The 44888-nt window shown below is 73.3% G+C and carries 28 protein-coding genes; 14 read left to right on the top strand and 14 right to left on the bottom strand.

Translation table 11 applies throughout. The features are described from left to right. Positions 1-81: 81 nt before the first annotated feature. From LCD33_RS17495 to LCD33_RS17525, 7 genes are all read left to right on the top strand, one after another. Positions 82-528: a VOC family protein gene (locus LCD33_RS17495; RefSeq protein ID WP_224978044.1), complete on the top strand. Its 447-nt coding sequence runs from the start codon at positions 82-84 to the stop codon at positions 526-528. 54 nt (positions 529-582) lie between these two features. Continuing rightward, a complete protein-coding gene (locus LCD33_RS17500) occupies positions 583-1524 on the top strand; it encodes a lipid kinase (RefSeq protein WP_224962839.1) in 942 nt (313 codons plus the stop codon). A gap of 314 nt (positions 1525-1838) precedes the next feature. Then, entirely contained in the window at positions 1839-2645 is an 807-nt protein-coding gene (locus LCD33_RS17505) for an endonuclease I family protein (RefSeq protein ID WP_374108103.1), read from the top strand. A gap of 136 nt (positions 2646-2781) precedes the next feature. Then, the gene (locus LCD33_RS17510) at positions 2782-4395 is read left to right on the top strand and encodes a WXG100 family type VII secretion target (protein ID WP_224978045.1); all 1614 of its coding nucleotides are present in this window, start codon (positions 2782-2784) and stop codon (positions 4393-4395) included. A gap of 14 nt (positions 4396-4409) precedes the next feature. Further along, on the top strand, positions 4410-5174 hold the full coding sequence (locus tag LCD33_RS17515; protein ID WP_224978046.1) for a hypothetical protein: 765 nt from the start codon (positions 4410-4412) through the stop codon (positions 5172-5174). After that, positions 5167-5871, top strand: a complete 705-nt coding sequence (locus tag LCD33_RS17520; protein ID WP_224978047.1) for a hypothetical protein — start codon at positions 5167-5169, stop codon at positions 5869-5871. Before LCD33_RS17515 ends, LCD33_RS17520 begins: the two co-directional genes overlap by 8 nt. A 135-nt stretch (positions 5872-6006) precedes the next feature. Beyond that, positions 6007-6741 carry a hypothetical protein gene (locus tag LCD33_RS17525; RefSeq protein ID WP_224978048.1) on the top strand — a complete coding sequence of 245 codons (735 nt, stop codon included), beginning with the start codon at positions 6007-6009 and terminating at the stop codon, positions 6739-6741. Between the two features lie 316 nt (positions 6742-7057). Here LCD33_RS17525 and LCD33_RS29430 read toward each other — a convergent pair whose 3' ends face one another. Then, the gene (locus LCD33_RS29430) at positions 7058-8506 is read right to left on the bottom strand and encodes a HAMP domain-containing sensor histidine kinase (RefSeq protein ID WP_224978049.1); all 1449 of its coding nucleotides are present in this window, start codon (positions 8504-8506) and stop codon (positions 7058-7060) included. Between the two features lie 243 nt (positions 8507-8749). Here LCD33_RS29430 and LCD33_RS17535 point away from each other — a divergent pair, with 243 nt between their 5' ends. After that, positions 8750-9259 (top strand): hypothetical protein, encoded by a 510-nt coding sequence (locus tag LCD33_RS17535; RefSeq protein WP_224978050.1) that lies wholly within the window; start codon positions 8750-8752, stop codon positions 9257-9259. A gap of 233 nt (positions 9260-9492) precedes the next feature. On the opposite strand, the gene LCD33_RS17540 is transcribed toward LCD33_RS17535, so the two are convergent. Continuing rightward, positions 9493-10179, bottom strand: a complete 687-nt coding sequence (locus LCD33_RS17540) for a response regulator transcription factor (protein ID WP_224960125.1) — start codon at positions 10177-10179, stop codon at positions 9493-9495. A 33-nt stretch (positions 10180-10212) separates the two neighbouring features. Further along, a complete protein-coding gene (locus LCD33_RS17545) occupies positions 10213-10833 on the bottom strand; it encodes an L-threonylcarbamoyladenylate synthase (RefSeq protein ID WP_224960126.1) in 621 nt (206 codons plus the stop codon). Between the two features lie 181 nt (positions 10834-11014). Here LCD33_RS17545 and LCD33_RS17550 point away from each other — a divergent pair, with 181 nt between their 5' ends. Continuing rightward, the gene (locus LCD33_RS17550; RefSeq protein WP_224960128.1) at positions 11015-12433 is read left to right on the top strand and encodes a hypothetical protein; all 1419 of its coding nucleotides are present in this window, start codon (positions 11015-11017) and stop codon (positions 12431-12433) included. A gap of 74 nt (positions 12434-12507) precedes the next feature. On the opposite strand, the gene LCD33_RS17555 is transcribed toward LCD33_RS17550, so the two are convergent. After that, a complete protein-coding gene (locus LCD33_RS17555) occupies positions 12508-13185 on the bottom strand; it encodes an MBL fold metallo-hydrolase (protein ID WP_224960130.1) in 678 nt (225 codons plus the stop codon). Between the two features lie 32 nt (positions 13186-13217). Then, positions 13218-13988 carry a maleylpyruvate isomerase family mycothiol-dependent enzyme gene (locus tag LCD33_RS17560; protein ID WP_224967211.1) on the bottom strand — a complete coding sequence of 257 codons (771 nt, stop codon included), beginning with the start codon at positions 13986-13988 and terminating at the stop codon, positions 13218-13220. A gap of 461 nt (positions 13989-14449) precedes the next feature. Between LCD33_RS17560 and uvrA the strand changes: the two genes are divergently transcribed. Further along, the gene (uvrA, locus tag LCD33_RS17565) at positions 14450-17311 is read left to right on the top strand and encodes an excinuclease ABC subunit UvrA (RefSeq protein WP_224960134.1); all 2862 of its coding nucleotides are present in this window, start codon (positions 14450-14452) and stop codon (positions 17309-17311) included. Positions 17312-17353: 42 nt separating this feature from the next. On the opposite strand, the gene LCD33_RS17570 is transcribed toward uvrA, so the two are convergent. After that, positions 17354-19612: a hypothetical protein gene (locus tag LCD33_RS17570; RefSeq protein ID WP_224978051.1), complete on the bottom strand. Its 2259-nt coding sequence runs from the start codon at positions 19610-19612 to the stop codon at positions 17354-17356. Here LCD33_RS17570 and LCD33_RS17575 point away from each other — a divergent pair. Beyond that, positions 19550-31756: a type I polyketide synthase gene (locus LCD33_RS17575; RefSeq protein WP_224978052.1), complete on the top strand. Its 12207-nt coding sequence runs from the start codon at positions 19550-19552 to the stop codon at positions 31754-31756. The genes LCD33_RS17570 and LCD33_RS17575 overlap by 63 nt on opposite strands. A 601-nt stretch (positions 31757-32357) precedes the next feature. Here the strand turns inward: LCD33_RS17575 and LCD33_RS17580 are convergent. Both LCD33_RS17580 and LCD33_RS17585 read right to left on the bottom strand, forming a co-directional pair. Continuing rightward, on the bottom strand, positions 32358-33176 hold the full coding sequence (locus LCD33_RS17580; RefSeq protein ID WP_224962855.1) for an ABC transporter permease: 819 nt from the start codon (positions 33174-33176) through the stop codon (positions 32358-32360). Continuing rightward, entirely contained in the window at positions 33173-34198 is a 1026-nt protein-coding gene (locus tag LCD33_RS17585) for an ATP-binding cassette domain-containing protein (RefSeq protein WP_308011292.1), read from the bottom strand. Before LCD33_RS17585 ends, LCD33_RS17580 begins: the two co-directional genes overlap by 4 nt. Before the next feature lie 249 nt (positions 34199-34447). On the opposite strand from LCD33_RS17585, the gene LCD33_RS17590 reads away from it, so the two are divergent. After that, on the top strand, positions 34448-35689 hold the full coding sequence (locus LCD33_RS17590) for a nucleotide disphospho-sugar-binding domain-containing protein (RefSeq protein WP_224978053.1): 1242 nt from the start codon (positions 34448-34450) through the stop codon (positions 35687-35689). Positions 35690-35902: 213 nt separating this feature from the next. Here the strand turns inward: LCD33_RS17590 and LCD33_RS17595 are convergent, their stop codons facing one another. Genes LCD33_RS17595 through LCD33_RS17605 form a run of 3 tightly spaced genes read right to left on the bottom strand, consistent with a single transcriptional unit; the run spans position 35903 to position 39092 of the window. Then, positions 35903-36679 (bottom strand): NAD(P)-dependent oxidoreductase, encoded by a 777-nt coding sequence (locus LCD33_RS17595; protein ID WP_224978054.1) that lies wholly within the window; start codon positions 36677-36679, stop codon positions 35903-35905. Beyond that, positions 36679-37662, bottom strand: coding sequence for a Gfo/Idh/MocA family protein (locus tag LCD33_RS17600; RefSeq protein ID WP_224978055.1), 984 nt, complete (start codon positions 37660-37662; stop codon positions 36679-36681). The genes LCD33_RS17595 and LCD33_RS17600 overlap by 1 nt, the downstream gene beginning before the upstream one ends. Continuing rightward, entirely contained in the window at positions 37659-39092 is a 1434-nt protein-coding gene (locus tag LCD33_RS17605; RefSeq protein ID WP_224978056.1) for an NDP-hexose 2,3-dehydratase family protein, read from the bottom strand. Before LCD33_RS17605 ends, LCD33_RS17600 begins: the two co-directional genes overlap by 4 nt. A gap of 192 nt (positions 39093-39284) precedes the next feature. On the opposite strand from LCD33_RS17605, the gene LCD33_RS17610 reads away from it, so the two are divergent. Continuing rightward, the gene (locus LCD33_RS17610) at positions 39285-39698 is read left to right on the top strand and encodes a CBS domain-containing protein (RefSeq protein ID WP_224968838.1); all 414 of its coding nucleotides are present in this window, start codon (positions 39285-39287) and stop codon (positions 39696-39698) included. A 273-nt stretch (positions 39699-39971) separates the two neighbouring features. Here LCD33_RS17610 and LCD33_RS17615 read toward each other — a convergent pair whose 3' ends face one another. Then, positions 39972-40298: a putative quinol monooxygenase gene (locus tag LCD33_RS17615; RefSeq protein ID WP_224963079.1), complete on the bottom strand. Its 327-nt coding sequence runs from the start codon at positions 40296-40298 to the stop codon at positions 39972-39974. Positions 40299-40477: 179 nt separating this feature from the next. Between LCD33_RS17615 and LCD33_RS17620 the strand changes: the two genes are divergently transcribed. Continuing rightward, a complete protein-coding gene (locus LCD33_RS17620; protein ID WP_224978057.1) occupies positions 40478-41698 on the top strand; it encodes a helix-turn-helix domain-containing protein in 1221 nt (406 codons plus the stop codon). 58 nt (positions 41699-41756) lie between these two features. Here LCD33_RS17620 and LCD33_RS17625 read toward each other — a convergent pair whose 3' ends face one another. Together LCD33_RS17625 and LCD33_RS17630 are read right to left on the bottom strand one after the other, a co-directional pair. Then, positions 41757-43646, bottom strand: a complete 1890-nt coding sequence (locus tag LCD33_RS17625) for an NAD(P)/FAD-dependent oxidoreductase (protein WP_224963083.1) — start codon at positions 43644-43646, stop codon at positions 41757-41759. A gap of 129 nt (positions 43647-43775) precedes the next feature. Continuing rightward, positions 43776-44840: a quercetin 2,3-dioxygenase gene (locus LCD33_RS17630; RefSeq protein WP_224968836.1), complete on the bottom strand. Its 1065-nt coding sequence runs from the start codon at positions 44838-44840 to the stop codon at positions 43776-43778. Positions 44841-44888: the final 48 nt, after the last annotated feature.

The raw sequence follows: 44888 nt of genomic DNA on the forward strand, positions 1-44888 counted from the left end.
GTGCAAGGGAATCCCCGCCGCACCCGCTCGACGGCCCGGCCCCGCACCCCGCGGGTGGCCGGGCCGTCGCAGCATGGGGCCATGACCTTTCACGTCACCGCCGCCGACCACACCGGCATCACCGTCGCCGACCTGGACCGCTCGCTGGAGTTCTGGTGCGGCGTGCTCGGCTTCGAGCTGGCCCGCCGCGGGCACCTCACCGGCGAGTTCGCCGCGCAGGTCACCGGCGTGCCCGGCGCGGACATCGACATGGCGGTGGTCGTCGTCCCCGGCCACCGCATCGAGCTGCTGCAGTACAACGCCCCGGCGGACCGCGTCCGCGTGCGCTCACGCCCGTGCGACGTGGGTGCGCAGCACCTCGCGCTGCAGGTCGATGACATCGACGCGCTGCTCGCGGCGGCGGCCGAGTCGGGCTGGGAACCCGCGGGCCTGCCGCAGACGATGGCCGGGGGACCGCGCGCCGGGACGCGCTTCGCCTACATGCGAGACGCGGACGGGACCACCGTGGAGCTGATCCAGCCGGCGTGAGCGTCCTCACCTGCGGCGACGGTCGGGCGTGTTCGAGACGCCGGTAGCCTTCGAGTGACCGGAGGAGGAACCATCCGCTACGACGGCCACGTCACCAAGGCTGCCCTGATCGTCAACGCGCAATCGCGGTCCGGGGCGCGCGCCTGCTCGCACGCCGAGGACCTGCTGCGCGCGCTGGACGTGCCGCTGCACGCGGTGCACCCGCTGCGGGACGCCTCCCGGCTGGTGGAGGTCGTGGAGGGCGCCGTCGAGGACGGGCACGACCTGGTCGTGCTCGGCGGCGGTGACGGCACGGTGAGCTCGGTGGTGGACGTGCTGGCACACCGCGAGGTGCCGATGGGCCTGCTGCCGCTGGGCACGGCCAACGACTTCGCCCGCACCATGCACATCCCGGCGGACCTCGACGGCGCCTGCCGGACCATCGCGCGCGGGCACGTGGTGGACGTGGACCTGGGGCGTTGCGGCGGGAACTTCTACGTCAACCGGGCCTCGGCGGGCCTGGGAGCGGCGGTCGCCCAGCACATGTCGCCGGTGCTGAAGCGGCGGGTCGGCCCGCTGGCCTACCCGGTGGCGACGGCGCGGGCGCTGCGCAGGCACCGGCCGTTCGCGGCGACCCTGGAGTTCCCGGACGGCGACCACGCCACGATGGAGCTCACCGACCTGCTGCAGATCTCGGTGGCCAACGGCCGGTACTTCGGCGGCGGGCAGCTGGCGGCGGCCGACGCGGGCATCGACGACGCCATGCTGGACGTGTCGGTGCTGCACAACGGCAGCCCGCTGCGGCTGCTGTCGATGGCGCGGGAGCTGCGCACCGGCAGCACGACGGACAGCTCGCTGGTGACGCACGTGCGGACCGGCTCGGTCGTGGTGAACACCGACGAGGAGCTGCCGATCAACGTGGACGGCGAGCTGGTGGCGAACACCCCGCAGCGGTTCTCGGTGGCGCGCAACGCGCTGCACGTGGTGGCTCCGCCGACGTGGACCGACGGCGGCTGAAACCGCGGTCCCGCATTTCTCGATCAGCGCCGTTTCCGTATTTCGCGGAATTCCGGTGCGAACGGTTCGCGCGCCGGAAGCCGTTTCCTGAATTCTCGTCGGCGAAATTGAACGGTTTTCCCGTTTCCCCTGGTCTGAGCTGGACCTCTCGGCCCTGTTGGGTCATTCGGCGGACAAGTGATTGCGCTGAATGCTGCACTCGGCGGTGCTGATCCGCGTGCCAGAATTCGGCCTTGACCGTGTTCTGCGGCGCCCTCGCGAATTCATCGACGTGCGAACGGCGCCGCTCTTTCCGGGAGAGGACCGCGCTCGTGCTGAAGACCCGCTGGACACGCTTCGCGCTGGCAGGTGTGCTGCCGCTGGCCGTGGCGCTGCCGCTGCCCGCTTCCGCCGCGCCCGCCGACCTGGGCGGCACCGACCGCCCGGTGGCGCCCCACGACTCCTACTACGAACCGGCGCTGGGCAAGACCGGCCCGGAGCTGAAGGCCGCCCTCAACGACATCATCAGCAGCGCCGACCAGCTCACCTACGACGAGGTGTGGGACGCGCTGAAGGTCACCGACCAGGACCCGGCGAACCCGGACAACGTGATCCTGCTGTACTCGGGCCGCTCGCAGGGCAAGGACACCAACGGCGGCGGCGCCGACCAGTGGAACCGGGAGCACACCTGGGCGAAGTCGCACGGCGACTTCGGCACCTCGCCCGGGCCGGGCACCGACGTGCACCACCTGCGCCCGACCGACGTCTCGGTCAACTCGGCGCGCGGCAACAAGGACTTCGACATGGGCGGCAGCCCGGTCGACGAGGCCGAGGGCAACTTCACCGACGACGACTCCTTCGAGCCCCGCGACGAGGTCAAGGGCGACGTCGCCCGCATGATCATGTACATGGCGGTGCGCTACGAAGGCGACGACGGCGCCCCCGACCTGGAGCTCAACGACCAGGTGGACAACGGCAGCGCGCCCGCGATGGGCCGCCAGTCGGTGCTGCTGGAGTGGAACGCCCAGGACCCGCCGGACGACTTCGAGAAGAACCGCAACCAGGTCATCTTCGACCAGTTCCAGCACAACCGGAACCCGTTCATCGACCACCCGGAGTGGGCGGCCGACATCTGGGGCTGATCCCGAGCGCCGGAGGTGGCCGCGCGCCGCCTCCGGCCGGATCGGTGGGAACGGACCTGGGCTCGAGATCGTCGCAGTAGTATCGCCACCACTGATCGGTGGTGGGTGCACCGCTTCGAGTCCTGGGGGGACGACCGTGACCTTGAACGTCGCACCGGAGGCGCTGTCGGCGCACAGCCAAGGCTCCCAGGGCGTGTCGCAGCACTTGGACCAGCTGTCCGCGGTGCTGGAGCAGGCTCGGGTCAGCGACGACTGCTTCGGCCCGATCGGCGAGCTGCTGGCCATGCACTACTTCAGCTCGCTGGAGGAGTGCCGCGACCTCGCCACCCAGGCCGGCGGGTTCATGGGGCACATCTCGCAGGCCGTGCAGGACTGCGCCAAGGACTACCAGGACATGGACCAGACCCAGGCCGACGACCTGGGCAAGATCGACCTCAGCGGGATGCGGGTCTCCGGCGGTGGACCCGCCTCGCTCGGCGAGGTCAACGGCGCCGGCGGGCCCGGCCGCAGCTACCTGGGGCGGACCGCCGAGTACGGCTCGTCCGCGGTCTCCACCAGCAACGACCTGGCGCGCGCGGACAACCCGCCGGACATCGCCATCGCCACCGTCAACGCCCGCATGGAGCAGCTGGACATGGCGCTCAGCCCGGGCAAGGCGTTCGCGGACAACGGGCTCGGATTCCTCATCTCCCTGGTGATCAGCCCGCTGGTGGAGTGGGTCATCGAACCGCTGATCGGCGACCCGGACCAGATGCGCAGCACCGGGAAGGGCTGGGAGCAGGTCGCCGACTGGGTCGACGGCCTCGGCGAGCAGGAGCAGCAGCGCGCCGCCGCCACCCGGCCCGTGTGGGAAGGCCGGGCCGGGGACGCGTTCCGCAAGCAGATGGAGGAGTTCACCGGCGGCACGACCGCGTTCGCCGAAGAGATCCGCGGCGTCGCCCAGGTCCTGAACTTCGCCGCCGACATCTTCGACATGTGCGTCGAGATGATCGTCGACATCCTCCAGGAACTCGTGATGGGCCTCATCATCGAGTGGATCGCGGCGCTCGCCGCCTCCTGGATCACCGCGGGCGCCTCCGTCGCCGCTGCCTCCGGGCTCACCGCCTCCCAGGTCGCCATCACCGGCACCCGCCTCGGCACCAAGGCCGCCGAACTCCTCCACAAGCTGAAGCCCCTGATCACCAAGCTGGAAGAACTCCTCCAAAAGCTCCGCAGCGGCAAACTCCGCAAGGTCGTCGAGAAGATGAACGATCTCCGCGAGGGGAACAAGCGTGAGCAATGGCTGGCTCGGCAGATCGACTCGCATCCGCTGGCCAAGATCGTGACGCGAGGCGACACCAAACCTTTGCGGCAAGCCGAGAATGCCGTTGACGAGGCCCGGCAGGCCGTGTCCGAAGGGCGCCCGGGCGCGCACGAAGATCTCACCGCCGCGCTCGACCGCGCGGCCGATGCACGAGCCAACATCGCTTCTACGACGGGCAATCGCTTCTCCCGGCAGGTATCGATGAGCGGTGATCTGGAGTCGGCGACGGGTGAGCAGGCTCTCGCCGCTAATCTCGCTCAGACGGGGCTCGGTGCGGTGGGGCTGAGCGGCGAGCACCGTTGGCAGGACGCGGTTCTGCACCAAGGCACCCAAGCAGTGGCTCAGGAAGGCGTCGAGCAAGGTGTGAAGTACGGATATGACAAGGCGCAGAACCCGTCGAGCGAGGAAGACCGCGATGCGGCGACCGAGCGGGGCTTCACCATCTGAGGAGTGCGAAACCGATGTCCGTCTCAGGTAAGGCCGGAGCCGCGTTGGTGGCGCGGCGGTGGTGGTGTGCGGCGGATGAACCGATCGTATGGGCGTTCCAGGTAACGAGCCGGACGTTCCGGGTCGAAGGCTGCAACGAGTACGGACGCCCCCTGCCCCCCGAAGAGCGGAAGCGGCGGTCGTTTGCGTCGTCGGCGGGCCGTGCCGTCGGCAAAGCGGGGTTGTCAGCGGCGACCGTGCTGGGCACGGCGGTGTTCGGTGGCGGAGATGACGCGGGAGTGCGCCAGAACGAGACGAAGAGGGTCGACGACCTGACGATTCTCGGCGGATCGCCGGAATGCCGTGCCGTTCAGCTGCACAATTCGGAGCGCCCGCCTGACGCTTCGGCGATCGAGCAGGTGTGGGTGTTGACGCCGCGCCGGTTCGCGGTCCTGATCCCGGTGGGACGTCCTGCTCCGGTGGAGCGGGAGGAGCCAGGCGCATTGCGGGAGTGGGGTGAGACGTTGAGCGGGATGGGGCGGATCCTCGCTGGTACCGAGCCGGAGAAGTTTGGCCGGAACGCGCCGGGTGAGCGGATCGATCCGGAGCGGATGGTGGAGTGGTTGAGCTTCACCGGCCCGGAGTTCGCCGATTGCCGGCCGGTGGTGCAGGGGAACACCGCGCATTGCGTGTTGACGTTGCAGGACGGTTCGGGTTTCGCGTTGAACGCGCGTTCGCCGGAGGGCGCGCGGTTGATGGCCGAAGGGGTGCAGGGGTTCGTGCGGGGTGCTCGTGGCTGACTTGTCGCCGTTGGACCAGCAGCTGTTGCGGGAGAAGTGGCAGGCGAAGCTGGCGGAGGAGTGGCTCGGCGAGGGCGAGTCGCTGGTGTGGGTGTTGCTGCCGGAGCAGGGTTATGCGGGTTCGGTGGTGTCGGGGCGGACCCGGTTGCCCCACGAGCCGCTGTCCGAGGTCACCCCGTCCACTGTGGATTCTCCGTCGTGGCCGCTGCCGAGCGAGTTGGTGTCGACGGGCGGTTACCGAGATGACGAGTGGGCCGACGACCCGTCCGTGGTGTGGTGGGCGTTCGCCGCGGAACCAGGGCTGGACGCGGCGCGGTTCGCCGATCATCTCGCGGTGATGCCGGGGGTTGCGTTCGTGGCGCTGAGCTCGGCGCGGCTCGCGGTGGTGGTGGAGCAGGACAAGATCGCCGAGCGTCCGGCGGAGTCGGAGGGCAAGGGGTGGCTCGGCCGAGCTCGGTCGGCGGCGGCGCAGGTGCAGAAGGCCGCGGAGGGTCTCGCTTCTCGCAAGGACGCGAAGGCGGCGGTGTCGCACTTCGAGGTGCCGCTGTCCCGGATCGGGGCGATGAGCTGGGCCCCGCTGGGCCGCAGCATCCCGCGGGCCCCGTTCCTGCGCGTCGACTTCACCGACGGCTCCTGCCTGTTCATCCGCAACGGCGGAGCCGAGGGCTACTCCGTCAAGTTCCCCACCGTCCGCTGATCGGTAGTGCTGGTCGAACGACATGTTTCAGGCGAGATCCGAACAGCGGCGCCCGGTGGGGTATCGGTGAGGTGCCCGCTCGGCGAGCAACGGCTCGTCACTCCGACGAGACGTGTGCTCTGAGGGAGGAATTCGATGTCGGTGTCCGAGGCGCTCGGCGCGTCGTTGTCGGCTCGCCGGTGGTGGTGCGAGCCGGGGGAGCCGGTCGTGTGGGCGTTGTGGACGCGTGGCACGGCTTTCCGGGTCGATGGCTGCGATGAGTACGGCCTGCCGAAGCCCGGGTTGGGCAGGAGGTTCGGGAGCGCGGCCGGCAAGGTCGGGGACGCCGTGGCCGCGGGCGTGCTGACCGGGATCTTCGGCGGCGGCGACGATGGCGGCAGCGGTACCCGGAGACCGGTGCAGGGGTTGACGGTGTTCGGGTCCGGGCGGGAGTGCCGAGCGGCCGCGCTGGTGCGGACGGATCCGCCGGAGGGCCATTCGGTGGGGGATGTGCTGTGGGTGTTGACCCCTGATCGGTTCGGGGTCTTGGTGGGGCCCCGGCGTGCGGCAGTGGATACCGGTCCTGGTGGGTGGCGTCAGCTCGGGCACGGATGGGGTGATGTCGGCCGGGCGCTGGTCGGAACGTTGCCGGAGGAGTTCGGTGCCAATGAACCGGGTGAGCAGCTGAAGTGCGATCCGGTGGCACCGTGGTTCACGTTGGAGCGAGCGGAGATCGCGGACTGCCGGGTCGTCGGGCCGGAGCACCGGCCGACGCAGTGCGCGCTGGTGTTGCGGGACGGTTCCGGATTCGCGCTGGAAGGTCACCTGCCGTCCGGCGCCGCCCTGATGGCCGAGTCGATGCGGGCGTACTTGCGGGGCGCTCGGGGGTGAGGCCCGGCTGCCCGCGCTCCTGCCCTGGTGTCGAACGATGCGGGCCGCGACGGGGAGTTCCTGATCTCGACGTCGCCGACGCTGTCCCACGTCGTTGGTGGGGTGCTCCGCACGAGCCGGTGGCCGGACGTGACGAAGTCCTATGTGGATGGTCTCGGATGATCGCCGATCACCTCTGGTCCCCGGCGGGGTGAATGAGCGGGCGATGACCCGGCTCACGTGAGCCTTTGTCGATGCCCCGGCCGGGACGTCCACTCCCGTACACCCGCCACTACGACGCGGAGGCCGACGCCGGGAAGTTCGCCGGGCGCTGAGGTCAGGCGTCCGCCAGCGGGAACGTCGCGGTGAAGCGGGCTCCTCGGTCGGAGTCGGTGATGGCGAGGGTGCCGTCGTGCAGGTGGGCGATCTCGCGGGCGAGGGCCAGGCCGAGTCCCGCGCCGCCGCGTTCGCGGGCGCGGGCGGTGTCGAGGCGGGCGAAGCGTTCGAAGACGTGCTCGCGGGATTCGGCGGGCACGCCGGGGCCGTCGTCGAGGACGTCGAGCCGCGCCTGCCCGTTCTCGACGCGCAGGCTCAGCGACAGCCGCTGCTCGGCGTGGGTTTCGGCGTTGTCGAGCAGGTTGGTGATCAGCCGTGACAGGTGGGTGGGGTGGCCGTCGACGACGACGCCCGGTTCGATCTCGGCGTGCCGGTGCAGGTGGGTCGGGGGCCTGCGTTCCAGGGTGTCGGCGGTGAGCGAGCCGAGGTCCAGTGCTTCGCCGGGGGTGTGCGGCATGCCGTCGATGCGGGCCAGTGCCAGCAGGTCGGAGGTGAGCCGCTCCAGGCGGTCCAGGTCGTCGAGGGTGCCTTCGGCGATGCTGGGCCAGTCGGCCCGTTGCGGGTGGGCTTGTGCCACTTCCAGCGGGGTGCGCAGGGCGGCCAGCGGGCTGCGTAGTTCGTGGGAGGCGTCGGCGACGAACTGCCGCTGCCTGCGCACCGAGTCGTCCAGCCGGTCCAGGGTGTCGTTGAGGGTGAGCGCCAGCCGCGCGATCTCGTCGCCGCTCGCCGGAACCGGCATGCGTCCGCGCAGGTCGTGCGCGGACAGCCGGGTGAACTCGTGCCGGATCGCCTCCACCGGGCGCAGCGCTCGGCGGGTGCTGAACCAGGTCAGCGCGGCGACGACGGCCAGCAGCACCGGCATCCCGAACAGCAGCCCGGTCGTGGCCGCCTCGGTGGCGCGCTGCACGGATCGGGTGGAGGCGCTGGCGATCAGCGTCTGGGCACCGGCGGGTGTGTCCACAGTGGCCTGCGCGGTGCGCAGCGGCGCGATCGGTTCCTCGCCGGAGTGCGAGATGTCGCCGGGCAGGTCCGACCGGACTCCTGTCGCGGGTGGGTCCAGCGGTTCCACGGGCCGGGGCCGCGGGTCGTCCTGCGGGCTCACCGGTTCGCCGGGTTCCGGGTCGGCCGGGTCGAGCGCGCTCATCGGCGGCCCGGGGGCGGGCGCCTGGCCGGGTTCCGGGATCGGGAGGGCCGATTCGGCGCCCGCCGGTATCGCCCGCACGGTGACGTCGTCGGTGCGCACCGGGAGCTCCACCCCGGCCAGCACGGCCTCCCGCGCGGTGCTCAGCTGCTCGTTCAGCGCGGCGTCGAGCTCCTCGGTGAGCCTGCCGTGCAGGTAGCCGATGAGCGACAACCCGATGGCGACCGTGGCCAGCGCGACGATGCCGGTGGCGGTGAGGGTGGTGCGGGCGCGGATCGACAGGCGCCGCAGCCGCAGCGGGTCACGCACGGGTGCCCCCGGCCCGGGTGCGCGACCCGTTCGCGGCGGGCCGCTGCCGCGGTCCGCGTCCGGTGCGCGGCGTGCGCGCGCCGCGGTGGTCCTGGTCGATGAGGCCCCGCATGCGGCTCAGCATGACACCCGCAGCTGAAGCGATCTTCAGGTTGCTTCAGCTCCGCTTCAGCGGGCCCGGGCACCGTGGTCCTCGTCGCGGGAACACCCCGCGGCGAACCGGATCAGAGGAGTTCTCCACAGATGCGACAGACGCGAATCGTTCGGGCCGCCGCCCTCGCGGCCGGTGCCCTGGTGCTCGGACTCGGCGGCGCGGGCACGGCCTTCGCGGCCTCCGCGACACCGGTCCCCGCCCCGGTGCAGGGCGAGCCCATCGAATGCATCCCCGCAGGCGAGCCGGGCGTGCCCCCAGTCGAGGGCGTTCCGTCCGGTGCGCCGGGCGTGGCACCGAGCCAGGACCGCGGGGCGGACGACACCGTGCCGTGCATCCCGGGCGGCCCGCCTTCCGAGGGCGTGCCCGCGCCGATCGAGTGCATCCCGTCGGGTGAGCCGGGTGTCCCGCCGGTGGAGGGAGTCGCGGCCGCGCAGGCCGATGACACCGTCCCGTGCATCCCGGACGGCCCGCCCTCCGAGACCGTGCCCGCGCCGGGCGACACGATCCCGCCGCTGCCGACCGAGCCGGGCCGCCCCGGTGTCCCCTCGGACGCGCCGGGCATCCCGGTGCCCGCGCCGGGCGTCGCCCCGATCGGCTGATCAGGGCCGGCCGTCGCGGCCGGGAGCGGTTCCCGGGAGGACGGTCCCGGGCCGGGGGGGGGGGGGGGGGGGGGGGGGGGGGGGGGGGGGGGCGCGCCCCCGGGGGGGGGGGGGGGGGGGGGGGGGCGCGGGCGCCCGCCGGGGCCCCGCGGCGCGGCGGGGGGGGGGCCCCCCCCCCCCCCCCCCCCCCCCCCCCCCCCCCCCCCCCCCCGCCGTGCGTCGGAGGTGCCCGGTCAGCCCTCGGCGCCGCCGTCCGGCACGAGCCGGTAGCCGTGGCCGCGCACGGTCCGGATGCTGCGCCGCCCGAACGGGTTGTCGATCTTGCGGCGCAGCGCGCTGATGTGCACCTCGACCAGGTTCACGTCCGGATCGGCGGCGAAGTCCCAGCCGCTCTCCAGCAACCGCCGCTTGGACACCACCTGCCCGCCGCCGCGCGCCAGCAGCTCCAGCACCGCGAATTCCTTGCTGGTCAACGAGATGTCCTGGTCGCCGCGAGCGCAGCTGCGCCGCGCCGGGTCCAGCACCAGGTCCCCGACGCGCAGCAGCGGCGGCCGGGCCGTGGCGCGGCGCCGGATCGCGTTGCGCAGCCGGGCCAGCAGCACCACGTACGAGAACGGCTTCGTCACGTAGTCGTCGGCGCCCGAGTCCAGCGCGTCCGCCTCGTCGTACTCCCCGTCCTTCGCGGTGAGCATGATGATCGGCGTCCAGTCCTCCGCCGCGCGCAGCCGCTCGCACACCCGGTAGCCGTTGAGGCCGGGCAGCATGATGTCCAGCAGGATCGCCGCGTACTCGGTGTCGGCGGCGAGCCGCAGCGCATCGAGACCGTCGCCGGTGACGTCCACCGCCCAGCCCTCGGCTTCCAGCCCCGTGCGCAGCGCCTCCGCCACACGACGTTCATCTTCGACGACGAGCACCCGCATGCCGATCAGCATGCCAGCCCGCCGGACGCCGGTTCACTCGAACCGCTCGGGGTCCCCCGCGCCGTACCGCACGACCTCCGCTTCGCCGCTGGAGAAGTCGACGACCGTGGTCGGTTCGGTGCCGCAGTCGCCGGAGTCCAGCACCGCGTCCACCTCGTGGTCCAGCCGTTCCTTGATGTCCCAGCCCTGGGTGAGCGGCTCCTCCTCGTCGGGCAGCAGCAGCGTGCTCGACAGCAGCGGTTCGCCGAGCTGCGCCAGCAGCGCCTGCGCGGTGACGTGCTGCGGGATGCGGATGCCGACCGTCTTCTTCTTCGGGTGCATCAACCGCCGCGGCACCTCCTTGGTGGCGGGGAGGATGAAGGTGTAGCTGCCGGGAGTGCTGGCCTTGATCGCCCGGAACACCGAGTTGTCGATGTGCACGAACTGGCCCAGCTGCGCGAAGTTCTCGCACACCAGCGTGAAGTGGTGCCGGTCGTCGAGCTTGCGGATGGTCTTGATCCGCTCCACGCCGTCCTTGTTGTCCAGCCCGGTCCCGAGGGCGAAGCAGGAGTCGGTGGGATACGCGATCACCCCGCCGGACCGGATGAGGTCGACCGCCTGGCCGAGCGTGCGGCGCTGCGGGTTGTCCGGGTGCACGTCGTAGTACCTCGCCATCCACCGAGCCTAGGATCACCGGCCGCCGTCCGACAGGGCGGGCCGCGATGAGACCCGGATCGGCGGGGCATCGGACTGCTCTGATCGAGCGGCCGCCAGATCGGTGGTCGTCCGTAGCGGATCTTGTTGGTGTTGTGCGAGCCGTCGTAGCGTCCCATCTGATCGGGGAGGACGGGGATTCATGGATTTCGGTGCGGTGATGCGTGCGCTCGGCATCTCGGGGAATCTGACTCTGGTCTCATCGCGGGAACTGGTCGACAAGGTGAATCGGGCGGCGCTTCGCTTCGAGCGGAAAGAGCAGAAGCAGATCTTCCGGTACCGCAAGTGGCCCGTTCCGGTGACAGTCCCGGACGTGCTGCCCACCGCCCCGGTCCACGTTCTGCGGGAGGTCGGGGTCGCGACCACCTTCTTCGACGATCCGGTCTTCGCTGACGCGGCGAGGCTGTGGGCGCAGCTCCGCTACTGCGCGACCCTCGCCCCGCACCGCGGGCGCATGACGTTGTCGGCCACGGCGGCCAGTTCCGTTGTGCACCACCACAAGGTCGCCCAATCCGAATACCTGGGTATCGGGCTGGCGTTGTTCGTCGCTCGGCATGTGCTGAGCGAGCAGTATCCTGGATTGGACTTTCAGGCAGTGGATGCCGACGTCGCGCTCCGCTCGGGGATTCCCGGAGTGGGGGCGGTGCGCCAGGCGAGCGGTGTCCGAGTTCGCCCGGACTACTTCCTGATCGGCCACCCGCGCAACGGTGGCGCGGTCAAGATCGTAGTCCTGGAGTGCAAGGGCAATCACGGCAACGAGTCGCTCGCGGTCGATCAACTGGCGAAGGCGTGCGTGCAGGTCCGGTCGGTGGAGATCGCTGGTCGCGGTTGCCTGCCGTCACTCATGGTCGCGTCGTGTCTGCGGCAGTCCGGCATCACCGTGCACGTGCTCGACCCTCCGGGAGAGGACGAGCTGTGGTCGGGTAGCGCCGACGAGCTGGAACGCGAGTTGAACGAGGAACTCGGCGAGGTTCCGGAACCGTTCACGTCCGAACGGCCGGGATCCGAACAGCAGGACGACGCCGTCGACGAGCTGGCCCTGTTCGACCGGACACTTCCTGTCGATGTCGAGGAGTCCGATACGTCCTTTCCTGCAGAAGCGAGGGTCCTCAAAATCCCGCAGGCGAGCCAGAAGTGGTTCTCCCACGCGCTCGCGCGTTTCGGCGCGGCCTCGGCATTGCTGTTCGCGGGTGCGGGCCGGACTGCGGCCACGTACCGGCCGCCTCCTCCACGCGGGGGGTTCACCGGCCTCGACGAGCAGAGCTCGGCCTCGGGCGACGACGCGGCCACGGCGTTTGATCTCGGCGGCGGCCTGCACGTGATGGGTACCCGCTCGGTGCTTCCACTGCCGGATGGCGGGCGGTTCGTGGTGCACCGCGGCCTCGAATCCGGATTGTACGAGCAGCTCGCGGGTCAGCGGCTTGGTTCGTACCTGCGTTCGGCACCCGGAGTCGAGGAGCGTTGGCGGAACGGCATCCCCGATGAGGAGTTCGCTCGCGACGCCGTCTCCGTCGGGTCTGACGGCACGGTTCTCGCGGTGTCCCTGGACCGTGGCCGGTGAGGAACACATCGGTCGTTCGCGCCTGCGCGAAGCGGGCCGTCCCGAGATCCGGGCGGCCCCCTCCGCGGGTCGGTTCACCAGCCGCGTTCGCGCCACTCCGCGAGGTGGGGGCGCTGCTCGCCTAGGGTCGAGTCGTCGCCGTGGCCCGGGTAGAACCAGGTGTCGTCCGGGAGCTCGGCGAAGATCCGGTTCTCCACGTCGTCGAGCAGCGAGGTGAAGTCCGCGGGCGAGCCGGTCTTGCCGACGCCGCCGGGGAACAGCGAGTCCCCGGTGAACAGGTGCGGGTGCCCGGCCGGGTCCCGGTACAGCAGCGCGATCGAGCCGGGCGTGTGCCCGCGCAGGTGGATGACCTGCAGCTCGGCGTCGCCGACCGGCACCACGTCGCCGTGCTGGACCAGGCGGTCCGGCGGCACCGGCAGTTCCCCGGCGTCGGCGGGGTGCGCCAGCGTGTAGCAGCCGGTCTGGCCCGCGACCGCGCCCAGCGCCTGCCAGTGGTCGCCGTGCTGGTGGGTGGTGACGATGGTGCGCAGCCGCGGCCGGTCGTCGTCGTGACCCAGCAGGTCGGCGAGCCGCTCCGAATCGTTCGCCGCGTCGATCAGCAGCGCGTCCCCGGTGCCGCGGCAGGTCAGCAGGTACGCGTTGTTGTCCATCGGGCCGACCGACACCTTGGTGATGGTCAACGCGTCCAGGACCCGCTTGGCGGGGGCGCCGCCGGGTTCGACATGGCCGGTGTACTGCTCGTATGCCTCCACGTGCGAAGCGTATCGCTCGGCGGCGCCGCCCCTCACAGCCACACCGGCAGCGCCGGGGCGTCCCCTTCCAGCGGCTCGGGACCGGTGCGGCCGAGCAGCCAGCCGAGCATCGGGCCGGGGCGCCCGCGCACCTGGGCGGGCGGGGAGGTGGTGCCGCGCAGCTCCCAGGTGCGGGTGCGGCCGTCGTCGAAGTCGACCACCACCGTCACCGCGGGCACGTCGGGCCTGCCGCCGAACTGCTGCACCACGTCCTCCAGCAGCTGCTCGGCGTCCGCTTCGGGGACCTCGTCGAAGCCGACGCCGCCGTCGAGGTCCACCAGGTGCACCCACAGCTCCAGCAGCCGCTTGCGCAGCACGTGGTGGGCGGGCATCGGTTCGCGTCCCACGACCTCCGCGTCCCACGCCGAGGCGGGCAGGGTGCGGACGGCGTGCGCGAACCGGCCGTGCGAGGCCACCACGTCCTCCACCAGCAGCCGGTGCCCGCGCACCGCACCCTCCTGGATGTCGGCGTCGCGGTCGGCGGGGCTGGCGTACATGGGGTGCTCGGCGCCGGTCCTGGCCCAGATCAGCAGGTTCAGCAGCCCGTCGGCGTTGCGGGCCAGGTGGGTGAGCACGTGCGCGCGGGTCCAGCCCGGCAGCAGGCTGGGCCGTCGCACGCTCGCGTCGTCCAGCTCCTCGCTCACCTGGAGCAGGCGCTGCGTGCTGCGTTCGATCGCGGACAGGGCGGCGGTGACCTGTTCGGTCGAGTGCGCGGCTCCGGCGGGCACGGGGGTGCCGCCGGCGCCGAGAACGGTGTCAGCCATCGGATTCCTTGATGTGTGCAGGAAATTCTCCGGACACGGCAGGGGAGTACCCGAGAGTAGGGGTACAGGCGCGTCCCCCGACAGTGCCCAATCCGGGGGAATTTGCGTATGGTCGCGCACAGGCGTGCTAAGGGGCGGCCCGGAATACTGCGCGCCGCTGCGCGTTGCACCCCTGAGCAGGGCGTGACCAGGGGCGACGCGGAACTGTCGGGGGTGCGGCATAGCATGGCCGCGCGACGTCCGAACACCGCTGAGCGCGGCCGCGCCGATACCCTCGGTGCTGCGCCCGCGCCCGAATCACGCCGGGCCGACCAGGGGCTCCACCCCGCACGGGCACGACGACCCGGCGATGCGGTGGGGAACCCCGTCCGAGTCGCCCGCGGGCCTGCGGTGACCGATGCCGTGGCCCGGTGCCGGCGGGCGCGTCCACCGAACCGGCGAGAACTTCCGAAAGGATCACAGTGGCCGACCGCCTCGTCGTCCGCGGCGCCCGCGAGCACAACCTGCGCGGGATCGACATCGACCTGCCGCGCGACAGCCTGATCGTGTTCACCGGTCTGTCCGGCTCCGGAAAGTCCAGCCTGGCCTTCGACACCATCTTCGCCGAGGGCCAGCGCCGCTACGTGGAGTCGCTGTCGGCGTACGCGCGGCAGTTCCTGGGGCAGATGGACAAGCCCGACGTGGACTTCATCGAAGGCCTGTCCCCGGCGGTGTCCATCGACCAGAAGTCGACCAGCCGCAACCCGCGCTCCACGGTGGGCACCATCACCGAGGTCTACGACTACCTGCGGCTGCTGTACGCCCGCGCGGGCAAACCGCACTGCCCGACCTGCGGCGAACCGATCAGCAAGCAGACCCCGCAGCAGATCGTCGACCAGGTGCTGGCGATGCCGGAGCGCACCAAGTTCCAGGTGCTGGCGCCGGTCATCCGCGGCCGCAAGGGCGAGTACGTCGACCTCTTCGAGCAGCTGCAGTCGCAGGGCTACGCCCGGGCGAGGGTGGACGGCGAGGTGTACCAGCTGGAGTCCCCGCCGAAGCTGAAGAAGCAGGAGAAGCACGACATCGCCGTCGTGGTCGACCGGCTCACCGTCAAGGCGAACGCGAAGCAGCGGCTCACCGACTCGGTGGAGACCGCGCTGCGGCTCGCCGACGGGCTGGTGCTGCTGGAGTTCGTCGACGTCGACGAGGACTCCCCGGAGCGGGAGCGGAAGTTCTCCGAGAACCTGGCCTGCCCGAACGGCCACCCGCTGGGCGTGGACGAGCTGGAGCCGCGCTCGTTCTCGTTCAACTCCCCGTACGGCGCCTGCACCGAGTGCGCCGGTCTCGGCATCCGCAAGGAGGTCGACCCGGAGCTCGTGGTGCCCGACGAGGAGCTGTCCCTCGGCGAGGGCGCCATCGCGCCGTGGGCCGGCGGGCACACCGCCGAGTACTTCACCCGGCTGCTCACCTCGCTGTCCGAATCGGTCGGGTTCCGGATGGACACCCCGTGGAACCGGTTGCCCACCAAGGTGAAGAAGGCGGTGCTGCACGGCACCGACGACCAGGTGCACGTGCGGTACAAGAACCGCTACGGGCGGCAGCGCTCGTACTACGCCTCCTACGAGGGCGTCATCCCGTTCCTGGAGCGGCGCCTGGAGCAGACCGAGTCGGACTACGCCCGCGAGAAGTACGAGGGCTACATGCGGGACGTGCCGTGCCCCGCGTGCGACGGGACCCGGCTGAAGCCGGAGATCCTCGCGGTCACCATGGAGAACCCGGCGCACGGCGAGCTGTCCATCGCCGAGGTGAGCGCGCTGAGCGTGCGCGAGTGCGCGTCGTTCCTGAACTCGCTGGTGCTGGGCCACCGCGAGGAGATGATCGCGGGCCGGGTGCTCAAGGAGGTGCAGGCCCGGCTCGGGTTCCTGCTCGACGTGGGCCTCGACTACCTGTCGCTGTCCCGCGCGGCGGGCACCCTCTCCGGCGGTGAGGCGCAGCGCATCCGGCTGGCCACCCAGATCGGTTCCGGCCTGGTCGGCGTGCTGTACGTGCTGGACGAGCCGTCGATCGGCCTGCACCAGCGGGACAACCACCGGCTGCTGGAGACGCTGAGCAGGCTGCGGGACCTGGGCAACACGCTCATCGTCGTCGAGCACGACGAGGACACCGTGCGCAGCGCCGACTGGGTGGTCGACATCGGCCCTGGCGCGGGCGAGCACGGCGGGAAGGTCGTGCACAGCGGCCCGTACAAGGAGCTGCTGGACAACGAGTCCTCCCTCACCGGCGACTACCTGGCCCGGCGCAAGGCCATCCCGATGCCCGCGGCGCGGCGCAAGCGGGACCCGAAGCGGCAGCTGACCGTGGTCGGCGCCCGCGAGCACAACCTCCGCAAGATCGACGTGTCGTTCCCGCTGGGCTGCCTGGTCTCGGTCACCGGCGTGTCCGGTTCCGGGAAGTCCACGCTGGTCAACGACATCCTCGCCTCGGTGCTGGCGAACAAGCTCAACGGCGCGCGGCAGGTGCCGGGCAGGCACACCCGGATCAAGGGCGTGGACCTGGTGGACAAGCTCGTGCAGGTCGACCAGTCCGCGATCGGCCGCACCCCGCGGTCCAACCCGGCCACCTACACCGGCGTGTTCGACCGCATCCGCAAGCTGTTCGCCGAGACCACCGAGGCGAAGGTCCGCGGCTACCAGCCGGGCCGGTTCTCGTTCAACGTCAAGGGCGGGCGCTGCGAGGCGTGCGCGGGCGACGGCACGCTGAAGATCGAGATGAACTTCCTGCCGGACGTGTACGTGCCGTGCGAGGTGTGCAAGGGCGCCCGCTACAACCGCGAGACCCTGGAAGTGCACTACAAGGGCAAGTCGATCGCCGAGGTGCTGGACCTGCCGATCGAGCAGGCCGCCGAGTTCTTCGAGCCGATCAAGTCGATCCACCGCTACCTGAGCACCCTGGTGGACGTCGGGCTCGGCTACGTGCGGCTCGGCCAGCCGGCGCCGACCCTGTCCGGCGGCGAGGCGCAGCGGGTGAAGCTGGCCAGCGAGCTGCAGAAGCGCTCCACCGGCCAGACCGTCTACATCCTCGACGAGCCGACGACGGGCCTGCACTTCGAGGACATCCGCAAGCTGCTCGGCGTGGTCAACGGCCTGGTGGACAAGGGCAACACGGTGATCGTCATCGAGCACAACCTGGACGTCATCAAGGCCTCCGACTGGCTGCTCGACCTCGGCCCCGAGGGCGGTTCCGGCGGCGGCACCCTCGTCGCCCAGGGGACTCCGGAGCAAGTCGCCGAAGTCGAGGAGAGCTACACGGGCCGCTTCCTGGCCCCGATCCTCGCGGAGGGGTGAGCGGACCCGTGCCACCCGGCCTCGAACCGGGTGGCACGGACCTCAGCCGCCGAGCCAGGTGCACCCGGCGGGCCTGTTGTCGTTGGCCTGGTGGTCACCGCACACCAGCAGCGTCCTGCTCCGCCCGGCGGAGTCGATGTGCTCGATCGTGATCGCCTTGTTCACCGGCACCTGGCGCTTCGACGGATCGGACCCGGTGGGGTCGTACACGATCGCGCCGGTGGTCGCGCGCGACATGCCCCCGATGTGCGACAGCTCGTTCCACGTGGTGATCCCGGTCAGCGGCAGCGGATCGTCCTTGAACTGGTTGATGGCGGTGCTCAGGAGGTCTATCGCGTCCCGGGCCAGCGCGGAACGTCCCTGGTCTGCGTCGTCGTCCGCGCGTTCCGCGTGCGGGAGCTTGTTGAACGACACGTAGTCGAGCTGCGGGCGGGGAGCATCGGGGTTGGACACCCGCCGGTTGAGCACGTACTTGGTGACGTCGTCGCCCGCGATCAGCCGCGCGGGGTTGCCGGGGTCGCACCTGTCCCGGGTCAGCAGTTCGTTGAGCTGTTCGGAGCGGCCCGCGAAGAACACCACCGAGTCCCGTCCGCACGCGAATTCCAGTTCCGCCAGATCGTCGGTCGTGTCGGCGGCGATGCCGCGGTTCGCGGTGAGCTCGTGGTGCAGGTCCTCGGCGAGGTTCACGCTGTAGTCGTCGCCGGGATCCTTGAAGATGATCACCCGGCGCGGACGTGCCTCGACGTGGTGCTGGAGGTATTCACCGACGACCCGGGCCTGGTCGCGGTTCGGTGGCGCGATCTGGAAGTAGAGCTTGCTCGACTTCCACATGTGGTCCTCGGAGGTGGTGATCCCGATGCTCGGCAGCCCGTGCCTGCCGAGCACGGAGATCGCTTCCTTGGTGGTCTGCCGGCTGCCGCCGAGACCGACGACGCCGACGACGGGTGACGTCGCCTCCCGGGCCGTCCCGGACCGGGTCGATTCGCCCCGCGCGGCGATGTTCTCCGCTTCGGCGGCGCGGGCGAGCTCTCCGATCCGCTCCGCGACCTCGGGGCCGTGGCGCATCTCCTCGCCACCGTTGGCGATGACGACCCGCATCGGGAGCCGGGCCAGGCGCGACCGGTTCTGGGCGTCGACGACTCCGCGCAGTTCCTCCAACGCTGCCGCCAGCGTCGTCGAATCGGAATTCGAGGTGGTCAGGACGCTGAAGTAGACGATGGTCGGGTAGGGGAGCTCGGGCTCGTTGCGGTGCCGTTCCTCGGCCGCGGCGTTGAGTTCGCGGACCCGGTCCTGCAATCCGAGCAGTTCCTCGCGGGTCTTGTCGTCCGCGTTCTCCGGCGGGGAGAACATGTATCCGGCCGACACGCCCACGCACTCCCCCCGCGCGCCGCCGAATCCGTCCGGGTCGATCCGGCTGAGGCCGGGCTCCGTCCACGGCAGCAGGGTGCGGCAGTGCGCGTTCCACTCGTGCAGGTACCAGGTTCCGGCTCCGAGCACCACGACACCCGCGATCGCCACGGGCACGAAGCGGAGGATCCGGGCGCGGGTGGTCCGGATCGGGAACTGGCCGCGCGGGAACGCGGGGCGCGGTTCCACATCGGTCGGTGGGTCCTCCACCCGGATCGGCAGGTACCAGGCGGTGGGGGAGCGCTTGCGCCTGGCCTCCTGCAGCCGGTGCTGCCAGCCCTGCACCGTGAGCGGTTCGGCCGGTGGGTCGTCGTGCGGCAGTTCCTCGGTCCCGCTGGCCACGACCAGCAGCGGGTCCCAAGCGCCGGTCTCGTTGCGCACGTCGTTGATCAGCCGGATCAGCAGTTCTCCGGTGGTGCCTGGTGTGACGCCCTGCAGGAGCAACACCGGGTAGTTGTCGCGCCGCATCCAGCGCCACCGCCACACCCGGCGCGCGTAGGCGTCGGCGAGGTCTTCTAGCAGCGCGTGCACCAGGAACTTGCGCACCTGGAGGGCGTTCTCGTGCACCGACGGGGTGGTCAGCAGCCGTTGCGCGAAGCTCGCGAAGTCCGCCGATTCGCGCGGCGAGAGGTAGTGCTGGCGCAGGAACCACCGCGCGGGCCTGCGCAACACCACACCGCGCTGGATCACGGGCGGCAGGAGGTAGAACAGCACCAGCGACGGCAACGCCAGGTACCAGGGCAGGGCGAGCGGTTCGACGCGGGTGGCGGCCGCGTCGAACCCCGAACCCCCGCCCGCGGGCTCCCCGCGGCGTGGCGGGTCGGGGACGAGGTGTGCGCCGAGGTCCGGTTGCCGGAACCGGCGCTCGCCGACGCCGCCACCTACGGGATGCACCCCGCGCTCGCCGACGCCGCCCTGCACGCCATCGCGCAGCTCGACGGGGTGCGCCGCGGCCTGCCGTTCACCTGGGACGGGGTGTCGCTGCACGCGACCGGCGCCACCGCGCTGCGGGTGCGGATCACCCCGGTCGAACCGGACGTGGTGTCGCTGGCCGTCGCCGACGAGACCGGCGCCCCCGTCGCCTCGATCGCCGCGCTGACGTTGCGCGAACCCGAGGACGCCGTCGACGCCGCCGGGCGCGACGCGCTGTTCCGGCTGGAGTGGACCCCGATCCGCGCGAGCGCGGGCGGGGTGAGCGCCACCGCCGCCGGGGCCGACCACTTCGGCGTCGGTGAAGCGCTGCGCGCCGCCGCCGTCCCCGCCGGGCAGGACGTGGTGCTGCTGCCCGTGCAACCCGCCGGGACCGGGCCCGAGGCCGCGCACGAGCTGGCCCGGGACGTGCTCGACACCGTGCAGCAGCACCTCGCCGCCGACGACCCGGCCCGGCTGGTGTTCGTCACCCGGGACGCCACCACCGGCGGCGATCCGGCCGCCGCCGCGGTGTGGGGCCTGGTGCGGACCGCCGAACGCGAGCACCCCGGCCGGTTCGGGCTGCTCGACCTCGACTCGGCGACCCCCGACCCGGACCTGCTCGCCCGGGCCGTCGCCGCCGCTGAACCGCAGCTGCGGATCCGCTGCGGAGTGCTCGCCGCCGCCCGCCTCGCGCGGCTGAGCGCCCCCACCGGGACCGCCCCCGGCTGGAACCCGGACCGGCCGGTGCTCATCACCGGCGGCACCGGCGGGCTCGGTGCCGCCGTCGCCAGGCACCTGGTGCGCGACCGCGGGGTGCGCAGGCTGCTGCTGGTCAGCAGGAGCGGCGGGGAGGCCGACGGCGTGGTGCCGCTGGTCGCCGAACTCACCGCGATGGACGCCGACGTGCAGGTCGCCGCCTGCGACGTCGCCGACCGCGAGCAGGTGGCGCGGCTGCTGGACCGGCACGAGGTGGGCGCCGTGGTGCACACCGCGGGCGTCCTCGACGACGGCGTGGTGGACGCGCTGGACCCGGAACGGCTGGCGGCGGTGCTGCGGCCGAAGGTGGACGCCGCCTGGCACCTGCACGAGCTCACCCACGACCTCGACGCGTTCGTGCTGTTCTCCTCGCTGGCGGGCACCTTCGGCTCGCCCGCGCAGGGCAACTACGCGGCGGCGAACGCCTTCCTCGACGCGCTCGCCCAGCACCGCCGCGCCGCCGGGCTGCCCGCGACCTCGCTGGCCTGGGGTCCGTGGGCGGCGGACGGCATGACCGGCGGGCTCAGCGACGCCGACCGGGAGCGGATGGCCCGCTCCGGGATGCCGCCGCTGCCGGTGGAGCAGGGGCTCGCCCTGTTCGACCTGGCGGTGGGCGCCGGTGAACCGGTGGTGCTCCCGGCGCGGCTGGACCTGCCCGCGCTGCGCGCCCGCGGCGACGTGCCGAGCGTGCTGCGCGGCCTCATCCGCACCCGCACCCGCCGGGCCGGAGCCGGGACCGGCGTGGCCCGCGCGCTCGGCGACCGGCTCGCCGCGCTGCCGGAGGCCGACCCCGCCACCGCGCTGCTCGACCTGGTGCGCGGCCAGGTCGCCACCGTGCTCGGGCATTCCGGGGCGGCCGCCGTGGAGCCGCGGCGCGCCTTCCAGGAACTCGGCTTCGACTCGCTGACCGCAGTGGAGCTGCGCAACGGCATCAACGCGGCCACCGGGCTGCGGCTGCCCGCGACCGCCGTGTTCGACCACCCGAACGCCGAAGCGCTGGCCGGGTTCGTCGCCGAGGAGCTGTTCGGAGCCACCACCGCCGCCACCCCCGAGGAGGTGCTGCCGCCGGTCGTGGACGACCCGGTGGTGATCGTCGGCATGGCCTGCCGCTACCCGGGCGGGGTGTCCTCGCCGGAGGACCTGTGGCGGCTGGTGTCCGAGGGCGGTGACGCGACCTCCGACTTCCCGGCCGACCGCGGCTGGAACCTGGACGAGCTGTACCACCCGGACCCGGACCACCCCGGCACCTCCTACACCCGCCGCGGCGGATTCCTGCACCGCGCGGCCGAATTCGACCCCGGCTTCTTCGGGATGAGCCCGCGGGAGGCGCTGGCCACCGACTCGCAGCAGCGGCTGCTGCTGGAGGTGTCCTGGGAGGCCGTGGAACGTGCCGGCATCGACCCGACGTCGTTGCGCGGCAGCAGGACCGGCGTGTTCGCCGGGGTGATGTACAACGACTACGGCACGCTGCTGGCGGGCACCGAGTTCGAGGGCTACCAGGGCAGCGGCAGCGCGGGCAGCGTCGCCTCCGGCCGGGTGTCCTACACGTTCGGCTTCGAGGGCCCCGCCGTCACGGTGGACACCGCCTGCTCGTCCTCGCTGGTCGGGATGCACCTGGCCGCGCAGGCGCTGCGGGCGGGGGAATGCTCGCTGGCGCTGGCCGGAGGCGTCGCGGTGATGTCCACGCCGAGCACGTTCGTCGAGTTCTCCCGGCAGCGCGGCCTGTCCCCGGACGGGCGCTGCCGTTCGTTCTCCGCCGCGGCCGACGGCGTCGGCTGGTCGGAGGGCGTGGGCGTGCTGGTGCTGGAGCGGCTCTCCGACGCGCGCAGGAACGGGCACCGGGTGCTGGCGGTGCTGCGGGGCAGCGCGGTGAACCAGGACGGGGCGTCGAACGGGCTGACCGCGCCGAACGGGCCGTCGCAGCAGCGGGTGATCCGGCAGGCGCTCGCCAGCGCCGGACTGTCCACTTCGGACGTGGACGCGGTGGAGGCGCACGGCACCGGTACCTCGCTGGGCGACCCGATCGAGGCCCAAGCGCTGTTGGCCACCTACGGTCAGGGCCGCCAGATCCCGCTGTGGCTGGGATCCGTCAAGTCCAACCTCGGCCACGCCCAGGCCGCCGCCGGGGTCGCCGGGGTCATCAAGATGGTGCAGGCGATCCGGCACGGCGCCCTGCCCGCCACCCTGCACGCCGACGAGCCGTCCCCCCACGTGGACTGGGAGGACGGCGCGGTGGAACTGCTCACCGAGCGGCGCCGCTGGCCCGAGCACGACCGGCCGCGCCGCGCCGGGGTGTCCTCGTTCGGCATCAGCGGTACCAACGCCCACGTCATCCTGGAGCAGGCCGAACCGGAACCGGTGCCCGCCGACCGGCCCCGGCCCGCGATCGGTGCGGTGCCGTGGGTGCTGTCGGCGCGCGACGAACCGGCGCTGCGCGCGCAGGCCGCCCGGCTCGCCGAGCACCTGGACGTGATCCCGGGTGCCGATCCCGCCGACGTCGGTTACTCGCTGGCCACCGCCCGCACCGGGTTCGACCACCGCGCCGTGGTGTTCGCCGACGAACCCGTCGGAACCCTGGAGGCGCTGCGGGCCGTCGCCGAAGGCGGGCCCGAGGTGGTGCGGGGCCGGGTCGCCGACGGCGGGCTCGCCTTCCTGTTCGCCGGGCAGGGTGCGCAGCGGCTCGGGATGGGCCGTGAGCTGCACGCGCGGTTCCCGGTGTTCGCGGACGCGCTCGACGCGGTGTGCGCGGAGCTGGATCCGCGGCTGTCCCGCCCGTTGCGGGAGGTGATGTGGGGCGAGGACGCGGACCTGCTGAACCGCACCGAGTTCGCCCAGCCCGCGCTGTTCGCCGTCGAGGTGGCCCTGTTCCGGCTCGTCGAGTCCTGGGGCGTGCGCCCGGACCACGTCGCCGGGCACTCCCTCGGCGAGATCACCGCCGCGCACGCCGCGGGCGTGCTCTCGCTGCCCGACGCGGCCCGGCTCGTCGCCGCCCGCGGCCGGCTGATGCAGGCACTGCCCGCGGGCGGTGCGATGAGCGCGCTGCGGGCCGCCGAAGCCGAGGTGGCCCCGCTCGTCGAGGGGCGCGCGGACATCGGGATCGCCGCCGTCAACGGTCCCGGAGCGGTCGTGGTCTCCGGTGCCGACAGCGCCGTAGCCGAGGTCGAGCAGCGGTTCCCCGGTTCGACGCGGCTGCGCGTCTCGCACGCCTTCCACTCGCCGCTGATGGACCCGGTGCTCGCCGATTTCCGAGCCGTGGCGGCGGGGCTCACCTACCATCCGGCGACCATCCCCGTCGTGTCCGCGCTGACCGGGCGGCGGGACGAGGTGCGCGACCCCGAGCACTGGGTGCGGCACGTCCGCGAGGCGGTGCGCTTCGCCGACGCGGTGCGGGAACTGGTGACGCTGGGCGCGACGACGCTGCTGGACATCGGCCCGGACGGGTCGTTGGCCGTGCTCGCGCAGCACTCGTTGGACGCGACCGCCGTCGCCGTCCCGCTGGTGCGCAAGGACCGCGCCGAGACCGACGCGGTGCGCGCGGCGCTCGCCGAGCTGCACGTGCGCGGGGTGGAACCGGACTGGGCGGCGCTGCTGCCCGGCGCGCGGCAGGTGGAGCTGCCGACCTACGCGTTCCAGCACCGCCGGTACTGGCCGGAACCGGCCGCCGGGGGCGGTGACGTGCGCGCCGCCGGGCTCAGCTCGGCCGGGCACCCGCTGCTCGGCGCTGCCGTGGAACGCGCCGACGAGGACGGGTTCCTGTTCACCAGCAGGCTTTCCACCGGCAGCCACCCGTGGCTGGCCGAGCACGTGGTGCGCGGTGCGGTGCTGGTGCCGGGCACCGCGTTCGCGGAGTTGGCGCTGCGCGCCGGGGACGAGGCAGGCTGCGACCGGGTGGACGAGCTGACGCTGCTCGCGCCGCTGGTGCTGCCGGAGCGGGCGGCGGTCCGGGTGCAGGTGTGGGTCGGCGCCGACGAGGACGGGCGCCGCGGCGTGGAGGTGTACTCCCGCCCGGACGACGGCGCGGACCGCGACTGGACCCGGCACGCCACCGGCGTGCTCACCGGCGGCGGCGCCCGCGTCGAGCCGCCGACCGGCGTGGGCACGGCGATCGAGCTGGACGGGTTCCACGACGGACTCGCCGCGGCCGGTTTCGACTACGGTCCGGTGTTCCGCGGCCTGCGCGCCGCCTGGCGCGACGAGGACGCGGTGCTCGCCGAGGTGGAGCTGCCCGCGGAGACCGGCGTCGCCGGGTTCGGCCTGCACCCGGCGCTGCTGGACGCGGCCGTGCAGGCGGCGGCGCTGCTCGGCGAGCTGCCGGCCGGGGCGCTGCCGTTCACCTGGCGGGGCATGGCGCTGCACGCCACCGGCGCGCGGGCGCTGCGGGTGCGGATCGCCCGCACCGGCCCCGACGAGGTGTCGATCGCCGCCGTCGACCCGGCCGGGGCACCGGTGGTGTCGGTGGAATCGCTGGTGCTGCGCGCGGGCGCGGGGGGGGGGGCGGCCGCGCAGGACGGGCTGTACCGGCTGCGGTGGACCGAGGCCGAGCCCGGTGCCGCTGAGCCGTCGGTGGTGGTGCTGGGCTCCGCGGACTTCGCCGCCGAGCTGCGCGCCGCGGGCGTGGCCGCGCGGCACGTGCCCGAACCCGCCGACGTGCCCGAATCACTGGGCGTACCAGGAGAATCCGCCCTGGTGCTGGTCCCGCTCACCGGTGGCGCGGACGTCCCGCGATCGGTGCGCGAGCTCGCCGCCCGGGTGCTGGAGCTGCTGCGGGAGCCCGCCCTGCGCGACTCCCGGGTGGTGTTCGTGACCCGGGGCGCGGTGGCCCGCGACGGCGCCGAGGACGTGCGCGATCTCGCCGCCGCCGCGGTGCACGGCCTGGTCCGCGCGACGCAGGCGGAGGACCCGGGCGCGGCGGTCGGGCTGCTCGACCTCGACGACGACCCGGCCTCGCTGCGGGCGGCGGCCGAGTGGTCGCCCGAACCGCGCGTGCTGCGCGCGGGAGTCCCGCACGTCGGACGGCTCGCCACCGGCACGGCCGGACCGGGCACGTCCTGGGCGTCCTGCGGCCGGGTGCTCATCACCGGCGGCACCGGTGGCCTCGGCGCCGCGGTGGCGCGGCACCTGGTGGCCGAGCACGGGGTGCGGGAGCTGCTGCTGGTCAGCCGCACCGGCCGCGCCGAGGAGCTCCGCGCCGAACTGTCCGAAGTGGATGTTCAGGTGGAGTCCTGCGACGTCGCCGACCGGGACGCGCTGGCCGCGCTGCTCGACCGGCATCCGGTGGGCGCGGTGGTGCACGCGGCCGGGGTGCTCGACGACGGGGTGCTGGACTCGCTCACCCCGGAGCGGTTCGACGCGGTGCTGCGGCCGAAGGTGGACGCCGCCTGGCACCTGCACGAGCTGTGCGGGGATGTCGCCGAGTTCGTGCTGTTCTCCTCGCTGGCGGGCACCTTCGGCTCGGCCGGGCAGGCGAACTACGCGACGGCAAACGCCTTCCTGGACGCGCTGGCCGCGCACCGCCGCGCGGCCGGGCTGCCCGCGGTGTCCCTGGCCTGGGGCCCGTGGGTCGAGTCCGGCGGCATGGCGGGAACGCTGTCCGAAGTGGACCGGCGGCGCCTGGAGCGCTCCGGTATCCCGCCGCTGTCGCAGGAACGGGGGCTGGCCCTGTTCGACGCGGCGACCGGCGGTGACGAGGCGGTCGCATTCCCGGTGCGGTTCGACTTCGCCGCGCTGCGCGGCGGGGAGGAACTGCCGGGGCTGCTGCGCGGCCTGGTCCGCGCGCCCGCGCGGCGTGCGGTGGCCGCCGGGTCGGCGACCCTGGTGCAGCGGCTCGCCGGGCTCGCCCCGGAGGAGCGCCACCGGCAGGTGCTGGAGCTGGTGCGCGGCCAGATCGCCGCGGTGCTCGGGCACGCCACCGCCGGGGAGGTGGACCCGCGACTGGCGTTCCAGGACCTCGGGTTCGACTCGCTGACCGCGGTGGAGCTGCGCAACCGGCTCGCCGCCGACACCGGGCTGCGGCTGCCCGCGACGCTGGTGTTCGACCACCCGACGGCGACCGCGCTGACCACCAGGCTGCTCGCCGAACTCCTCGGGGAGGAGGAGACCGCGCCTGCCGAGGTGCGGGCCCGCGCGGTCGACGGCGATCCGATCGTCATCGTCGGCATGGCCTGCCGCTATCCGGGCGGGGTGTCCTCGCCGGAGGACCTGTGGCGGCTGGTGTCCGAGGGCGGTGACGCGACCTCCGGCTTCCCGGAGAACCGCGGCTGGGACCTGGACGCCCTCCACGACCCGGACCCGGATGCCGCGGGCACGTCCTCGACGCGGCGCGGCGGCTTCCTGCACGACGCCGCCGAGTTCGACCCGGCCTTCTTCGGCATGAGCCCGCGCGAGGCGCTCACCACGGACCCGCAGCAGCGGCTGCTGCTGGAGACCTCCTGGGAGGCTCTGGAGCGCACCGGCATCGACCCGGTCTCGTTGCGCGGCAGCGATACCGGGGTGTTCGCCGGGGTGATGTACAACGACTACAGCGACACCTTGACCGGTGCGGAGCACGAGGGCTACCAGGGGCACGGCAGCGCGGGCAGCATCGCCTCCGGTCGGGTCGCCTACACCTTCGGGTTGGAGGGCCCGGCGGTCACGGTGGACACGGCCTGCTCGTCCTCGCTGGTGGCGATGCACTGGGCGGCGCAGGCGCTGCGGTCGGGGGAGTGCTCGCTGGCGCTGGCGGGTGGCGTGACGGTGATGTCCACCCCGGCGGCGTTCGTCGAGTTCTCCCGGCAGCGCGGACTGTCCGCGGACGGCCGGTGCAAGGCGTTCTCCGAGGACGCGGACGGGGTCGGCTGGGCTGAGGGCGTCGGGATGCTGGTGCTGGAGCGGCAGTCCGACGCCGAGCGGCACGGGCACCAGGTCCTCGCGGTGCTGCGCGGGAGCGCGGTGAACCAGGACGGGGCGTCGAACGGGCTCACCGCGCCGAACGGGCCGTCGCAGCAGCGGGTGATCCGGCAGGCGCTGACCAGCGCCGGTCTGTCCACTTCGGACGTGGACGTGGTGGAGGCGCACGGCACCGGAACCCGGCTGGGTGATCCGATCGAGGCGCAGGCGCTGCTGGCGACCTACGGGCAGGACCGGGAGATCCCGCTGTGGCTGGGATCCGTCAAGTCCAACCTCGGGCACACCCAGGCCGCCGCCGGTGTCGCGGGCGTGATCAAGATGGTGCAAGCCATGCGGCACGGCACCCTCCCGCGCACCTTGCACGCGACCAGCCCGTCGTCCGAAGTGGACTGGACGGCCGGATCCGTCCGGCTGCTCACCGAACCCGCCGACTGGCCGGAGACCGGGCGGCCGCGCCGCGCCGCGATCTCCTCGTTCGGCATCAGCGGCACCAACGTGCACACCATCCTCGAACAGCCCGCCACCGCGCCGCCGCCGGAGCGTGACCTCCCGGCCGGCCCGGTGCCGCTGGTGCTGTCCGCGAAGACCCCGGAGGCGCTGCGCACCCAAGCCGGCCGCCTCGCCGACCACCTCGACGACGCCGCCGCCGAACCGGCGGACCTGGCGTTCTCGCTGGCCACCGGCCGGTCCCGGTTCGACCGGCTGGCCGCGGTGCTGGCCGCGGACGGTCCGTCGGCGGCCCGGTCTCTGCGCGCCCTCGCGGCCGGGACGCCCGACGCCGCCACCGTCGAGGGACGCGCCGGTCGCGGCGGGCTCGCCGTGCTGTTCACCGGCCAGGGCGCGCAACGCCTCGGCACCGGCCGGGAGCTGCACGCCCGGTTCCCGGTGTTCGCGGACGCGCTCGACGCGGTGTGCGCGGAACTCGACCCGCACCTGCCGCGCCCGCTGCGGGAGGTGCTGTGGGGTGAGGACGCGGACCTGCTGCACCGCACCGAGTTCGCGCAGCCCGCGCTGTTCGCCGTGGAAGTGGCGCTGTTCCGGCTGCTGGAATCCTGGGGCGTGCGCCCGGACCACCTCGCGGGGCACTCCATCGGGGAGATCACCGCGGCGCACGTCGCCGGCGTGCTCGACCTGCCGGACGCGGCCGCGCTGGTCGCCGCCCGCGGTGGCCTGATGCAGGCGCTGCCCGCCGGCGGCGCGATGACCGCCGTGCAGGCCGCCGAGGACGAGGTGCTGCCGCTGCTGGCGGGCCGCGAGCGCGAACTGGGCGTCGCCGCCGTCAACGGCCCCGGATCGGTGGTGCTCTCCGGCACCGCCGACGCCGTCACCGAGGTCGCCGCGCACTTCCGGCGGCTCGGCCGCACCACCACCGAGCTGCGGGTGTCGCACGCCTTCCACTCGCCGCTGATGGACCCGGTGCTCGACGAGTTCCGCGCGGTCGCGGCAGGGCTGACCTACCGCAGCCCCCAGCTCCCGATCACCTCCACCAGCGGGGATCCCGGGGACTTCGGTGCCGAGCACTGGGTGCGGCACCTGCGCGCGCCCGTCCGATTCGCCGACGCCGTCCAGGACCTGGCCGACCGGGGCGCCACCGCGTTCCTCGAACTCGGGCCGGACGCGGTGCTCACCGCCCTCGCCCGGGACACCGCCCCCGAACACGCGGTGCTGATCCCCGCGCTGCGCGCCGGGCACCCCGAGGAACCGGCGGTGCTGACCGCGCTCGCCCGGCTGCGGATGCACGGCACCGAACCGGACTGGCGGGCGGTGCTGCCCGGGGCGCGGCGCGTCGACCTGCCCACCTACCCGTTCCAGCACCAGGAGTTCTGGCCGGACACCCCGCCCGCACCGGCCGGGGACGTCGCCGCCGCCGGACTCCGCGCCGCCGGGCACCCGCTGCTCGGGGCCGCCGTGGAGCTCGCCGAGGCGGGGACCGCGCTGTTCACCGGCACGCTGTCCCGCCGCACCCACCCGTGGCTGGCCGAGCACGTCGTCGGCGGCACCGCGCTGGTGCCCGGCACCGCGCTGCTGGAGCTGGCGCTGCGCGCGGGGGAGGAGACCGGCTGCGACCGCGTCGAGGAGCTCACCCTCACCGCACCGCTGGTGCTGCCCGCGCGCGGCGGTGTGCAGGTGCAGGTCGCGGCCGCCACCCCGGACGCGGACGGCCACCGCGCGCTCACCGTGCACGCCCGCGAGGACGGCGAGCCGGAATGGCGGCTGCACGCGACCGGCTCGCTCGCCCCGGCCACCGGCGAACCGGCCGAGCTCGGTGCCTGGCCGCCGCCCGGGGCGGAACCGCTCGACGTGGCCGACTGCTACCAGCGGTTCGCCGACCTCGGCTTCGACTACGGACCGGTGTTCCGGGGGCTGCGCGCGGCCTGGCGCGACGCGGACGCGGTGTTCGCCGAGGTCGCCCTGCCCGCCGAGGTGGACGTCGCGGGCTACGGCCTGCACCCGGCGCTGCTGGACGCGGCGCTGCACGCGGCGATCCGCACCGGCTCCGGCGACGGCGAGCTCCCCTTCGAATGGCGCGGCGTCACCGCGCACGCCACCGGCGCCCGCGCGCTGCGGGTGCGGCTGACCCGCGACGGGGAGGCGCTGCGCCTCGCCCTGACCGACCCGGCCGGGGCGCCCGTCGCGACCGTCGAAGCGCTGCGCACCCGGGAAGCCGCACCGGTGCGGCGAGGCATCGGCCGGGACTCGCTGTTCCGCCGCGACTGGGCCGAACCCGCCACCACCGGTGCGCCCGCCGAGGTCCCGGCGCTGGCCGGACCCGACCCGTTCGGACTGGCCGAGCTGTTCCGCGCAGCCGGACGGCCTGCCGAGAACCACGAGCGCCCCGGCGACGCGGCCGGGACGGTGCTGTGCTCGCTGGACGGCGGCGACGAGCCCGCCGCAGCGCACGCCCGCACCCGGCAGGTCCTCGACCTGGTGCGGGAGCACCTCGCCGCCGAGCGCGCCGGGACGCTCGTGTTCGTCACCCGCGAAGCCGACCTCGCGGCCGCCGCCGCGGCCGGGCTGGTGCGCACCGCCGCCACCGAACACCCCGGCCGGTTCGCGCTGCTCGACCTCGGCACCGGAACGGTCACCGCGGACGCGGTGCTGCGGGCGCTGGCCGTCGGCGAACCGCACGTGTCCCTCGTGGACGGTGCACCGCGCGTGCCGCGGCTGGTGCGGGCCGAACCGGCCGAGCCGGTCGGCTGGGACGCGACCGGCACCGTGCTCATCACGGGCGGCACCGGCGGACTCGGCCGCGTGCTGGCCCGGCACCTCGCCGGTCGAGGGGTGCGGCACCTGCTGCTGGCGAGCAGGCGCGGACCCGACGCCGAGGGGGCCGCCGAGCTGGTCGCCGAACTGGCCGAACTCGGCGCGCACGCCGAACTCGCCGCCTGCGACCTCGCGGACCGGGCCGCCGTGGACGCGCTGCTCGCCGGGATCCCGGCGGACCGGCCGCTGCGCGCGGTGCTGCACGCGGCGGGCGTGCTCGACGACGGGACGCTCGACTCGCTCACCCCGGACCGGCTGGACGCGGTGCTGCGGCCGAAGGTCGACGCCGCCTGGCACCTGCACGAGGCCACCCGCGACCACGAGCTCATCGCGTTCGCCCTGTTCTCCTCGGTGGCCGGGATGGTCGGCACCGCCGGTCAGGGCAACTACGCGGCCGCGAACTCCTACCTCGACGCGCTGGCCCGGTACCGCCGGGAACGGGGCCTGCCCGCCGTCTCGATGGCGTGGGGCGCGTGGGAGAACGGCATGGCCGGGGCGCTCGACGAGCGGGACACCGCGCGGCTGGCCCGCGTCGGAACCCCGCCGCTGGGCGAAGAACTCGGCCTCGCCCTGTTCGACGCGGCGCTCGCCGCGGACGACCCGGTGCCCGCGCCGGTGCGGCTCGACCTGGCCGCGCTGCGCGCCCAGGACGACCCGGCGCCGTTGCTGCGCGGCCTGCTGCGCACCCCGGCGCGGCGGACCGCGAGCACCGGCGAGGACCTGGCCGCGGCGCTCGCCGCCCAGACCGGACCGCAGCGCCGCGACACCCTGCTGGAACTGGTGCGCACCCACGCCGCCCAGGTCCTCGGGCACGCCGACGCGGCGGGCATCGAACCGCACGACGAGTTCAAGGGCCTCGGCTTCGACTCGCTCACCGCCGTCGAGTACCGCAACCGGATGGGCGCGGTGACCGGACTGCGGCTGCCCGCCACCCTGCTGTTCGACCACCCGACCCCGGCGCAGCTCGTCGAGCACCTGCTCGGCGAACTCGCCCCGGAACGCGGTGGGGCGGCGGCGCTGCTGGCCGAACTGGACCGGCTGCACCGGGCCTTCGACGGGCTCGACGTGGACGAGGAGCTGCACGAGCAGGTCACCGGACGGCTCGACGTGCTGCGCAGCAAGTGGAGTGCGCTGCGCGGTGGGGAGACCTCCGAGGAGTTCAGCTTCGACGAGGCCAGCGACGAGGACATCTTCCACATGCTCGACGACGAGCTGTCTTGAGGGGGTCTGTCGAACTCGTTCTGCGTTGGGGGCGGGTGGCGGAACCTCAGCGCCCTCCTCGCTGCGGGATCGTTTTCACCGGTGGCTCCGCCACAGGAGAAAACGCTGTCCTCGCGAGGAGAACGCTGAGAACCCGCTGGTGGTCCTGTTGATCGGGTGGTCGGCGGCTCAGCGGCTTCGCCGCTGACAGGAAGACGACGAGATCGGGGTGGGAGGTCCGCTGTCGGGTGGCCCGGTTGCTTCGCTGCGGGGTTGTTCTCCCGTGCCTCGGTGGCCGCACTGCGAGGACGCCGCTTCGGTGCGGGAGCTGCTGGAGAGCTGCCGGGTGTCGAGCGCTCTGGTGGCCACGAGGGGTGCCGGCGGAGCGGAGTCGAGGGTTGGCCTGCGCGGGTCTTGGGGCCTCGCATAGGGCGGATCTACGAGCATTCGGAAGCGTGACGGCGACGTTTCCGCTCGGAGCCGGAGATCGGCGGTGGCCGTCCGCTGGTATGACGCAGCATCGTCCGGTGCCGTGCCCGGGAATCCGGCGTCGTGCCGGGGAATGCGGTGCCGAGACTCGTCGAACCGGGATCCCGGTCGGGCCGGATCGCCGGCCCCCGGATCAGAGCGGGCGGCGGAAGCCGCGGACCGCGATGGCGGCGCTGGCGAGGGTGACCAGGACGCTGATCAGCAGCGACGGCACCACCAGCTGCCCGCCGTCGGCCAGGTCCAGCGCCACCGCGCGGGAGGCGTCCACCGCGTAGGTGAGCGGGTTCAACCGCGCCACGACCTCCAGCCAGTCCGGCAGCTGCTCGATCGGCACGAACGCGCTGGAGATGAACATCAGCGGCACCATCACCAGCACGCTGATGTTCTGCATCGGCTCGGTGCGCCGCATGCAGGCGCCCATCGCGAGGAACGCCCAGCTCAACGCGCTGCCCACGGCCAGCGTCAGCAGCGCGGACAGCACCATGCCGACGAACCCGCCGCGCGGCGCGTAGCCGAGCAGCCCGACGGCCAGCGCCAGGATCATCACCAGCTGCACCGCGGTGCGCACGAAGTCGGAGGTGCTGCGCGCCAGCAGCAGCGAACTCGGCATGATCGGCAGCGACCGCAGCCGCGCCACGATGCCGTTGCGCAGGTCCTCCACCAGCCCGACCCCGGTCTGCGAGGACGTCTGCACCACGTGGTTCACCAGCACCGCGGGCATCAGGAAGTCCAGGTACTCGGTGCCGGGCGGCAGCCCGCCGGCCAGCGGCAGGTTCCCGAAGATCTGGGTGAACACGAACAGCGTCATCACCGGCTGGATCAGCCCGACCAGCACCAGCCCGGGATCGGTGAGGAACGCGCGCAGCGAACGGCCGGTCAGCACCACCACCTGGGTGACCGCGGAACTGCCGTTCCAGCGGGGCGGTGCGCAGCCGGTGATCGTGGTGGTCATGCTCGCTCCACAGCGGTCGGGGAGGGGGGCGCGTCGCGCGCGTGCCGGGCGAGCGCCAGGTACACGTCGTCCAAGGTCGGTTCGCCGAAGGCCAGCTCGGCCGCCTCGATCCCGGCTTCGTCGAGCACCCGGACCACCGCGGCCGTCTCCCGGGACTCCTCGATCGGCGTGACGATGGCGGTGCCGTCCTGCGCGACCGACGGGGCGAAACCGGCACGCCGCAGCGCCGCGCAGCCGGTCTCCGCGGCGGAACCGGGGCCGAGCACGACGGTGACGGTGCGCGTGCCGACCTGCGCCTTGAGCTCCGCGGCCGACCCGGAGGCGACGACGGTTCCGGCGGAGAGCACGGTGATGGTGTCGGCGAGCCGGTCCGCCTCGTCGAGGTACTGGGTGGTCAGCAGCACCGTGGTGCCCTCCGCGACGAGGCGTTCCACGATGTCCCACATCGCCATCCGGCTCGACGGGTCCAGTCCGGTCGTCGGCTCGTCCAGGAAGATCACTTCGGGGTTGCCGACGAGGCAGGCCGCCAGGTCCAGGCGCCGCCGCATCCCGCCGGAGTAGGTGCCCGCGCGCCGACCCGCGGCGTCGGTGAGGTCGAAGGCCTCCAGCAGTTCCGCGGCCCGCGCGCGGGCACGGCCTCCGTCGGCGCCGAGCAGCCGGGCCAGCATCACGAGGTTGTCCCGGCCGCTCATCTGCTCGTCCACCGAGGCGAACTGGCCGGTGAGGCCGATGCGCTTGCGCACCTCCCGCGGCTGCTCGGCGACGTCGAAGCCGGCGACCCTGGCCACCCCGGACGTCGCGGGCAGCATCGCGGTCAGCACGTTCACCAGCGTCGTCTTGCCCGCGCCGTTGTGCCCGAGCAGGCCGAGGACCGAGCCGCGCGGCACGCTCAAGGTCACCGAATCCAGCGCGGGCACCGCGCCGAAGGACTTGCCGACGCCGATCGCCTCGATCATCGGAGTCCCGGCGCCGACGGCACCGCGGTCGGGCCGCTCGCCGGGTGCCGTTGGCAGCACGGTCATGCGTGGCTCCCCCGCAACTGGTTCGTCGTGTGCCCCGGGGGACGTGCTCGCGTCTCCCCAGGATCCGCGAGCCGAGCATGCGGTACCGGCCCACACCGGGCCAACGGCTAGCACCGAAACACTCGTGCGACGACTAGAGCAGGCCGCGCCCCGGGTTCCGGCGGGCCGGATTCCGCGCCATCTCTAGGGATTCGCCCACCGGGCCGGGGCGTAGCTTGGCGGCGCCCGTCGAGCGAAAGGGAAACGCGCATGCGAGTGCTGTTCGCGGTGTCCGCCTGGCCGGGGCACTACTTCCCGCTGGTCCCGCTGGGCTGGGCGCTGCGCGCCGCGGGCCACGACGTGCGGGTGCTGTGCGCGGAGTCCGAAGTGGACCCGGTCTCGCGGGCGGGTCTGACCCCGGTCCCGGTGTTGCGCGGGCTCGACCTGCTGCTCGGCGCGCGGCTGATCAACCTGCTCGGCGCGCACCGGGGGAACTGGCCGTACCCGGCGCCGCCGCTGCACCCGCGGACGGGCGAACCGCTGGACCTGGCGTCCTTCGACTTCGGCGCCTGGCACGAGGAGCTGCGGCCGGTGCTGCTGGAGCACGCCACCCGCAGCACCGACGCCGCCGTCTCCTACGCCCGGGACTGGCGCCCCGACCTGGTCGTGCACGACCTGATGAGCGTGGAGGGCCCGCTGGTCGCGAAGGTGACCGGGGTTCCCGACGTCCTGCAGCTGTGGGGACCGGTCGGCACCGGCGACGACTACAGCCCCGTCGGCGGCGGTGCACCGGAACCCGCGGTGCCGGTGGACACCAGCGGCGCCTTCGCCCGCTACGGCGTCGGCGAGATGGGTTTCCACCACGTGGACCACGTGCTGGACCCGTGCCCGGCGCAGCTCCGCCCGAACGGGCCCGAACCCCGCATCCCGTCCCGCTACGTCCCGTACAACGGTCCCGGCTCGGCGCCCCTGGACGTGCCGCCGCGCGGCGGCCGGCCGCGGGGGGGGGGGGGGGGGGGCCGGTCGGCGACCCGCACGTTCGGCGCGACGGTGAACAAGATGCCGCAGGTGGTGGCGGCCGCGACCGGGCTGGGTTGTGAGGTGCTGCTGCTGGCCTCGCCCGCGGACGCGCGCGAGTGCGGGCCGCTACCGGAGTCGGTGCACGTGCGGACCGACCTGCCGCTGAGCCTGGTGCTGCCCGGGTGCGACGCGGTGGTGCACTACGGCGGCGGGGGAGCGACGATGACCTCGGTGGTGGCGGGGGTGCCGCAGCTGGCGCTGCCGTGCGGGTTCGACCAGACGTTGATGGCCCGGCGGATCACCGGTTCCGGGGCGGGGCTGGACATCCCGAACTGGGAGGCCGACGCCGAGGGCATCGGCGGAGCGCTGCACCGCCTGCTCACCGAACCGGCGTTCACCGAATCGGCTGCGGACGTGGCCTCCTCGGCGAACGAACTACCTGCCCCGGCCGAAGCGGTCTTCGCACTTCGGGATCTCGTCGCGGGGGGCTGAGGTTCCGCCCCTTCGGGGTCGGGTGGCGGAACCTCAGCGCTTTCCTCGCTGCGGGACCGAGTGCTCCGCCACAGGCGACAACGCCGTCCTCGCGAGGAAAGCGCTGAGAAACCGCGGGCGTGCGTGGTCTCCGCTCAGCGGCGTCGCCGCTGAAGAGGGCACGGCCTCGCCGCGCGGGTTCCTGCGTCCCGAATTCCGCCGGATCGGCGTCGATCAACCGGAATGCAAGTCCACTGTGGACGTCGGTAGGTAGGAGTGCAGGTACCGGTCCAGCAGGTCGTCCAGGTAGCCGGGGCCGAAGTCGTGCTCGGCGAACGCGGGCACCAGCCGGTGCAGCTTCGCCAGGTCCACCCGGGTCAGCTGCGGTGGGCGCGCCAGCGCCCGCACCTCGGGGTCGGCGTCCAGCCGCCGCCGCAGCGCCGCCACCACGGCCGGCACCGGGATCGGCACCCCGGAGGCCACGTTCACCACCTCGTCGCGCACGCCCGCCGCGCACAGCGCGTCCAGCACCGACGGCACGTGCCGCACGTCCAGCAGGTCGCGGTGCGCCTCGGGATGCACCGTCACCACCCCGTCCAGCACGCCGCGCACCAGCGACGGCAGCAGCTGCGCCGGTTGCTGCCCGTCCCCGACCAGGTGGGTCAGCCGCAGCACCAGGAACCGCGCGCCGGAGAGCTCGCACACGCGTTCCAGCGCCAGCTTGTGCCTGCCGTAGGCGTTCAGCGGGAACACCGGGCCGTCCTCGCGCCCCGGTGTCCCGTCGGAGCCGTAGATCGCCGCCGAGGACGTGGACAGGAACACCGCGGTCCGCCCGTCCGCCCGGCAGCGCCGCAGCACCTCGCCGACCAGCGCCGCCTCCCGGTCGAATTCGGCGGTGTCCGCGGCGGACGTGGTGGACACCCCGGCGGCGATCAGCACCACCTCCGGGTGCGCCGCACCGAGCCGCGCGGTGCAGTGCCGGGCGAGGAAACCGCTGCCGACGACCTCCATCAGGCGGGCACCCGCACCGCGGCGGCCCGCACCTGCTCCACCAGCCGCGCGGTCTCCTCGGCCGCGTCCAGCCACGCCGGTTCGTCCGGCGCGCGGTCCAGCACGGCGCGGGCGAACGCGGCGATCGAGTCGCGGAACTGGTGCGCGGCGGCGAGCACGAACTCCTCGGCGTGGTCCTGCTCGTCGACGCGCAGCAGCGGCCGGTGCTCGGCGGGCGGGGTGAACGCGCGGTCCAGGCCCAGCGCCCCCGTGGCGCCCCACAGCCCGTAGCGGGACCGGTAACCGTGCTGGAAGCCGAACTCCAGGTCGGCGAACACGCCGTCCGGCGACACCAGCAGCGCGTGCCCGGCGAGGTCCACGCCGCGCCGCTCGTCGACGCGCAGCACCGCCCCGGACAGCGCCAGGCCCGGACCGAGCAGCAGCTGCGCCGCCCGGATCGGGTAGACCCCGACGTCGAGCAGCGCGCCACCGCCGAGCGCCGCGTCGTAGCGGATGTCGGAATCCGGCAGCGGCGGGATGCCGAAGGTCGCGGTGAACGTGCGCAGCGCCCCGATCCGCCCGTCCGCGACGAGATCGGCGACGGTCCGGTGCTGCGGGTGGTGCAGGAACGCGAAGTTCTCCCGCAGCACCAGGTTCCGCTGCCGCGCCAGCGCGGTCAGCTCGCGGGTGCGGTCGGCGCGGTCGGTGAGCGGTTTCTCGCACAGCACGTGCTTCCCGGCGCGCAGCGCTCGCCGCGTCCACTCGTGGTGCAGCGCGGTCGGCAGCGACAGGTAGACGGCGTCGACCTCGGGATCGTCCAGCAGCGCCGCGTAGCCGGTGGTGGCGGTGCCGCCGAAGCGGTCCGCGAACTCGGCGGCCTTCGCCGCGTCCCTGCTGGCGACCGCGGTGATCTCCAGCTCGGGGATCTCGGCGGCGGCGGGCAGCGCGCGGCGCCGCGCGTTCGCCGAGCAGCCCAGCACGCCGAGCCGGACCCGCCGGCTCACCGCAGGCCCCGCAGGCAGGCGATGAGGCTGCGGGCCTGCACGTTCACGTAGTGGCTGTGCTCCAGCAGCCCGGTCAGCTGGTGCAGCGCCAGCCACCGGAAGTCCGGCAGGTCCGAGTCGGGGAAGTCCGCGTCCACCTCGATGATCTGGTACCGGTTGCGGGCCTGGTAGAACCGGCCGCCCTCCTCGGACAGCTCGGTGTCGAACAGCACCTGCTCGGGCCGCCTGCCCAGCACCACGTCCAGGTGCGGCGGCCGGTAGTCGACGCCGAGACCGGCGTAGTTCTCGGGGGTGCACTGCACGGTCGGCGCCAGCTCCACCACGTCCAGGTAGCCGGGTTCGACGCGGGCGTTCAGCAGCGCGTGCAGCACCCCGTCGACGCGCTTCACCAGCAGCGCCACCACCCCGGTTCCGTGCGGGTGCAGCAGCGGCTGGGTCCAGCCGCCGACCTCGCGGCTGTTGCTGCGCACGTCCACGGCCAGCACGGTGAAGAAGGTGCCGAGCTCATGCCGGATCTCCGCGTCGGTGCGCCGCCAGCCGCGCACCGCGTGCAGCGGGATCAGCGAGGCCCGGACCTGGTGCTCGGCCTGCCGGGAGGTGATCCAGCTGCGCACCTCGGCGGTGGTGTGCAAGGTGCCCGAGCGCGGATCCCGGGACCGCGCCAGCGCGCCCGCCAGATCCGAACCGTCCACTTCGGACCCCTCGAACCCGCCGGGGAGGCAGGACAGCACGGTGCGGGCGTCCATGTTCACCAGGTCGTCCACCGCCAGCAGCCGGTGCAGCTGGCCGATCGTCACCCAGCGGAAGTCCTCGTGCTCCGCGACCGGTTCGCGCACCTCCACCAGCATGTTCCGGTTGCGCTTGCGGAAGAACCACGAGCCCTGCTCGGACTGCAGCACGTCGCTGAGCACCTGCTGACCCGCGGCCTCGCGGAAGTGCTCCAGGTACGGCACCGCGCCGCCCTCGTGCACCCGCGTGTAGTTGCTGCGGGTGGCCTGCACGGTGGGGGACAGCTGCACCCCGTTCACGTTGCCGGGTTCGGTCTTCGCCTGCATCAGGCAGTGCAGCACCCCGTCGATCTCGCGCAGCAGGATGCCGAGGATGCCGATCTCCGGCTGGTTGATGATCGGCTGCGTCCAGGAGCGCACCGGGCCGTGGTCGCTGGACACGCGCAACCCCTGCACGCTGAAGAACTTGCCGCTGGTGTGCCCGAGGTCGCCGGTGGCGTCGTCGAAGCGCCACTTGTCCAGCTCCGCGAACGGGATCCGCCGCACGTCGTGCAGCTGCGCGGCGCCGCGCTCCCGCACCCAGGCCAACAGCTCCTCGGTGGAGTGCAGCGCGTCCCGCTCGGCGCGCGCCGAGCGCGCCAACCGGTGCGGCAGGGTCGTGTCCGGCTTGCGCAGCAAGCCCGTTCCGGCGGAGGGCGCCATCGGGATCTCCTCACGGCGGTGCTGCCGGCGATCCGCTGGCGCGGCAGGCCGGGTCGCGACCATTCCTACCCGGGAAAGATTAGGAGAAACCCCAAGCCCGGCCGACGGTTCCACGATCGGATGATTGCGCGCGGAGCTCGCCGGGTAGCCGGGGGCTGATCGCGATTTCCGAACGGGAGGAGGCGCAGCACCATGACGACCGCACGGGAGATCATGACCGCGGGCGCCGAATGCGTGAACACCGATCAGACCGCCGCGGACGCGGCGCGCAAGATGACCGACCTCGGCGTCGGGGCGCTGCCCATCTGCGGCCCGGACGAGAAGATCAAGGGAGTGATCACCGACCGGGACCTGGTCGTCAAGGTGGTCGGCAAGGGCCGCGACGCCGGGACCTTCCCCGCCGGGGACCTGAACCAGGCCGAGGCGATCACCGCGGGCGCCGACGACTCCGCGGAGGAGGTGCTCGCCACGATGAAGGACCACCAAGTGCGCCGGGTGCCGGTGATCGACGGGCAGCGGCTCGTCGGCATGGTCTCGCTCGGCGACGTCGCCAAGGCCCTGCCGCACCACGAGGTCGGAGACCTGGTCGACACCCTGTCCACCTGACCAGATGCCGCTCCACTCCTGTTGCGGAGCGGGGCAGGTGGCGGAACCTCAGCGGTTCCCTCGCTGCGGGATCGATTTCACCGGTGGCTCCGCCACAGGAGAAATCGCTGTCCTCGCGAGGGAACCGCTGAGAACCCGCGGGTGGTCCCGCTGCTCGGGTGGACTCGCCACCGGCTCCGCCGCCGACCGGTGAGGGCCGCTGTTCAGGCTCAAGAACCGGCAGCGACGTTCCGCGGACGAACGCCCCGGCGCACCCGGGCGTTCGGTGCGTCCTCAGTTCTTCGGGGCGAGTTCGCCCATCTTGGACCAGCCGTCGCCGGGGACCTCGACGTTGATGATGTCCGGGGTCGCGGAGATGGCCTCGGACATGCGTTCCAGCGCCGCCTGGAAGTGCGCGGACTGCACGTGCTCGACGCCGGCCTCCTGCGAGGCGAAGCCTTCGGTGAGCACGAACTCGTTCGGGTCGTCGACGCTGCGGGCCCAGTCGAAGAACAGGTTGCCGGGCTCGTTCCGGGTCGCCCGGGTGAACTCGTCGACCAGCGAGAGCCACTGGTCGGCGTGGTCGGGCCGCACGTGGAACTTGACGACGATGAAGATCACTGGCTCGGCTCCCTGCGGGTTCGGTGGAGACGCGCCGGATTCGGCGCGGCCGAATCGTGGCCCGCGCGCACCGCGCCCGCCAACCCTCGTTGTCACATGCTGATAAGCCGCCGCGGTCTTCCGTCCCCCGGGTGCGGCGTGGTTATGGTGTGGGCCACACCCGGCGGCGGGAGGTGGCGGTGGACGACGCGCGATCGGTGCGCGAACGGGCCCGGACGCTCGCGCAGGTGCACGACGCCCTGTTCTCCGGAGGGCGCGCCCCGGCGCAGCCGCGCGCGCTGGTGGCCCGCTCGTGGCGGCGCGCCCGCGCCCAGGGCGTGGACCCGGACCTGCTGTTCCCGCCCGATCCGGCGGACGCGGCCGAGGTGCAGCGCCGCCGCGAGCGCAGCGGGCTGCGGCCGGTGCTGCCGGAGCTGCGGGCCGCGCTCACCGCGGTCGCCGAGGACTCCCGGCACGTGATGGTGGTGACCGACGCCGACGGCGTGGTGCTGTGGCGCGAGGGCGCGAACCTGGTCCGGCACCGCGCCGACCGCATCGGCTTCGCCGAAGGCGCGCGCTGGTCGGAGGACGTGGTCGGCGGCAACGCGATCGGCACCGCGCTCGCCGAGGGCGCTGCGGTGCAGATGTTCGCCGCGGAGCACTTCCTGCGCGCCCACCACGTGTGGACCTGCACCGCCGCTCCGCTGCACGACCCGCGCACTGGGGACCTGCTCGGCATCGTGGACGTCAGCGGCCCGGTGGAGACCGTGCACCCGTTGACGGTCGCGCTGGTCGGCACCGCGGTGAAGGTCGCGGAAGCGGGTCTGCGCCGGGAGCACGCGCGCGGGCTCGACTCGCTGCGGCAGGTGGCCGGGCCGCTGCTGGCCGGTCTGCGCGGGCCGGGCCTGGTGGTGGACGAGCACGGCTGGGTCGCCGCGGCCACCGGCATGGCCGGGCCGGACCGGGTAGGGGCGCCGCGGTCCGGGGTGCCGGTCGCGGTGCACGGCGTCGGCCACTGCCTGCCGGAACCGGTGCCGGGCGGCTGGCTGCTGCGCCCGGAACCCGCGCCGCGGATGCGGCTCGCGCTGGACCTCGGTTCGTCCCCGCCGCGCGCCGTCGTGGAGGGCACCGGCAGCTGGGTGCACCCGCTGCCGGTGCGGCACGCGGAGCTGCTGGTGCTGCTGGCGCACGCGGGACCGGCGGGGCTCTCGGCCGCGCAGCTGTCCGAGGCGCTCTACGGCGACCGCACCCACCTGGTGACCGTGCGCGCGGAGGTGTCCCGGCTGCGCAAGTCCCTCGGCGGCCTCGTGCTGGCCCGCCCGTACCGGATCGCCCCCGGCGTGGAGGTCGCGCCGCCGGACCGCACCGGGCCGCTGCTGTCCCGCTCCACCGCGCCGGGGGTCCGCCGCCTCGCCCGGTGATCCCGGGGGCGGGGACCGCTCCCGCGCCCGGTCGTGCGAGCGCGGGAGCGGCCCGGACTCACCTGGTGTGGTGCACCTCCTGCAACCCGTAGACGGGAGTGGGGATCCCCTCGGCCCGCGCCTTGAGCTGCAACGCCAGGTACAGAGAGTAGTGCCGGGACTGGTGCAGGTTGCCGCCGTGGAACCACAGCGCCTCCTGCTGCGTGGGTTTCCACATGTTGCGCTGCTCGCCCTCCCACGGACCCGGGTCCTTGGTGGTGTCGGAACCGAGGCCCCACACCTTGCCGACCTTGTCCGCGACCTCCTGGCTGATCAGGTCCGCGGCCCACCCGTTCATCGAGCCGTACCCGGTGGCGTAGACGACGAGGTCCGCGGGCAGCTCGGTGCCGTCGGCGAGCAGCACCGCGTCCTCGGTGAGCTCCGCGACCTGCCCGTGCGCGAGCGCCACCCGCCCGTCCGCGACGAGTTCGGCCGCGCCGACGTCGATGTAGTAGCCGGACCCGCGCCGCAGGTACTTCATGAAGAGCCCGGAATCGTCGTCGCCGAAGTCGTGCCGGAACCCGGCGGCCTCCAGCCGCGCGTAGAAGTCGGCGTCGCGTTCCCGCATCGCGTCGCACGCGGGCCGCTGGAACCGGTCCATGATCCGGTACGGCTGGGAGGCGAACACCAGGTCGGCCTGCTGGGTGGTGATGCCCGCTTCGACCGCTTCCTCGGAGTAGAGCGGCGCCAGCGACAGCTCCATCAGCGAATCCGACTTGGAGATGTGCGTGGAGGAGCGCTGCACCATCGTCACGTCGGCGCCGACCTCCCACAGCGCCCCGCAGATGTCGAACGCCGAGTTGTTGGAGCCGATCACCACGGCCCGCTTCCCCCGGTACGCGTCCGGCCCGGGGTGCCGCGAGCTGTGGTGCTGCTCGCCGCGGAACCGGTCCTGGCCGGGGAATTCGGGCACGTTCGGCTTGCCGGACACGCCGGTGGCGAGCACCAGCTGCCGCGGGCGCAGCTCGATCCGCTCGCCGTCGCGGTCCACCAGCACCGTCCACTCCCCGGTGCGCTCGTCGTAGGAGGCGGAGCGGCAGGTCGACGAAGACCAGTAGTTGATCTCCATGACCTTGGTGTACATCTCCAGCCAGTCCGCGATCTTGTCCTTGGGCGCGAACACCGGCCAGTTCCGCGGGAAGTCCAGGTACGGCAGGTGGTCGTACCAGACCGGGTCGTGCAGGCACAGCGACTTGTACCGGCCGCGCCACTGGTCGCCGGGACGGGCGTGCGCGTCGAGCACCACGTGCGGCACCCCGAGCTGGCGCAGCCGCGCGCCCAGCGCGATGCCGCCCTGCCCGCCGCCGACCACCACCACGTACGGCTGGCGGGTGCGGCCGAGCTCGGCGGCCTCGGCGTCCCTGGCCTCCTGCCAGGTGGTCCGGTCCGGATCGACGCCGTGCTCGGCGCCCTTCGGGCGGCGGTGCCCGCTCGGCTCCTCGTGGCCGGTCAGCTCGTGCAGCGTCGTCAGCAGCGTCCACGCGCCCTCGTCGACGAGCCGCAGGTGCCCTTTCCCGCGCCCCGCGGCCGTCTCGAACCCGAGCCACGCCTCGACCACGCCGTCGGCCTCGGTCGGTTCCGCGGTGAGGTGGAAACCGCGGGCGTCGGTGGTCTCGGCGGTGGCGCGCACCAGGTCGGCGACGCCGTCCCGGTCCTCCACGGTCTTGAGGTTCCAGGTGAACGCGACCAGGTCGCGCCAGAACGAGGTGGTGGCGAACAGCCCGGCGGCGCGGTCCGCGTCGCCGGCCGCCAGCGCCGCCTCGAACTCGGCGAGCCAGTCCTCGGCGCGGGCGCGGGCGGCGGACCTCTCCGCCGGTGGCCGCGTCTCCCACCGCGCCTGGTCCGGCCGCGCCGGCCGGGTTTCCGAAGCAGTGCGGGTCGTCTGGTTCTCACCGAGCGTCTGGGACATGGGCGGACCTCCCGGAGCAGCGCGCGCCGTCGCCGGTGACGGCGCGTCCGGAACTCAGCGAACCCGACCGCCACCGCGCCCGGAAGGGTTGCGACCCCGTTGCACCCCGCGGTTCCCCCGGATGCGGGATCAGCCGCCGATCGTCCTCCCGCGTTCCGGCGGCGGTCCGACGACCACGAGGTCGAGGTCGGTCGCGGCCAGCCGCGCCGGGTCCACCGCGAGGTCCGCCGGGAGCTCCGGATGCACGTGCAGATCGGTGGGGCGGCCGGTGAGGTCGAAGAACGGTTCGAACACGTCGGGGGTGAGGATGCCGAGCATCCGGGTGTTGTGCGCTTCGAACGCGAAGGTGTGGATGGTGCCCGCCGGGGCGTGCACGAAATCCCCTTCGGTCAGCAGCACCTCCCGGCCGTTGACGTGCAGCCGGACGCGTCCCGACACGCACAGGAAGTTCTCGGTGTGCAGCCGGTGGAAGTGCCGGACGAAGTACTCCGACCGGGATCCGAGGGTGTCGATGGCGAAGTAGCGGCCGCCGGTGTTCGCGCCGCGCGTCAGGTAGGTGTTCAGGCTCTCCCCGGTCTCCCGGCGGTCGCCCTCGCCGAGCCGCAGGAAGTACGGCCGCACGCCCTGCGGCAGCTCCGCGTCCCACTCGTCCAGCGCATCCGCCCGCGCCGCGTCCGGGAAGGTGATGCCGAGCGGGGCGCCCGCGTCGGCCCGCTGCGGCGCCGAGGTGGTGGCCCCGGTGCGGCCGGAGTGCACGTGCCGCCGCACCGGGGTGCCGAGCCGTTCCACGAGCTCCAGCGAACCGCCCGGCGCCGCCCAGGTGAGCAGCCGGGTCACGTGCGCCAGCATCCGGAGCGCCAGCGGTCTCCCCGGCGGCACGTGCAGCGAGTCGCCGCGGGTGAGCACGCGGCTGCGCTCGCCGAGCCACACCTGCACGCTGCCGTCGAACACGTAGAACGAGCGCTGCTCGACGGCGTGGGCGTGCCACGGCACCTCCGCGCCGCGCCCGCCGCTGACGTAGGCGGCGTCGAACAGGCCGCCGGTGTCTGCGGCGCGGGCGATGACGGTCCACAGCACGCCGTCCAGCTCGTAGCGCCGCCCCTCCCCGCTCGCGAGGTAGTAGGGGACGGGTTCGCCGGGCAGCCGGTCGACGACCGGTGCGAGGTCGTGGACCGCTTCGACGTCGTGGGTCATGGTCGTCCTCCGGGGAGCAGGTGGCGGGCGAGGGGAACGCCGGTGGGG

This window comes from Saccharopolyspora sp. 7B, from assembly GCF_020177435.1.
GTDB classification, from domain to species: Bacteria; Actinomycetota; Actinomycetes; order Mycobacteriales; family Pseudonocardiaceae; genus Saccharopolyspora_C; species Saccharopolyspora_C gregorii.

Coding starts and splice junctions, on each gene's coding strand:
- LCD33_RS17515 (WP_224978046.1), top strand. CDS start 4,410: ATGTCCGTCTCAGGTAAGGCCGGAGCCGCGTTGGTGGCGCGGCGGTGG.
- LCD33_RS17610 (WP_224968838.1), top strand. CDS start 39,285: ATGACGACCGCACGGGAGATCATGACCGCGGGCGCCGAATGCGTGAAC.
- LCD33_RS17585 (WP_308011292.1), bottom strand. CDS start 34,198: ATGACCGTGCTGCCAACGGCACCCGGCGAGCGGCCCGACCGCGGTGCC.
- LCD33_RS17495 (WP_224978044.1), top strand. CDS start 82: ATGACCTTTCACGTCACCGCCGCCGACCACACCGGCATCACCGTCGCC.
- LCD33_RS17625 (WP_224963083.1), bottom strand. CDS start 43,646: ATGTCCCAGACGCTCGGTGAGAACCAGACGACCCGCACTGCTTCGGAA.
- LCD33_RS17560 (WP_224967211.1), bottom strand. CDS start 13,988: ATGGCTGACACCGTTCTCGGCGCCGGCGGCACCCCCGTGCCCGCCGGA.
- LCD33_RS17525 (WP_224978048.1), top strand. CDS start 6,007: ATGTCGGTGTCCGAGGCGCTCGGCGCGTCGTTGTCGGCTCGCCGGTGG.
- LCD33_RS17630 (WP_224968836.1), bottom strand. CDS start 44,840: ATGACCCACGACGTCGAAGCGGTCCACGACCTCGCACCGGTCGTCGAC.
- LCD33_RS17590 (WP_224978053.1), top strand. CDS start 34,448: ATGCGAGTGCTGTTCGCGGTGTCCGCCTGGCCGGGGCACTACTTCCCG.
- LCD33_RS17580 (WP_224962855.1), bottom strand. CDS start 33,176: ATGACCACCACGATCACCGGCTGCGCACCGCCCCGCTGGAACGGCAGT.
- LCD33_RS17535 (WP_224978050.1), top strand. CDS start 8,750: ATGCGACAGACGCGAATCGTTCGGGCCGCCGCCCTCGCGGCCGGTGCC.
- LCD33_RS17545 (WP_224960126.1), bottom strand. CDS start 10,833: ATGGCGAGGTACTACGACGTGCACCCGGACAACCCGCAGCGCCGCACG.
- LCD33_RS17540 (WP_224960125.1), bottom strand. CDS start 10,179: ATGCGGGTGCTCGTCGTCGAAGATGAACGTCGTGTGGCGGAGGCGCTG.
- LCD33_RS17595 (WP_224978054.1), bottom strand. CDS start 36,679: ATGGAGGTCGTCGGCAGCGGTTTCCTCGCCCGGCACTGCACCGCGCGG.
- LCD33_RS17550 (WP_224960128.1), top strand. CDS start 11,015: ATGGATTTCGGTGCGGTGATGCGTGCGCTCGGCATCTCGGGGAATCTG.
- LCD33_RS17605 (WP_224978056.1), bottom strand. CDS start 39,092: ATGGCGCCCTCCGCCGGAACGGGCTTGCTGCGCAAGCCGGACACGACC.